General features: G+C 69.5%; 59 protein-coding genes (1 of these 59 only partly in view). 39 read left to right on the top strand and 20 right to left on the bottom strand.

The features are described 5' to 3' along the window. Nucleotides 1-363, bottom strand: the 5' end (the start) of a protein-coding gene (locus tag ABZU76_RS39670; protein ID WP_354879777.1) for a DUF169 domain-containing protein. Its footprint begins 438 nt before the window's first position; the window shows 363 of its 801 coding nt (coding positions 1-363); its start codon is at nt 361-363; the stop codon falls past the left edge of the window. Here ABZU76_RS39670 and ABZU76_RS39665 point away from each other — a divergent pair. The 5 genes from ABZU76_RS39665 (at nt 356) to ABZU76_RS39645 (ending at nt 2,854) form a co-directional block, all read left to right on the top strand. Continuing rightward, the gene (locus ABZU76_RS39665; RefSeq protein WP_354879774.1) at nt 356-577 is read left to right on the top strand and encodes a hypothetical protein; all 222 of its coding nucleotides are present in this window, start codon (nt 356-358) and stop codon (nt 575-577) included. The two genes, ABZU76_RS39670 and ABZU76_RS39665, sit on opposite strands and share 8 nt — an antisense overlap. Before the next feature lie 16 nt (nt 578-593). Then, nucleotides 594-1,163: a hypothetical protein gene (locus ABZU76_RS39660; RefSeq protein WP_354879772.1), complete on the top strand. Its 570-nt coding sequence runs from the start codon at nt 594-596 to the stop codon at nt 1,161-1,163. Next, nucleotides 1,156-1,650 carry a flavin reductase family protein gene (locus tag ABZU76_RS39655; RefSeq protein ID WP_354879770.1) on the top strand — a complete coding sequence of 165 codons (495 nt, stop codon included), beginning with the start codon at nt 1,156-1,158 and terminating at the stop codon, nt 1,648-1,650. The genes ABZU76_RS39660 and ABZU76_RS39655 overlap by 8 nt, the downstream gene beginning before the upstream one ends. 23 nt (nt 1,651-1,673) lie before the next feature. After that, nucleotides 1,674-2,000, top strand: coding sequence for a VOC family protein (locus ABZU76_RS39650; protein ID WP_354879942.1), 327 nt, complete (start codon nt 1,674-1,676; stop codon nt 1,998-2,000). Nucleotides 2,001-2,086: 86 nt separating this feature from the next. Next, entirely contained in the window at nt 2,087-2,854 is a 768-nt protein-coding gene (locus ABZU76_RS39645) for an SDR family oxidoreductase (protein ID WP_354879767.1), read from the top strand. A 19-nt stretch (nt 2,855-2,873) separates the two neighbouring features. On the opposite strand, the gene ABZU76_RS39640 is transcribed toward ABZU76_RS39645, so the two are convergent. Then, on the bottom strand, nt 2,874-3,401 hold the full coding sequence (locus ABZU76_RS39640; protein ID WP_354879764.1) for a helix-turn-helix domain-containing protein: 528 nt from the start codon (nt 3,399-3,401) through the stop codon (nt 2,874-2,876). A 136-nt stretch (nt 3,402-3,537) separates the two neighbouring features. Here ABZU76_RS39640 and ABZU76_RS39635 point away from each other — a divergent pair, with 136 nt between their 5' ends. From ABZU76_RS39635 to ABZU76_RS39615, 5 genes are read left to right on the top strand one after another with little or no spacing between them, the layout of a single operon-like run. Next, nucleotides 3,538-3,843: a putative quinol monooxygenase gene (locus ABZU76_RS39635; protein WP_354879761.1), complete on the top strand. Its 306-nt coding sequence runs from the start codon at nt 3,538-3,540 to the stop codon at nt 3,841-3,843. A gap of 34 nt (nt 3,844-3,877) precedes the next feature. Continuing rightward, complete coding sequence (locus ABZU76_RS39630) at nt 3,878-4,645, top strand: hypothetical protein (protein ID WP_354879758.1); 768 nt, start codon at nt 3,878-3,880, stop codon at nt 4,643-4,645. Further along, nucleotides 4,642-5,523 (top strand): haloalkane dehalogenase, encoded by an 882-nt coding sequence (locus ABZU76_RS39625; RefSeq protein WP_354879755.1) that lies wholly within the window; start codon nt 4,642-4,644, stop codon nt 5,521-5,523. Before ABZU76_RS39630 ends, ABZU76_RS39625 begins: the two co-directional genes overlap by 4 nt. A 26-nt stretch (nt 5,524-5,549) precedes the next feature. Further along, nucleotides 5,550-6,458, top strand: a complete 909-nt coding sequence (locus ABZU76_RS39620) for an NmrA family NAD(P)-binding protein (RefSeq protein ID WP_354879752.1) — start codon at nt 5,550-5,552, stop codon at nt 6,456-6,458. Between the two features lie 32 nt (nt 6,459-6,490). Beyond that, the gene (locus tag ABZU76_RS39615) at nt 6,491-7,117 is read left to right on the top strand and encodes a CGNR zinc finger domain-containing protein (protein ID WP_354879749.1); all 627 of its coding nucleotides are present in this window, start codon (nt 6,491-6,493) and stop codon (nt 7,115-7,117) included. Nucleotides 7,118-7,158: 41 nt separating this feature from the next. Here ABZU76_RS39615 and ABZU76_RS39610 read toward each other — a convergent pair whose 3' ends face one another. After that, nucleotides 7,159-7,686, bottom strand: coding sequence for a helix-turn-helix domain-containing protein (locus ABZU76_RS39610; RefSeq protein WP_354879746.1), 528 nt, complete (start codon nt 7,684-7,686; stop codon nt 7,159-7,161). Nucleotides 7,687-7,742: 56 nt separating this feature from the next. On the opposite strand from ABZU76_RS39610, the gene ABZU76_RS39605 reads away from it, so the two are divergent. After that, entirely contained in the window at nt 7,743-9,326 is a 1,584-nt protein-coding gene (locus ABZU76_RS39605; RefSeq protein WP_354879743.1) for an MFS transporter, read from the top strand. Nucleotides 9,327-9,690: 364 nt separating this feature from the next. Here ABZU76_RS39605 and ABZU76_RS39600 read toward each other — a convergent pair whose 3' ends face one another. Next, on the bottom strand, nt 9,691-10,743 hold the full coding sequence (locus tag ABZU76_RS39600) for an LLM class F420-dependent oxidoreductase (protein ID WP_354879740.1): 1,053 nt from the start codon (nt 10,741-10,743) through the stop codon (nt 9,691-9,693). Between the two features lie 190 nt (nt 10,744-10,933). Between ABZU76_RS39600 and ABZU76_RS39595 the strand changes: the two genes are divergently transcribed. Next, nucleotides 10,934-12,139, top strand: a complete 1,206-nt coding sequence (locus ABZU76_RS39595) for a beta-ketoacyl-[acyl-carrier-protein] synthase family protein (RefSeq protein ID WP_354879737.1) — start codon at nt 10,934-10,936, stop codon at nt 12,137-12,139. Here ABZU76_RS39595 and ABZU76_RS39590 read toward each other — a convergent pair whose 3' ends face one another. From ABZU76_RS39590 to ABZU76_RS39580, 3 genes are all read right to left on the bottom strand, one after another. Next, nucleotides 12,140-12,628: a MaoC/PaaZ C-terminal domain-containing protein gene (locus tag ABZU76_RS39590; protein ID WP_354879734.1), complete on the bottom strand. Its 489-nt coding sequence runs from the start codon at nt 12,626-12,628 to the stop codon at nt 12,140-12,142. It abuts the gene before it with no gap. A 233-nt stretch (nt 12,629-12,861) separates the two neighbouring features. Then, complete coding sequence (locus tag ABZU76_RS39585) at nt 12,862-13,137, bottom strand: hypothetical protein (RefSeq protein ID WP_354879731.1); 276 nt, start codon at nt 13,135-13,137, stop codon at nt 12,862-12,864. A 169-nt stretch (nt 13,138-13,306) separates the two neighbouring features. Continuing rightward, nucleotides 13,307-13,471, bottom strand: coding sequence for a hypothetical protein (locus tag ABZU76_RS39580; protein WP_354879728.1), 165 nt, complete (start codon nt 13,469-13,471; stop codon nt 13,307-13,309). A 236-nt stretch (nt 13,472-13,707) separates the two neighbouring features. Between ABZU76_RS39580 and ABZU76_RS39575 the strand changes: the two genes are divergently transcribed. Further along, on the top strand, nt 13,708-14,067 hold the full coding sequence (locus ABZU76_RS39575; protein WP_354879725.1) for a hypothetical protein: 360 nt from the start codon (nt 13,708-13,710) through the stop codon (nt 14,065-14,067). A gap of 59 nt (nt 14,068-14,126) precedes the next feature. Here the strand turns inward: ABZU76_RS39575 and ABZU76_RS39570 are convergent, their stop codons facing one another. After that, complete coding sequence (locus ABZU76_RS39570) at nt 14,127-14,615, bottom strand: hypothetical protein (RefSeq protein WP_354879722.1); 489 nt, start codon at nt 14,613-14,615, stop codon at nt 14,127-14,129. A gap of 120 nt (nt 14,616-14,735) precedes the next feature. Between ABZU76_RS39570 and ABZU76_RS39565 the strand changes: the two genes are divergently transcribed. After that, nucleotides 14,736-15,668 carry a hypothetical protein gene (locus ABZU76_RS39565; protein WP_354879719.1) on the top strand — a complete coding sequence of 311 codons (933 nt, stop codon included), beginning with the start codon at nt 14,736-14,738 and terminating at the stop codon, nt 15,666-15,668. Between the two features lie 380 nt (nt 15,669-16,048). Here the strand turns inward: ABZU76_RS39565 and ABZU76_RS39560 are convergent, their stop codons facing one another. Continuing rightward, on the bottom strand, nt 16,049-16,978 hold the full coding sequence (locus tag ABZU76_RS39560; RefSeq protein ID WP_354879716.1) for a MarR family transcriptional regulator: 930 nt from the start codon (nt 16,976-16,978) through the stop codon (nt 16,049-16,051). Between the two features lie 191 nt (nt 16,979-17,169). Here ABZU76_RS39560 and ABZU76_RS39555 point away from each other — a divergent pair, with 191 nt between their 5' ends. The 16 genes from ABZU76_RS39555 (at nt 17,170) to ilvD (ending at nt 33,360) form a co-directional block, all read left to right on the top strand. Further along, entirely contained in the window at nt 17,170-18,222 is a 1,053-nt protein-coding gene (locus tag ABZU76_RS39555; RefSeq protein ID WP_354879713.1) for a cupin domain-containing protein, read from the top strand. A 4-nt stretch (nt 18,223-18,226) separates the two neighbouring features. Then, on the top strand, nt 18,227-19,417 hold the full coding sequence (locus tag ABZU76_RS39550; protein ID WP_354879710.1) for an FAD-dependent monooxygenase: 1,191 nt from the start codon (nt 18,227-18,229) through the stop codon (nt 19,415-19,417). A gap of 25 nt (nt 19,418-19,442) precedes the next feature. Next, nucleotides 19,443-20,357 (top strand): fumarylacetoacetate hydrolase family protein, encoded by a 915-nt coding sequence (locus ABZU76_RS39545; RefSeq protein ID WP_354879707.1) that lies wholly within the window; start codon nt 19,443-19,445, stop codon nt 20,355-20,357. Between the two features lie 86 nt (nt 20,358-20,443). Continuing rightward, on the top strand, nt 20,444-21,625 hold the full coding sequence (locus ABZU76_RS39540; RefSeq protein ID WP_354879704.1) for a cytochrome P450: 1,182 nt from the start codon (nt 20,444-20,446) through the stop codon (nt 21,623-21,625). A gap of 12 nt (nt 21,626-21,637) precedes the next feature. Then, entirely contained in the window at nt 21,638-21,841 is a 204-nt protein-coding gene (locus tag ABZU76_RS39535) for a ferredoxin (protein WP_354879701.1), read from the top strand. Nucleotides 21,842-21,849: 8 nt separating this feature from the next. Further along, complete coding sequence (locus ABZU76_RS39530) at nt 21,850-23,016, top strand: FAD-dependent oxidoreductase (protein ID WP_354879698.1); 1,167 nt, start codon at nt 21,850-21,852, stop codon at nt 23,014-23,016. Next, on the top strand, nt 23,013-23,975 hold the full coding sequence (locus ABZU76_RS39525) for an amidohydrolase family protein (protein ID WP_354879695.1): 963 nt from the start codon (nt 23,013-23,015) through the stop codon (nt 23,973-23,975). The genes ABZU76_RS39530 and ABZU76_RS39525 overlap by 4 nt, the downstream gene beginning before the upstream one ends. Nucleotides 23,976-24,105: 130 nt before the next feature. Then, nucleotides 24,106-25,089, top strand: a complete 984-nt coding sequence (locus ABZU76_RS39520; protein WP_354879692.1) for an ABC transporter substrate-binding protein — start codon at nt 24,106-24,108, stop codon at nt 25,087-25,089. Beyond that, entirely contained in the window at nt 25,086-25,946 is an 861-nt protein-coding gene (locus ABZU76_RS39515) for an ABC transporter permease subunit (RefSeq protein ID WP_354879689.1), read from the top strand. The genes ABZU76_RS39520 and ABZU76_RS39515 overlap by 4 nt, the downstream gene beginning before the upstream one ends. After that, complete coding sequence (locus ABZU76_RS39510; protein ID WP_354879686.1) at nt 25,943-26,734, top strand: ABC transporter permease; 792 nt, start codon at nt 25,943-25,945, stop codon at nt 26,732-26,734. The genes ABZU76_RS39515 and ABZU76_RS39510 overlap by 4 nt, the downstream gene beginning before the upstream one ends. A 1-nt stretch (nt 26,735) precedes the next feature. Beyond that, nucleotides 26,736-27,518: an ABC transporter ATP-binding protein gene (locus ABZU76_RS39505; protein ID WP_354879683.1), complete on the top strand. Its 783-nt coding sequence runs from the start codon at nt 26,736-26,738 to the stop codon at nt 27,516-27,518. Next, complete coding sequence (locus ABZU76_RS39500) at nt 27,515-28,717, top strand: aminopeptidase P family protein (RefSeq protein ID WP_354879680.1); 1,203 nt, start codon at nt 27,515-27,517, stop codon at nt 28,715-28,717. Before ABZU76_RS39505 ends, ABZU76_RS39500 begins: the two co-directional genes overlap by 4 nt. After that, nucleotides 28,717-29,616 carry an NAD(P)-dependent oxidoreductase gene (locus ABZU76_RS39495; protein WP_354879677.1) on the top strand — a complete coding sequence of 300 codons (900 nt, stop codon included), beginning with the start codon at nt 28,717-28,719 and terminating at the stop codon, nt 29,614-29,616. Before ABZU76_RS39500 ends, ABZU76_RS39495 begins: the two co-directional genes overlap by 1 nt. Beyond that, nucleotides 29,613-30,815 carry an alpha-hydroxy acid oxidase gene (locus ABZU76_RS39490; RefSeq protein ID WP_354879674.1) on the top strand — a complete coding sequence of 401 codons (1,203 nt, stop codon included), beginning with the start codon at nt 29,613-29,615 and terminating at the stop codon, nt 30,813-30,815. Before ABZU76_RS39495 ends, ABZU76_RS39490 begins: the two co-directional genes overlap by 4 nt. Before the next feature lie 453 nt (nt 30,816-31,268). Continuing rightward, the gene (locus tag ABZU76_RS39485) at nt 31,269-31,424 is read left to right on the top strand and encodes a hypothetical protein (protein WP_354879671.1); all 156 of its coding nucleotides are present in this window, start codon (nt 31,269-31,271) and stop codon (nt 31,422-31,424) included. Between the two features lie 238 nt (nt 31,425-31,662). Then, on the top strand, nt 31,663-33,360 hold the full coding sequence (gene ilvD, locus ABZU76_RS39480) for a dihydroxy-acid dehydratase (RefSeq protein WP_354879668.1): 1,698 nt from the start codon (nt 31,663-31,665) through the stop codon (nt 33,358-33,360). Nucleotides 33,361-33,402: 42 nt separating this feature from the next. Here ilvD and ABZU76_RS39475 read toward each other — a convergent pair whose 3' ends face one another. Next, nucleotides 33,403-33,798 carry a membrane dipeptidase gene (locus ABZU76_RS39475; protein ID WP_354879665.1) on the bottom strand — a complete coding sequence of 132 codons (396 nt, stop codon included), beginning with the start codon at nt 33,796-33,798 and terminating at the stop codon, nt 33,403-33,405. A gap of 805 nt (nt 33,799-34,603) precedes the next feature. On the opposite strand from ABZU76_RS39475, the gene ABZU76_RS39470 reads away from it, so the two are divergent. Continuing rightward, the gene (locus ABZU76_RS39470) at nt 34,604-34,891 is read left to right on the top strand and encodes a hypothetical protein (RefSeq protein ID WP_354879662.1); all 288 of its coding nucleotides are present in this window, start codon (nt 34,604-34,606) and stop codon (nt 34,889-34,891) included. Nucleotides 34,892-34,943: 52 nt separating this feature from the next. Here ABZU76_RS39470 and ABZU76_RS39465 read toward each other — a convergent pair whose 3' ends face one another. Then, nucleotides 34,944-35,777, bottom strand: coding sequence for an SAM-dependent methyltransferase (locus ABZU76_RS39465; protein ID WP_354879659.1), 834 nt, complete (start codon nt 35,775-35,777; stop codon nt 34,944-34,946). A 423-nt stretch (nt 35,778-36,200) separates the two neighbouring features. Beyond that, a complete protein-coding gene (locus ABZU76_RS39460) occupies nt 36,201-39,047 on the bottom strand; it encodes an AAA family ATPase (RefSeq protein WP_354879656.1) in 2,847 nt (948 codons plus the stop codon). 156 nt (nt 39,048-39,203) lie between these two features. Here ABZU76_RS39460 and ABZU76_RS39455 point away from each other — a divergent pair, with 156 nt between their 5' ends. After that, complete coding sequence (locus ABZU76_RS39455; RefSeq protein ID WP_354879654.1) at nt 39,204-40,718, top strand: 4-hydroxyphenylacetate 3-hydroxylase N-terminal domain-containing protein; 1,515 nt, start codon at nt 39,204-39,206, stop codon at nt 40,716-40,718. Between the two features lie 19 nt (nt 40,719-40,737). On the opposite strand, the gene ABZU76_RS39450 is transcribed toward ABZU76_RS39455, so the two are convergent. The 4 genes from ABZU76_RS39450 to ABZU76_RS39435 all read right to left on the bottom strand — a co-directional run bounded on the left by ABZU76_RS39450 (nt 40,738) and on the right by ABZU76_RS39435 (nt 45,671). Beyond that, on the bottom strand, nt 40,738-42,957 hold the full coding sequence (locus tag ABZU76_RS39450) for a LuxR C-terminal-related transcriptional regulator (RefSeq protein WP_354879651.1): 2,220 nt from the start codon (nt 42,955-42,957) through the stop codon (nt 40,738-40,740). 105 nt (nt 42,958-43,062) lie between these two features. Further along, complete coding sequence (locus ABZU76_RS39445) at nt 43,063-43,557, bottom strand: flavin reductase family protein (protein ID WP_354879648.1); 495 nt, start codon at nt 43,555-43,557, stop codon at nt 43,063-43,065. 118 nt (nt 43,558-43,675) lie between these two features. Continuing rightward, nucleotides 43,676-44,545: a dioxygenase gene (locus ABZU76_RS39440; RefSeq protein ID WP_354879645.1), complete on the bottom strand. Its 870-nt coding sequence runs from the start codon at nt 44,543-44,545 to the stop codon at nt 43,676-43,678. Further along, nucleotides 44,538-45,671 (bottom strand): maleylacetate reductase, encoded by a 1,134-nt coding sequence (locus ABZU76_RS39435; protein WP_354879642.1) that lies wholly within the window; start codon nt 45,669-45,671, stop codon nt 44,538-44,540. The genes ABZU76_RS39440 and ABZU76_RS39435 overlap by 8 nt, the downstream gene beginning before the upstream one ends. Nucleotides 45,672-45,971: 300 nt before the next feature. On the opposite strand from ABZU76_RS39435, the gene ABZU76_RS39430 reads away from it, so the two are divergent. Together ABZU76_RS39430 and ABZU76_RS39425 are read left to right on the top strand one after the other, a co-directional pair. Then, nucleotides 45,972-46,916, top strand: a complete 945-nt coding sequence (locus ABZU76_RS39430; protein ID WP_354879639.1) for a sigma-70 family RNA polymerase sigma factor — start codon at nt 45,972-45,974, stop codon at nt 46,914-46,916. Between the two features lie 78 nt (nt 46,917-46,994). Then, nucleotides 46,995-47,420 carry a carboxymuconolactone decarboxylase family protein gene (locus ABZU76_RS39425; RefSeq protein ID WP_354879636.1) on the top strand — a complete coding sequence of 142 codons (426 nt, stop codon included), beginning with the start codon at nt 46,995-46,997 and terminating at the stop codon, nt 47,418-47,420. 930 nt (nt 47,421-48,350) lie between these two features. On the opposite strand, the gene ABZU76_RS39420 is transcribed toward ABZU76_RS39425, so the two are convergent. After that, a complete protein-coding gene (locus tag ABZU76_RS39420) occupies nt 48,351-48,638 on the bottom strand; it encodes a hypothetical protein (protein ID WP_354879633.1) in 288 nt (95 codons plus the stop codon). Nucleotides 48,639-49,060: 422 nt separating this feature from the next. Between ABZU76_RS39420 and ABZU76_RS39415 the strand changes: the two genes are divergently transcribed. Beyond that, entirely contained in the window at nt 49,061-49,912 is an 852-nt protein-coding gene (locus ABZU76_RS39415) for a hypothetical protein (protein WP_354879631.1), read from the top strand. A gap of 256 nt (nt 49,913-50,168) precedes the next feature. Here ABZU76_RS39415 and ABZU76_RS39410 read toward each other — a convergent pair whose 3' ends face one another. Further along, nucleotides 50,169-50,294 (bottom strand): hypothetical protein, encoded by a 126-nt coding sequence (locus tag ABZU76_RS39410; RefSeq protein ID WP_354879628.1) that lies wholly within the window; start codon nt 50,292-50,294, stop codon nt 50,169-50,171. 140 nt (nt 50,295-50,434) lie between these two features. On the opposite strand from ABZU76_RS39410, the gene ABZU76_RS39405 reads away from it, so the two are divergent. After that, nucleotides 50,435-50,890, top strand: a complete 456-nt coding sequence (locus tag ABZU76_RS39405) for a winged helix-turn-helix transcriptional regulator (RefSeq protein ID WP_354879625.1) — start codon at nt 50,435-50,437, stop codon at nt 50,888-50,890. Here ABZU76_RS39405 and ABZU76_RS39400 read toward each other — a convergent pair. Continuing rightward, nucleotides 50,850-51,122: a hypothetical protein gene (locus ABZU76_RS39400; RefSeq protein ID WP_354879622.1), complete on the bottom strand. Its 273-nt coding sequence runs from the start codon at nt 51,120-51,122 to the stop codon at nt 50,850-50,852. The two genes, ABZU76_RS39405 and ABZU76_RS39400, sit on opposite strands and share 41 nt — an antisense overlap. A gap of 888 nt (nt 51,123-52,010) precedes the next feature. Here ABZU76_RS39400 and ABZU76_RS39395 point away from each other — a divergent pair. Together ABZU76_RS39395 and ABZU76_RS39390 are read left to right on the top strand one after the other, a co-directional pair. After that, on the top strand, nt 52,011-52,340 hold the full coding sequence (locus tag ABZU76_RS39395) for a hypothetical protein (protein ID WP_354879619.1): 330 nt from the start codon (nt 52,011-52,013) through the stop codon (nt 52,338-52,340). A 425-nt stretch (nt 52,341-52,765) separates the two neighbouring features. Continuing rightward, nucleotides 52,766-53,419, top strand: a complete 654-nt coding sequence (locus tag ABZU76_RS39390) for a hypothetical protein (protein ID WP_354879616.1) — start codon at nt 52,766-52,768, stop codon at nt 53,417-53,419. A gap of 985 nt (nt 53,420-54,404) precedes the next feature. Here the strand turns inward: ABZU76_RS39390 and ABZU76_RS39385 are convergent. Beyond that, the gene (locus ABZU76_RS39385; protein ID WP_354879613.1) at nt 54,405-54,665 is read right to left on the bottom strand and encodes a hypothetical protein; all 261 of its coding nucleotides are present in this window, start codon (nt 54,663-54,665) and stop codon (nt 54,405-54,407) included. Between the two features lie 758 nt (nt 54,666-55,423). On the opposite strand from ABZU76_RS39385, the gene ABZU76_RS39380 reads away from it, so the two are divergent. After that, on the top strand, nt 55,424-55,635 hold a 212-nt coding region (locus tag ABZU76_RS39380; protein WP_354879610.1), incomplete at its 3' end, for a MerR family DNA-binding transcriptional regulator.

Genomic DNA, 55,635 nt, shown 5'->3' with positions numbered 1-55,635 from the left:
CTCGTCCAGCGTGCGGAAGCCGTGGGTGAGGCTGCCGACGCTGCAGTTGGCGTGGTCGGCGGCGTACGTCGTGACCGGGGCGTGCGCGCCCTGGACCCAGAAGACGCAGCCGGCGGGCACGGCGCCGGTGCGGCCGTGCTCGTTGGCGGGCGCCATCGGGAGGCCGGACTCAGCAGCAGGCGCAGGGCGGTCGGGGGATCGATCCGCCGAACGGAAGGTCAGGGCGACCGGCGCCGCCGCGAGGTGCAGCACCTTGGTCAGCCGGGCGGCGACCGCCGGCCAGTCCGGAGTGGACACCGCTTGAACTGACGCCGCCTGAGGGGACGCCGCCTGGTTCGACGAGCTGGAGCCGGGGGTGGACATCGTGGCCTCGTTCCGTGCCGATCGGGATGGTGGTGGCAGTCGGTGGGACTGGGAAGACCTGGAGCTCGTGGTCGCCGATGACGAGGTCGACCTCGATGGCGTGGCGGTCCAGCGCGCGCCAGCGTTCGTAGGGAGCGCCGTCGCAGCGCAGCACGCAGGTGGCCGTGTCGGCGAGCTGGGAGACGCGGATCGTGGTCGCGCGGCCGCGGTGTGAGGACGTGGCCGCATAGGTGCCCAGCGCCGCCCGGATCGCGGAGAACGGCCACGTGATCGCGTCGTTCCTCACCGGCTTCGACGGCACCCGGAAGGTCTTCGACGCCTACCGCGACAAGTGCGCGCAGCTCGGCCGCCCGGTGCCGGGTGACGATCGCTTCGCCTACGCCGCCCTCGTCTACACGGGACAGACGGACGAGGAAGGCATGGCCGGTGCGGAAAAGCTGATGTGGTACGTCAGGGCCAACAAGGTGCCGTTCCACCACGTGCAGCCGCCGGGGTACACGCCGTATTTCGTGCGCGCCGCGGGCCTGGCCGGCGAACGCTCGGCCTACGACTTCAACACCATGACCCTGCAGGACATGATCGACGGCGGCATCGTGTTCGCCGGCAGCGCCGACACTGTCCGCGGCCAGATCGAGCGGTTCTACGAGCGCGTCGGCGGCTTCGGTCACCTGCTGCTCATGGGCCAGGCCGGGTTCCTGGAGCACGAGGAGACGGTGCGCGGCATCGAGACGTTCGCCAGTGACGTCAAGCCGGAGCTGGCCGGACTGTCGACGGCGGCCGCGGGGGTGAGCCGTGGCTAGCGGCGTCGTCGGCGCGGACGAGCTGCGCCGGACCTGCGGGGCGTGGCCGACCGGCGTCGCCGTGGTGACGAGCGCCGGGCCGGACGGCGCTCCCGTCGGCCTCGCGGTGAACTCGTTCACGTCGCTGTCGCTCGACCCGCCGCTGGTGTTGTTCTGCGCCGGGCTGTCGTCCACGACGTGGCCGCACATCCGTTCCGCCGGCCGGTTCCTGGTGCAGATGCTGGCCGCCGACCAGTACGACGTCGCCAGGGTGTTCGCGCGCTCCGGCGGGGACAAGTTCGGTGGCCTGGCCTGGCATTGGCGCGACGGGCTGCCCGAGCTCGACGGGATCGCGGCGGCGCTGAGTTGCTCGATGGACGGCGTGTACGCGGGTGGTGACCACGAGATCGCCGTCGGCCGCGTCGAAGCCGTCGAGACCTTCGACCGGCGGCCGCTGGTGTTCCACGACGGAGATATGCACGCCCTGCCGCTCGCCCGGGCGAGCTGAGCCGAGGAGACGGTGTGAACTCGATGAGGTTCTGCGTCCTGCCGGTGTCCGATGTGGGCACTTCGAGGGCCTTCTACGCCGCGCTCGGCTGCGTCGAGCGCGGGGTCGACGGCGACCGGTGGGCCGGGATGTCCTCCGGCCACGTCGCGCTTTCCCTGTGCGGCCCGGCGGATCCGAAGCGTCCGGCACAGCCCGCGTTCGCCGTGCTGGTCGACGATCTCCCGGCCGCGCTGGCCCAAGCGCTCGCGGCCGGCGGACGGGCGCTGCCGGACGACGACGGTCGCGTCCGGCTGACCGATCCGGACGGGAACCACGTGATGCTGATCGAACGGGGCACACCTTCGGGCTGACGGTGCTTGCGCCGAAGCGCAACCTCGGCCGGTGTCCACTGTGGCTCGACCAGGCCAGAACCTCTTATCCGACAAGGAGAACCACGATGTCATCCGTCCTCATCACCGGCGCGTCCAAGGGCATCGGCCGCGCCATCGCGATCGAGCTGGCCGGGCGCGGGCACCGCGTGATCGCCACCGCCCGCCGTCCGGAGACGCTCGCCGACCTGCCTGTCGACCAGCGCCTGCGCCTCGACGTGACCGATCAGGAAAGCGTCGACGCGGCCATCCGCGAGGCCGGCGAGATCGACGTCGTGGTCAGCAACGCCGGGGAAAGTGTTCGCGCACCACTGGAAAGCGTGCCGCTCGACGAGGTCGCGCGGCTGTTCGAACTCAACACCCTCGGCGCGTTGAGGGTGGTGCAGGGCGTGCTGCCGGCCATGCGCGAGCGGGGATCGGGGCGCCTGGTGTTCGTCTCCAGCATCCAGGGCCGGATGGTGCTACCGATGATCGGCCCGTACGGCGCGACCAAGTGGGCGCTGGAGGCGCTCGCCGAGACGCTCGCCATCGAGACCGGTCACTTCGGCATCCAGGTGAGCCTCGTGCAGCCCGGCGCGGTCTCCTCGGGCGGCGGCGAACGCGCCAAGGTGCACCTGAAGGACAACGACCCCTATTCGGCGCTGTACCAGGAACTCCCGGTCCTGCGCGGTGAGGTCGTGACGCCGGAGGCGGTGGCCGCGACGGTCGCCGACACGATCGAGCAGCCCGAACCGCCGCTGCGGATCCCCGCCGGTGCGCCCGCGAAGCAGGTGCTGGAGGCGCGCAAGGTGGCGCCGGAGGACAAGCCGTTCCTGGCCGTGCCCCTCAACTGGTAGTCAGCCCCTCAACTGATAGTCAGCCGCGCGATGCCGAGATCGGCTCGAGGAGCCGCCGTGGGACGTTGAGCGCGGTGGACACCGGGTCGAGCTCGGCGTCGGTCGGCTTGAAGCCGGGTCCGGGCTCGATGCGGGTGTCGCCGGCCGCGACGAGCTCGCCGCACTTCTCGCACCGGCCCTCGTGGTCGAGCAGTGCGCCGTCGGCGTCGTGGCGCAGCGCGCGCTTCACCCCGGCCGGCGAGTAGAAGTCGTCGCCCCAGCTGATGAGCGAGCGGACGATCGGCCAGAGCGCGACACCCTTGTCGGTGAGCACGTACTCGACGGTGCCCGCGCTGTCGTCGCGCGTGAGCACGCCCTCGCGGACGAGGAGCTTCAGCCGGGCCGTCAGCACGGCACGGGGGATGCGGAGCTGGGTGGCGAAGTCCCCGAAGCGGCGTACGCCGTAGAACGCGTCACGCACGATGAGCAAGGTCCACCGCTCGCCGACGATCTCCAGGGCTCGCGCCAGGGAGCAGTTGCGGTCCGCGTAGGTGCTGGGAAGGGACATACGAGCAGTCTACTCCGCTGGTTCACTCACTGAACTGGAGTTGTGCTACAGTCGGCCGCAGTTCATTGACTGAACTGCAGTTGCCTCTGTTGTTCAGCCTCTGTCAGTGCTTGTCGGATTCCCAGGAGAACCAGCGATGTACCAGTTCCTCGTTTCCTTCACCGTGCAGCCGGACCACCGCGACGACTTCGTGCGCGTGGCCCGCAAGACCGGCGTCGACTCCCTGGCCAACGAGCCCGGCTCGATCCGGTTCGAGGTCATCGCGGACGAGGAGAACCCGGACGTCTTCTACCTCAACGAGGTCTACGCCGACGTCGACGCGTTCACCGCCCACGCCCAGGGCCCGTACTTCGGCGCGTTCTTCGCCGAGGCGAGCACCTACGCCGAGGGTCCCGTGTGGCTGATGAAGGGCAACCTGGTAGACGACAGGGCCGCCGTCTGAGTCTGCTCGTTAGACCGGCGGAAGGGCTGGATCGGTGAACGAGGGTCAGGACACCGGGTTGCTGGATCTGGTGCTGGAAGCGCTCGGCGGCCGCGAGCGATGGGGCAGAGCCCGGAAGATCCGGGCGCACCTGCACATGGTCGGTCCCACGTGGACGGGCCTGGGTCAGGAGAAGACGTTCGCCGGGATCAGCCTGGCCGTCGACGTGCACCGGCAGCGCACGGTGTTCACCGACTTCACCGGCCGCGGGCTGCACGGGGTGTACACGCCGGAGCGCGTCACGATCGAAGACGCCGACGGCGTCGTGCTCCAAGAACGCCGCGCGCCGCGCGAGTCCTTCCCGCCGCGGGCGCGCGGGATGAAGTGGGACGCGTTGCACGCCCTGTATTTCGCGGGGTACGGCATGTGGAACTACCTCGCCAACCCGTACCTGCTGACCCTGCCCGGCGTGCTGACCGAGGAGCTCGAGCCGTGGCACGCCGAGGGCCACCACTGGCGACGGCTGCACGTCACGTTCCCCTCGTACCTCGCCACCCACAGCACGCAGCAGACGTTTTACTACGACGAGCACGGCCTGCAGCGCCGCGTCGACTACGCGCCCTACGTGCTGGGCAACTTGCCCGCGACGCACCACACCGAGGCGCACCAACCGGTTTCCGGCCTGGTGTTCCCTACACACCGCTACGTGCTCCCCGTCGTGGACGGCAAGCCCGCGTCGAAACCGTCCATCATCGTCGACTTCAGCGACCTCGCCGTCGAGTTCGCCGGCGAAACGCAGTCCTTCGAGGGAGGGCGAGAGTGAACACCCGGCCGTACGCCGAGAAGAAGTTCGCCGACATCAACGGGGTGCGCATGGCGTACCTCGACGAGGGCGAGGGCCCGGCCATCGTGTTCCAGCACGGGAACCCGACCTCGTCGTACCTGTGGCGCAACGTGATGCCGCACCTGGAAGGCCAGGGCCGGCTGATCGCGTGCGACCTCGTCGGCATGGGCGACTCCGGCCCGCTTGAGCCGTCAGGCCCGGACCGCTACTCCTACTTCGAGCAACGCGAGTACCTGTTCGCGCTGTGGGAGCACCTCGACCTCGGCGACGACGTCGTGTTCGTGCTGCACGACTGGGGTTCGGCCCTGGGCTTCGACTGGGCGTGCCGGCACCAGGACCGCGTCGCCGGTCTCGCGTACATGGAGTCGATCGTGGCCCCGATGACGTGGGCCGACCGGCGGGAGTCGTTCCGCGCCACGTTCCAGGGTTTCCGTTCCCCCCAGGGGGAAGCGATGATCCTCGACGGCAACGCGTTCGTCGAGCAGGTGCTGCCGGGCGCGGTCCTGCGCGACCTGAGCGCCGAGGAGATGGCGGTCTACCGCGCGCCTTACCGCACGCCGGGGGAGAGCCGCCGGCCCACGCTGAGCTGGCCCCGTCAGCTGCCCATCGAGGGCGAACCGGCCGACGTGGTGGCGATCGTCGAGGAGTACGGCCGGTGGCTGGCGACCTCGGACGTGCCCAAGCTGTTCGTGAACGCCGAACCCGGCGCGATCCTGAGCTCCCGCCAGCGGGAGTTCTGCCGGACCTGGCCCAACCAGACCGAGGTCACGGTGCCCGGCATCCACTTCGTGCAAGAGGACAGCCCGGACCTGATCGGCTCCGCGGTCGCGCACTTCGTCCGCGGTCTGTCCCGATGAGCTCCGGCATTTCGAAAGGTGTTGCAGTGTCCCACGACGACAGGCTGTTCCTGGTGACCGGCGCGACCGGCAAGACCGGGGGCGGCGCGCTCAAGCTGCTGCTCGACGGCGGCCACCGCGTCCGGGCGATGGTGCACGGCGAGGACGACCGCTCCCGCGCGCTGGCCGAGGCCGGTGCCGAGGTGGTCGTGGCCGACCTGCACGACCTCGACGGCATGACCACCGCCCTGCAGGGGGTGACCGGCGCGTACTTGTGTCACCCGATCCTGCCGGGACTGGTGGAGGCCACGGTGATCTTCGCCCAGGCCGCGACCGAGGCCCGGGTGCGCTCGGTGGTCAACATGTCGCAGATCTCGGCCCGCCGTGAGGCCGCCAGCTTCGCCGCGCGCCAGCACTGGCTGTGCGAGCGACTGCTGGACCGGACCGATCTGCTCACCACGCACATCCGGCCGACGTTCTTCGCCGAGTGGCTCAAGCTGTGGTGGGAGAAGCGCGACGGCGAGGGCTACCTGCGCCTGCCGTTCGGCGAGGGCCGGCACGCTCCGATCGCCTCGGCCGACCAGTCGCGCGTGATCGCCGCGCTGCTCCTGCAGCCCGAGCCGCACAACCGCGCGGCGTACTCGTTGCACGGTCCGGTCGAGATGAACCACCACGACATCGCCAAGGCCATCGCGACCGAACTCGGCCACCCGGTGCACTACGAACCGATCAGCGTGGAGGAGTTCTCCGCGTCAGGGCTCGACAAGGGCGCGGACGCGCACCTCGTGCAGCACCTCTCGAACGTCGCGATCGACTACCGCAACGGCGTGTTCTCCGGCACGAACGACATCGTCGAGCGGATCGGCGGCCGCCCGCCGCTCTCGGTGGCGGACTTCGTCCGCGAGAACCGCGCCGACTTCGCGACCAGCGGGCCGCGTTTCGTCCCCGCACCGTGACGCGGGCGGCCTGACCGATCGAGGAGAGTCCGTTGTCCTACGCGGTGGATCCGGTGTCTTCTGAGCGGCGAGGGGTCGCCACGGCTTGGCCGGCCGGCGAGCGGTTCGGCATCGCCGCCGCGCCGAGCGGGCTGGCGCTCGTGCAGGACGTGCTCAACACCCGGCCGAGCCCGCGGAAAGGGTTCGTCGATCTGCTGTCCACAGTGGGCTCGGCGCAGCGGTGGGCGGCCGCGGCGATGGCGGAATGGGCTGAAGCCGAAGGACATCGCCGACGGCGGGTTCAGCTCAGGACCGCGGATGTCGACGAGCTTCGGCAGCTCCGGGAACAACTCGCGGCCCTCGTGCGGACCGAGGACGAGCCGGTGCTGCCCGCGTTGTCCGGGCTGACGCTCACCGCGGGCACCACCACCGACGGCCGGCTGGACCTCGAACCGACCGAGAGTGGGTGGCAGCTCGTCGGCGGCGCGGTGCTGCTCGAGATCCACCGCGCCGGCCGGCTGGACGAGTGGCGGCGCCTGAAGACCTGCCGTAGCTCGGCTTGCCCGATCGCGTTCTACGACCGGTCACGCAACAACAGCCGCGTCTGGCACGACGTCACGGTCTGCGGCAATATCGCCAACCTGCGGGCTTCCCGCGCCCGGCGACGGCGGGTGGTGTGATGAGCGCGCTGCAACCGTCCACACTCGACAGTCGGGGCAAGCTACGCCCGCCGCGCCCGCTTGGCGTCGCGGGAGATCTGCGCCTCGGTGTCCTCCATGGTGACGTCGTGGCCCGCCGCGCAGCGCACGGCGGCGAGGAGTGGCTCACCACAGCCGGCGTGCACCAGCTCGACGCCGCCGGTCGGACCCGCCAAAGTGGCGCCCCACTTCATCATCGCGACCACCACGGGGAACAGCGAACGGCCCTGGTCGGTCAGCACGTACTCGTGGCGGGTGCGCGACCCGGGCTCGCGGTAGGGCTGCTGGCGCAGCAGGCCGTCGTCGACGAGCTGCTTGAGCCGCTTCGCCGCGACCGCGTCGCTCAGGCCGGTGCGCCGGGTGAGCTCGTCGAAGCGCCGGCCACCGTAGAACGCCTCGCGCAGCAGGATCATCGCCGACCGGGTGCCGACGAGCTCCAGCGCGCGCTCGATCTTGCACCAGCCCTCGGCAGTCCACGCGTCGCGGTCGACGAACCGGCCGACGCGCGTCACCACGGGACGGTCCGCCTCGGGCTCCTGTGTGTGTGCCATGACAGTCACTGTACCTGTCTAGCTTTGACCATAGTCAGGCTGCTAGCGTGCTGGCTATGCCTTTGGAAAGTCAGCAGGTGTCCGTGACCAGGTCAGGGACCGCCAGACCCGAAGCCGAAGCTTCCGCGCGAGGCCGGTGGTGGGCCCTGGCGGTGGTCTGCCTCGGCGTGATGATGGCGTTCGTCAACGTCTCCTCGATGATCTCCGCGCTGCCGGCCATCCAGTCCGACCTGCACACGTCGTCGGCTCAGCTGGTGTGGGTCAGCAGCGCGTACACGCTCGTCGTCGTGAGCCTGGTGCTCACGGCTGGCACGCTGGGCGACCTGATCGGCCGCCGCGCGGTGTTCCTCGCCGGGGTGGTCGTGTTCGCCGCGAGCAGCGCGCTGGCGTTCTTCTCCGACAGCGCGGGCTTGCTGATCGCGGCCCAGGCGCTCATGGGGGTCGGCGGCGCAGCGATCCTCCCCGCCAGCCTGTCGATCGTCAGCCACTCCTTCACCGATCCGCGCCAACGCACAAGTGCGATCAGCGTGTGGGCGAGCTGCTCGGGGCTGGGCCTCGCGATCGGCCCGCCCGTGGCAGGCATCCTCCTCGACCACTCGAGCTGGCACGCGGTGTTCCTGACCAACGTCGTGCTCGGCATCGTCACGATCGCGCTGACGCCGATGCTGGTCCCGGAGAGCAAGCACCCGACGCGGCGGCTCGACCCGGCCGGCGTGGTGCTGGGCACGATCGTCGTCGCGTCGGCGACGTACGCGATCATCGAAGGCGGATCCGTCGGCTACGCGGCCGCGCAGATCATCGCGGTGTACGTGGTTTTCGCGGTGTCACTCGTGGCTTTCGTCCGCGTGGAACTGCGCCACCACGATCCGATGCTGGACCTGCGGCTGTTCAAGAGCCCGTCGTTCGCGGCGGTCATGGGCGTCGCGACCACCACGATGTTCGGCTTCGTCGGGATCTCTCTGGTGAGTGTGCTGTACCTCGAACGCGTGCAGCACCTGGGCGCGCTGGCCACCGGCGTACGGATGCTGGTCATGTTCGGCACCTACATCGTGGTCAGCGCCGTGGCGGCCCGGCTGGTGCGGCGCGTCGGCGTCGTCACCATGCTCGCCGGCGGGCTGGTGATCATGGGTGCCGGTGCACTGCTTCTGCTGGTGACGGGGCCGGCGCCGGGGTTCGGGCAGGTGTGGCCCGGCCTGCTGATCGTCGGTATCGGTTCCGGTCTGCTGGTGGCGCCCTCGACCGCGGCCGCGGTGAACAGCGTGCCCGCGCAGCAGGCGGGCATGGCCAGCGCCGCGGTGAACATGTTCCGGCAGCTGGGCAGCGTGCTCGGCCCGAGTGTGCTGGGCACGATCGTCACGACCGAGTTCCCGAAGAACCTGTCCGAACGGCTCCTCGACGCCCGGGGGCCCGCCGGGGTGACCCGCCAGATCGTGGACGGCGCGAGTCACGGTGGCAGCACCACCGGAGTTCCGGCTTCCCTCAAGACGACGGTCACGAGCTCGGCGGCCTCCGCGTTCACCGACGCCGTCCACTCGGGACTGACCGTAGGCGGCATCGTCCTCGTGGTCATGGCGGTGCCGACCGTGGCCTTCGTGCGGCACACGGCTGCCCGCCGTCGCGCAGAAGGAGCACGGACGTGACCGGGTCGCCGCGCGGATCTACGAGCAGATGAGTTTCGTCCGGAGCGCCGATCTTCTGCTCACGGTCCTCCGTCCGCCGGAGTCCTGAAAGCGTTAGTCAAAAAGCACAATCAATCCTCCGAAACCGTCCTGGCAGAGTGGCCAGGACGGCCTTTGTGCTCGCGTTCGCCGGTGAAACGCTCGGTGATCTCAGCGTTCCCGATACCGGTTGTCTCCGCGGCGAGCAGGGTCGCGGACTGCTCGCGGGACAGGCCCGGCCAGTCGGTGACCGCACTGTCGAACACCGCGCCGGGTGCGGCCGCGGAAAGCAACGCCGCCGCCGCGAGACCCGATTCGACCAGGCTCGCGAATGAGGCCGGCGCAGTCAGCTCTTGTCCACCAGGGCGCGGAACTGTTCGACCACGCCGGCCCGCTCGTCCCGCGTCGCGCCGGCCGGGGTGATGGTGAGCGTGGTGACTCCGGCTTCCTGGTAGGCGGAGATGCGCTCGCGGACATGGCTTTCGGGGCCGATCAACGAGATCGAGCGGAGTAGCTCTTCCGGGACCGCCGCTTCAGCTTCCTGCTTCTTGCCGGCCAGGTAGAGATCCTGGATCTTCTCCGCTTCGGCCTCGAAGCCGTAGCGGCGCACGAGGTCGTTGTAGAAGTTGTGGCCCTTCGCGCCCATGCCGCCGATGTACAACGCGAGCGTCGGGCGCATCGCGTCCAGCATCGGCCGGGGGTCGTCGGTGATGCGGAAGACCGCCTGGGCCTCGATCTGCAGCGGCGGCAGGTCGTCGGCGCGCTTCCCGGCGCCGTCGGCCAGCGACTGGCCCCAGACGTCCTTCGCCTTCTCCGGCAGGAAGAAGAACGGCTGCCAGATGTCCGCGAGCTCCGCGGTCATGGCGACGTTCTTGGGTCCGATCGACGCGATCAGGATCGGGATCCGGCTGCGCACCGGCGTGTTGATCAGCTTGAGCGGCTTGCCGAGGCCGGTGCCCTCGTCCTCCGGCAGTGGGATGCGGTAGTGCTTGCCCTGGTGGACGACGCGTTCGCGCCGCCAGACCTGGCGGCAGATCTCGACGACCTCGCGGGTCCGCCCGAGCGGCGCGGTGTACGGCACGCCGTGGAACCCTTCGATCACCTGCGGCCCCGACGCGCCGAGGCCGAGGATGAACCGGCCCTCGCTCACGTGGTCCAGGCCCGCGGCGGTCATCGCGATCAGAGACGGCGTTCGCGTGTAGATCGGCAGGATCGCCGAGCCGATGCGGATGGTGCTCGTGAGCGCGGCGAGCGCGCCGAGCTGGCTCACCGCGTCGAACGTGTACACCTCGGCCACGTAGGCGATGTCGGCGCCGGCACGTTCGTACGCGACGACGTCGTCGGCCAGGTCGCGGAAGCTGCCTTTCGCGCTGTACTCGTTGTAGATGCCGACAAGCACGGTTCCGCCTGCTTTCCTGCTCCGGTGAAGTTGCTGCGTGCCCTCAGGGTTGCGCAAGGCAACTCACTCGTCAACCGCCGGTGTGACTTGGGTTCGATCGGTGCGGCTCCGGCGCGGTCGTCCCGTAGACTACACCTGACTGTGCAAAAGCCTAGCCAGATCTTGGGCCCGTTTTCGAAGGAGCACGTGCATGAAGCCAGCCCTCAACCGGCGCGTCGCGGTGACCGGGATCGGTGTCGTGTCGCCGGTCGGCATCGGCGTGAAGGAGTTCTGGGACGGGCTGTCGCGTCCGGCCGCCGCGGCGAACGTGCGGCGGCTCAGTGGCTTCGACCCGCGGTGCTGGATGTCGCACAAGGTGGCGCGCACGGCGGACCTCGCGACGCAGATGGCGGTTGCGGCCGCCGACGAGGCGCTGGCGGACGCGGGGCTGCTGACCGGCGAGATCGTGCCGGCAGTGACGGTGCTCGACGCCGAACGCGCCGCCGTCTCGCTCGGCACAGGCATCGGTGGCGTGTCCACTCTGGAGTCGCAGGCCGCGGTCCTGGCGGCGCAGGGCGAGCGCAAAGTGTCGCCGCACACCGTGCCCATGACGATGCCGAACGCCGGCGCCGCGGCGCTCAGCATCCGCTACGGCTTCCAGGGCAGCGCGTCGGTGATCACCACGGCCTGCGCGGCCGGCACCGACGCGATCGCCGCGGGCGCCAGGCTCATCGCCTCGGGCGCCGCCGACCTCGTGCTCGCGGGCGGCAGCGACTCGAGTCTCACGCCCGTGTGCGTGGCCGGGTTCACCAACATGCGCGCGCTGAGCCGCAGCGGAATCTCGCGCCCGTTCGATGTGGACAGAGACGGCCTAGCCGCGTCGGAAGCGGCCGGCATCCTCGTGCTCGAGCCGCTGGAGCTCGCGCTGGAGCGCGGCGCGAGCATCTACCTGACCATCGACGGCACCGCCTCGACCGCCGACGCCTACCACGTCACCGCGCCCGCCCCGAACGGCGCCGGCGCCGAGCGCTGCATGCGCATGGCGATCGAGGACGCCGGCTACACGCCGCAGGACATCACCCACATCAACGCCCACGGCACCTCGACGGCCCTCAACGACGCCGCCGAGGCCCACGCCATCCGCCGCGTCTTCGGCGCCTCCAGGCCGCTGGTGACCAGCATCAAGGGCGCCACCGGGCACTCGTTCGGCTCGGCCGGCGCGGTGGAGGCCGTCGCCGTGGCGCTCACGATGGCGCACGAGCTGATCCCGCCGACGCTCGGACTGTCCACACAGGACCCAGCACTCGACATCGACGTGCCCCGCGAACCCACGCCGTGGACGCCGGGGCCCGTGCTCTCCAACAGCTTCGGCTTCGGCGGGCACAACGGCAGCCTCGTGTTCTCGCCGGTCGCCTGACTATTGCCCGGCTTCGGGCCGACGGAACGCCAGGACGCGCGCGGACGTGCTCTGCCGGACGTCGCCGTCCTGGTTCTCCGTCTTGTACGACATCAGCACGGTGGCCCGCGAGGGCCGCGACCGCGAGAAGGTGAGCTTGTCGATCTGCCCCTCGACGTGCAGCACATCACCCGCGCGGGCCGCCGACGGCCACGCCAGGTCGATGGCCGCGCCGACGATGCCCGTGGCGAGCGGCAGCGCGGAGGTCACCAGCAGGCGCATGGTGATCGCCGCGGTGTGCCAGCCGCTCGCGACGAGCTCGTCGAAGAACGTGCCCCGCGCGCTGTCGGCGTCGAGGTGGTAGAGCTGCGGGTCGAACGTCGTCGCGAAGGTGATGATCTGCTCTTCGGTCACGACGTAGGTCGAGGACCGGAACGCCATCCCCTCGTGCAGGTCGTCGGCCCACAGCCCGGAGGCGTTCACGGGCTTCGGAATGAGGTCGCTGTCCATCGTGGCGGTGTCCCTTCGCGTGCTGCGGGGGACGTTAGGCCGCGAACGGCGGCACGCGTATGACGGCAGTCGTGCGCGCGGCGAACGAAAGTCACACAAGACCGGCGAGACGACCGTGTTCGAGAACCTTCGGCTGTTCGAAACCCGCGACGGCAACTTCGTGCGCGCCCAGGTCTACGCCGACACCGCCGCGGCCAACCGCACCACGGGCTGACCACGGCGCGCGAGCCGGGTCAGCGGAAGACGGTGGCGTGCTCGGTGAGGTAGTCGTGCAGGGTGATCGGGGTGCGGCCGGTGATGCGCCGGAACGCGTCGGTGTCGGTGTACTTCGTGTTGCCCCGCTCGATTCCCTCGGCCACGGCGTAGCCGCACGCCGCGATGTGGCGGGACATGTCGGTATTGAGCAAGCCCGCCCGCGACGAGGCGGCCAGGTCGAGCAGCTCCTTCTGCCACGCCCCGCGGCTGACCGGTTCGAAGCGGACCGGCCGGTCGAGCACGTCGCTGAACACCTTGGCAGCCTGGTGGAAGTCGAAGAACTCCGGACCGGGCAGGTAGTGCTCCGGCGCGTCGGCGAACAGCTCCGGGCGCAGCAGGGCCGCGACGCAGAACTCCGCGGCGTCGAGCGCGTTCAGCCAGCTCGCCGGCTTCTCGGCGAAACAGTTGCCACGTAACCCGGCGTCACGTGCGGCCCCGGACGCGGATTTCGAAGGTGTCCCGCTCCGTCGGCACGAGCTTCACCGTCACTCCCGGCAGTGGGACGCCGATGCAGCGCGGATCGGTGAACGGGTAGTGCGCGCTGGTGGAAGCGGGTGACGTTTCGGTGGTGCTCCACGAGCCGGTCACGGGCACATCCCGTCCGGTGACCGCGCGGAGGAGGTCCTCCAGCCGCGTTCGGAGAGCCGGGGCAGGGCTGCGGCAGCGTTGAAGACGAGCCGCAGCCGCGCGAAGAACCGTTCCACCAGCTCGCTGCACCTGCTGATCGAGGCCACCTTGGTGATATGAACGACTCAGGACAACCGGCATCCCGCGCGCGCTGGGCGCGACGTGGCAGCCTTCGTCCTTGTGTGAGGGGGTACGCCATGGCGGCAATCGAGGATGTTCGCGCCCTGGGCTCGGAGCTCGAGCGCTCCTATCCGGTCTACGTGCGCGGCCGGTTGAAATTCCGGGTCAAGCAGATCGTCTATGTCGCGTTCTCCCTCGACGAGACGGTGATGGGGTTCGCGTTCCCGAAGGAGGAGCGTGCCGCGCTCATCGCCGGCGAGCCGGAGAAGTTCGGGCTGCCGTCGGAGTCGGACATGCGGTTCAACTGGGTCCACGCCGAGCTCGCTGCGCTGGACCCGACCGAGGCCCGCGAGTTCGTCGTGGACGCGTGGCGGATGGTGGTCCCCCAGAAGGTCTCCCGCGCCTACGACCATTCCCATCCCGATGGTCCGGGATGACGCGCCCGCCCCGCGGTTGACGATGAGTTCGACGGCTCGGCAGCGTCGAGCCGAAGGAGTCACCGCTGAAGGCGAGCCTGCCCATGCAGCTGGCGACCGTCACGAACGGCTCGTTCGACGGAGCGGCCTCGGCTGTGGCCTGGCGTGCGTCGAGCTGCTCGAAGGCCTTCGCGCCCTGTCCACCCGGTTCGACGCCCCGTGGCGTGATCTGGTGGCGTCGGGCCTGGTGTCATCGAGGGACCGCTGAACAGAGTCGCCGGAGAACTCGCGACTGGCATGGGGCCGGCGAGGAAGTCATGCTCGGCCGAAGCGGGCAGGCACTTCCCGATCGCTTGGATGTAGTCCATCCGGGTCTTCGCGCCGTCCTCGTCGGCGAACACCTCGATACTGCCGCCGCGCTCGATCGCGTCGGCCTCGGAACCCTGCAGTTGGTCGGCAGGGATCCGGCTGTCGGCGAACGCGTCTTTGGATGTGTAGCCGTTGGGGCGGCGGAGCATGTGGTTCGGGTCGTTGGCGGCGGTGTAGTCCTTTAAGTCGCGTCCCTCCACGACGGCCTGTCGTGGATCATCACCCCATCCTGGCGGGCCCGGCTCTCGACACCGGGCCTACGCGGTGATCACCGAGCTACGGTGTCGTCGTCGGCCCGGCGCCATCGGTTGGGCCGGTCGGTGCTGGACGGAACGAACTCGGAGGTCGCGGTGCGGCTGGTGTCGGTGAACGCGTTCAACCTCTACGACGGCGACAGCCCGGCTGCGGAGGAGCGGTTCGCGGGCCTGGAGGCGCTGGTGCGCGGGCTCGACGCGGACGTGCTGGCGGTGCAGGAGATCGTCGCCCGCGAACCCGGCCCCCGCGACCCCGACAAGCGGGACCTGGCCACGACGCGGCTGCGACGACTGGCCAAGGCCGTGGACCGGCAGTGGAAACACCGCGGCGAGCCGATGCTCGCCCTGGGCGGCGATATCCACCACACCGCACTGCTCTGGCGCGACGGAATCACCCCCGTGCCCGGCACCATCGGCCGGTTCGAGCGCGCCGACGCCGGGATGTGGCACTCGATGGTCACCTGCGTCTTCGACCTCGGCGGCCCACGACTGCGCGTCGGGTCGGTGCAGCTGTCCCCGTTCGACCAGGCCTGGGGATGGTCGGACGCCGCGCAGATCCTGCGTGCCATGCACCGCGACGACGTACCCGGGTTCATCGGCGGGGGCTTCAACGGCGTCGGCGCCACCACGGTCCCGACCATCGAGGGCGACAGCCACTTCTACGACCACGACCCCTACCTGCACCAGCCCTGGCACCCCGACCACGTCTACCAGTTCGACGAGCACGGACACCTCGACCGCCGCGTCGCGATCCGGCTCGAGCACCTGGGCCGGATGCGCGACTGCGCCCGGATCGCCGGCGCCCCCTGGACCGCCACCACGGGTTTTCACCCCGGTGATCACCATCCGCCCCGCCGCATCGACCGCTGGTACGCCACCCACCACGCGCCCGACGCAGCCGTGCGCAGCGTCCACGTCGTCGACCACGCCGCGGTCGGCCAGTGCACCGACCACGCGCCCGTCATCCTCGACCTGGACCACACCGCCATCCCGCGGTAGGGCCCGGCCATCGCCGCCTCCCGGAGTCCTGGACGCGACGGCACCCCGGGCTCACCTGGAGGACAAGACCCCTCCGCCCAATGGCCGGAAAAGGATCTGATCTGAATCGCTGAGTTCGACTGACCTTGTCAGGGCTACATTTCTGCGATCTTCCCGGTCGACATTCCGGGCAGGCATTGCGTCACAAGGACGAGACATTCAGCGCCACGAGGGAAAGTGGATCATCGCAGGCGGGCAGTGTTGATCGCGTCGAGAATCCGTTGCCGATGGTTGGGACGGAGATGACTCGGGCAGGACCCCGCGCACGTGCGCGGCGCGTACGCGGACCACCTCGCGTTCCGACCCAATTACCTGATGCGGCGACAGCCTTCACCGGACGGTCATTGGTACGCGACGCGCCGCAGCAGGCTGATCAGCTTGTCCTGTTCGGCGGGAGACAGCGGCGCCACCAGGTCGCGTTGAACGGTCTGCACCGCGGGCGTCACCTCGGCCAGCGTGTCGCGCGCGAGGTCGGTGAGTGCCAGGAGCTTGCGCCGCCGGTCGGTCTCGTCCCGGGTGTCGAGCAGCCAGCCTCGCCGCCGCAATCGGGCCACGATGTCCGCGGCGCTGGACTTGTCGAGCGACGCCATCTCGCCGGCCGCGGTCTGGTCGATCGCCGGGCGCCAGACGAGGCTGCACAGCAGCGCGTACTGCGATGGCGTGAGCTGGGTGCCGACGTGCCGGGTCCAGAGTGCGCCGTGCACTTGCTCGGCCCGCCGGATGAGGTGGCCGGGTGTCGAGCTGAGCCGTAGCACCTCGATGTCCTTGTCCTCGTCCTTGCCTCCGGTGGGCACCTGCCCCTGGTAGGCCACTTGGCCCAGCAGTCTGCCGAAGCTGCGCCGCAGGTTCGGTCCCAGCGGGTGCAGCAGCCGGTCCTGCACCGTCTCCACCCTGGCGGTGAGGTCGGGCAGCATCGCCTTGGCCGAGGGGGTGAGCGACAGCAGGTAACGGCGGCCGTCGCCGGTGTCGCGGTCACGCTGGATCCAGTCCTTGCGCCGCAGCCGGTCGACGATGTCGGCCGTCGTCGACTTGTCCAGTGACGCCGCGCGGCCCGCGGTGACCTGGTCGACTCCCGAACGGCGGCTCAGCGCGCTCAGGATCGCGTACTGCGGGCCGGTGACGTCGGTGCCGACCTCGGCTGACCACAGCGCCGTGTGCGCCTGCTGGGCGCGGCGGATGAGGTGCCCGGCCGTCGTGTCGGGTGGTAGCACGAGGGTGACCGGTCCCGGCGCGTGGGGAGGTGGGCTGCTGCCGATGGCGGTGTTTCGCACGAGAGTCCCCTTCTTGACCGGTTCACTGTAGCGGACCGAGATCGGCCGTGTCCGTACTATCTTGGCTTGATCGACGCCGTGGTTGCGCCGCGAAGCCCTTGACTGTCAGGAAATCAGCGTCTAGCGTCCCGTTGCATAGTACGTACACGTACTAATTCAGCTTGTCTCGTGGCATGCGGAGGGTAACCCCCATGGCGACATCTCGCTTCACGGATCAGGACAGCCGGCTGGACGAGCTGTACGGCGACGTGGCGGCAGCCGATCTCCAGCCGTTGTGGAAGCTCTCCGGCCTGTTGACGCCGGAGCCGGTGCCCCGGACCGTCCCGTACCGGTGGCGGGCCGAAGCGCTCAGCGGGCTCGCGGCTCGCAGCGGTGAACTGGTCGGCATCGACCGGGGCGGCGATCGCCGGGTGCTGGCCTGCGCGAATCCCGGTCTCGGTGGTGCGCCGTACGCGACCTCCACCATGTGGGCCGGGATGCAGTACCTGGGTGCGGGGGAGCGTGCGCCCGCGCACCGGCACACCCCGGCGGCCCTGCGGTTCGTCCTCGCCGGCGAGGGTGCCTGGACCCTTGTCGACGGCGACCCGTTGCGCATGGCGACCGGTGACCTCGTGCTCACCCCGAGCATGACCTTCCACGAACACCACAACCCCGGCGCCGAGCCGATGATGTGGCTGGACGTGCTCGACTTGCCGGTCGTCGCCGCGCTCGACGCGGTGTTCTTCGAGGAGGGCGCCGACGCCCAGGATGGCTTGAGCAGCGAGCCGGCCTCGGCCGCCGAACGGCTCTGGGGCGCTGGTCCCGGCCTCGTGCCCGGCGGGCTCGGCAAGGCCCGGCACGACGCGGCGCACTCGCCGCTGCTGGTGTACCGGCGCGCCGACACCGACCGGGCGCTCGCGGCGCAGCTGGCCGCCACCGGCGCGAGCGAGGCGCAGATCCGCTACACCAATCCGCAGACCGGCGCCGACGTCATGCCCACCATGCGCTGCGAGATGCGCCGCGTGCGCGCCGGCAGCCGCAGCCGCACGACCCGGCAGGCCGGGTCCCGGGTGGGAGCGGTGCTGGCCGGCACCGGCGAGGTGCTGATCGGTGACCAGCGCTTCGAGCTCGCACCGGGTGACGTCTTCGCGGTGCCGTCGTGGGCTCCCTACGGCCTTGCCGCCGAGGAGCACCTGGACGTGTTCAGCGTCAGTGACGCACCCGTGCTGGAAGCGCTGGGCCTCTACCGCGAACAGGAGTGCTGAGCGCATGGCGACGACACCACTGCCCACGTTGATCGTCGGTGGCGGTATCGGCGGGCTGGCCGCGGCGCTGTCCGTGGCCCGCGCCGGGCGCGAGGTCCACCTGCTCGAACGCGCGGCCGAGTTCACCGAGATCGGCGCCGGCCTGCAGTTCGGCCCGAACGCGATCCGGATGCTCGACCGGCTCGGCCTGCTCACCGAGCTGCTCGACGTCGCGGTGCTGCCGCGGCACGGCGTGATGCGGCACGCGATCACCGCCGACCCGCTCACCACACTCGATCTCGGCGGTGCCTTCCGGGATCGCTACGGCTACCCCTACGTGGTGGTGCACCGCAGTGATTTGCTGTCCATTCTGGTCGAAGCCTGCCGGGCGGAACCGTTGGTGCGACTGGAGAACAATCGGGTCGTCACCGAGGCGTGGGCCGACGAGGACAGCGCCGGCGTGCGCTGCGAGGACGGCGCCACGTACCGCGCCGAGCTGCTCGTCGGCGCCGACGGGCTGCACTCCGTGGTGCGCAAGCTGGTCTCCGTCGACCAGCCGGTGCCGAGCGGGTTCGTCGCCTACCGCGGCGCGCTGCCCATGAGCGAGGTGCGGACCGAGGTCAGCAACGACGACGTGGTGCTGTGGGTGGGGCCCGGGCTGCACCTCATCCAGTACCCAGTGCGCCGCGGCGAGCTGTACAACCAGGTCGCGGTGTTCCGCAGTGACAGCTTCGGCCGCGGCGACGAGCAGGTGGGGCCGGTCGAGGAGCTGTTCGGCCGGTTCGGCGAAGCGTGCGAGGAGGTGCAGCGGCACGTCTCACGCATCGAGACCGGCCGCTGCTGGCCGATCTACGACCGGGACCCGCTTCCCACCTGGGTGCACGGCCGGGCGGTACTGCTCGGCGACGCGGCACATCCGATGCTGCAGTACCTCGGCCAGGGGGCGTGCCAGGCGCTCGAGGACGCGCTGGCGCTCGGCGAAGCGGTCCGCGGGAGCGGCACCGACATCGGGAAAGCCGTGAAGTCCTACGACGCCGTCCGCGTCCCCCGCGCGGGGCTGTGCCAGACGCGGGCGCGGCTGTGGGGCCAGGTCTGGCACACCGGCGACCCGGTCACGCTCGCGCTGCGCGACCGGTACATGCGCTCCCGGCGGCCGGACGACTTCAGCGAGCTGGACTGGTTGTACGCGGCGGAATCCGCCGTCCTTTCGTCCTGATCGGCACTACACCGAGGAGCCGACAATGAAGTTGCTCAGTTACCGCGGCCGCGACGGCCTCGACCGGGTCGGCGTCGTCGCCGACGGCGTGGTGCGCGAGGTCTCACCGGACCGCACCGCCGGACCGGCCGGGCTCAGCCTGATGCGGCGCCTCATCGCGGCGTCCGCGTCTCCCACGGGGGAGGTCCCGCTCGCCGACGGTCCCGGCGTCCCGCTCGACGAGGTCCGCCTGCTGCCGCCGGTGCCGGATCCGACCAAGATCGTGGCCGCGCCGGTGAACTACGTGGACCACCAGGCCGAGATGAGCCAGAGCGTGCACGTCGGCTCGCTCGGTGTGTTCCTCAAGGCGCCCTCGTCTCTGATCGGTGCCGGCGATGTGGTCCGCCTGCCCTACACCGACCGCCGGTTCGATCAGGAGGGTGAGCTGGCCGTGGTGATCGGCCGTACGGCCCGCGGAGTGTCCGCGGCCGACGCACTGTCGCATGTGTTCGGCTACACGTGCCTGCTCGACATCACCATGCGCGGCGGGGAGGACCGCTCCACCCGCAAGTCGTTCGACACCTTCACGCCGATGGGGCCCTGGCTGGTGACGCCGGACGAGGTCGGTCCACTCGAGACACTCCGGCTGACCTGCTCGGTGAACGGCACCCTGCGCCAGGACGCCGACGTCCGCGACCTCATCTGGGACGTGCCCGCGCTCATCGAGTACGTGTCGTCGGTGATGACACTCCATCCTGGTGACGTCATCAGCACCGGCACGCCGGCCGGCGTGGGGGTCATCCACGACGGCGACTCGGTGACCGCGGCCGTGACGCGGGTCGGCGAGCTGACCGTCGGCGTCAGCGCGGCCGGTGCCGTCACCTGCCCGACCCTGGGCGCGGGGGCGGGCCCGGTGCCGCCGGCCGAGCTCACCCCCGTCCGCGCACGCACGGCGAACTGATCCCGCTTTCCCGGCCGCTCAAGCCAAGTCGGAGGTGCACCATCACTACCACAGAGATTTCCGGGCAGCCGATCCGCGACTACCCGATGTCCCGTCCGCCGGGCTGTCCGTTCGACCCGCCCGCCGAGTTCCGCGACCTGCGCACGGACGAGCCGATCTCCCGCGTGCGGTTGTGGGACGGCAAGATCGCCTGGCTGGTCACCCGCTTCGACGACGTCCGCGAGGTGCTGGCCGACCCGCGGTTCAGCGCGGACATGACCAACCCGGGCTTCCCCAGCCACAGCGCGGGCGTTTCCGTGACCCGCCAGAAGCACCCCACGTTCCTGAACATGGACGACCCCGAGCACGCCAGGCACCGCCGGATGCTCACCCGGGACTTCATGATCAAGCGGGTCGAGGCGCTGCGCCCGCGCATCCAGCGGCACGTCGACGAGCTGCTCGACGAGTTCACGGTCGGCCCACAGCCCGCCGACCTGGTCACCGGGTTCGCACTGCCGGTCACCTCGTCGGTGATCTCCGAACTGCTCGGGGTTCCGTACGAAGATCACGAGTTCTTCCAGCGGCAGAGCGGATTGCTCATCTCCGGTGAGACCGGTGCGGACGAGGCGCTGGAGGCGTTCGCCACGATCCGCGAGTACCTCGGTGGCCTGGTCGAGCGCAAGGCCGCCGAGCCCGCACCGGACGTGATCAGCCACCTGCTCGAAATCGAGCGGGCGGGCGGCCTGAGCCGCGACGAGCTGATCAACATGCTCAACCTGCTGCTGCGCGCCGGGCACGAGACGACCGCCAACATGATCGCGCTCGGGACGCTGGCGCTGCTGCAGAACCCCGCCCAGCTCGCTGCACTGAAGGCCGACACTTCGCCGGCGGCGGTGGCGAACGCGGTCGAGGAGTTGCTGCGCTACCTGACGATCACGCACTACGGCCGGCGGCGCGTCGCGCTCGAGGACGTCGAGGTCGCGGGCACGCTGGTCCGCAAGGGCGAGGGCGTGGTGGCGGCCAACGACTCGGCCAACCGCGACCCGGAGGCGTTCGGCGACAACCCCGACGAGCTGGACCTGTCCCGGTCCGCGCGGCACCACCTCACCTTCGGCTATGGGGTCCACCAGTGCCTCGGGCAGCCGCTGGCGCGCGTCGAGCTGCAAGTGGTGTACCCCACGCTGCTGCGGCGCCTGCCGGATCTGCGGCTCGCGGCGCCGGTGAGCGAACTGCCGTTCAAGACGAAGAACGTGTTCTACGGGCTCTTCGCGATGCCCGTCGAGTGGTAACGGAGCCAAGGCATGAAGGTCGAAGTGGAAGCCGACAAGTGCATCGCGTCGGGGCAGTGCGTGCTGTTGTCCGACGCGGTGTTCGACCAGCGTGAGGACGACGGGATCGTCGTGCTCCGCGTGAACGACGTGCCTTCGTCCGAAGAGGACGCCGTCCGCAGCGCCGAACGGATCTGTCCCGCGCGGGCGATCCGCCTGACCGCGTCGGGCGGGTGAGCGCGGACATGAGAGCGGTGGTGGTCGTGGGTGCGGGCGCGGCGGGGCTCACTGCGGTGGAGACGCTGCGGGAGCACGGTTTCGACGGCCGGCTCACCCTGATCGGCGCGGAGCCCCACGCCCCGTACGACCGGCCGCCGCTGTCGAAGCAGGTGCTGCTCGGTTCCTGGGAGCCGGACCGGCTCGCACTGCGCCCGCCCGGCAGCTACACCGAGCTCGGGCTGGACACCCGGTTCGGCCGGCAGGCAACCGGGCTGGACCTGCCCGGCCGCCGTGTCCGGCTCGACGACGGCACGACGGTGACGTTCGACGCGCTCGTGATCGCCACCGGAGTGCGGCCGCGGCGGCTGCCCGGCGCCGAGGGCGTGTGTTACCTGCGCACGGTCGAAGACGCGGTGCTGCTGCGGGAACGGCTGCGTTCGGCTCGGCGCACCGTCGTGGTCGGCGCGGGGTTCCTCGGCGTCGAGATCGCGGCGGCCGCGCGGTCGCTCGGCTCGACCGCCACCGTCGTCGATCCGTTGCCCAGTCCCATGATCCGGCAATTCGGGCCGGCATTGGGCGAGCTCGTGCGGGCGGCGGGTGAAGAACGCGGCGTGGAGTTCCGGATGGGGGTCGGGGTCACGACGGCGGACGCCGGATTGGTGAGGCTGGACGATGGCACGACACTCGCGGCCGACGTCGTGGTCGCGGCCGTCGGCGCCGAACCGGCCACGGAGTGGCTTGCCGGCTCCGGGCTCGACCTGCGCGGTGGCGTGCGCTGCGACGCGTTCTGCCGAGCCGCCGACGGCGTCTACGTGGCCGGCGACGTCGCGGCCAACCCAGATCCGGCGACCGGTGCCCACCGCCGGTTCGAACACCGGATGAACGCCACCGAGCAAGGCCGGCGCGCCGCGCTGAACCTGCTCGGGCACGACGAGCCGTTCGCGCCGTCGCACTTCTTCTGGACCGACGCCGGCGACATCCGGATCCAGGCCGCCGGCACCTTCGCCGACGGTGAGCTGACGGTCGTCGACGGCTCGGTGGCCGATGGCAAGTTCGTGGCCGCCCACGCGGCGGGCGGCCGCGTGACCGGCGTCCTCGGCTGGAACAACCCCCGTGGGTTCACCCGGGCCCGAGGCAGGCTCGGCGCCCCGGCGGGGGAAGGAAAAAGCACGGAAGGGAAAGTGCTGACATGACCACCGGCCGGATCGACACCCACCACCACATCGTCCCCCCTGTGTGGGCGGACGCGCTGCGCACCAGCGGTTACTTCGGCGGGCAGGCCACGCCGGCGTGGAGCCCGGCCGCCGCGCTCGAGCTGCTCGACGAGCTCGCCATTGCGACGGCCGTCGTCTCCGTCGGGCGTCCCGGCGTGCACTTGGGCGGCAGCGCCGCCGACACGCGGAAACTGGCACGGCAGGTCAACGAGTTCTCCGCCGGGCTGGTCCGCGACCACCCCGGTCGCTTCGGGTTCTTCGCCTCGGTACCACTGCCCGATGTGGACGGTTCGCTCGCCGAGGTGGCCTACGCCTTCGACGAGCTGCACGCCGACGGCGTGATCCTGCTGGCCAATGTGGACGGCGTGTACCTCGGCGACCCGGCGTTCGACCCGCTGATGGCGGAATTGGACCGGCGGGCCGCGGTGGTGTTCGTCCACCCGACCGCGCCGCCCGGCCCCGCGGTGCCGGGCGTGCCGGCCTTCGCCGCCGACTTCCTGCTCGACACCACCCGCGCGGCGCTCAACCTGGTGCGCCACGGCGTGGTGGCCCGGTCGACCCGGATGCGGATGATCCTCTCGCACGCCGGCGGGTTCGTACCATACGCGGCACACCGCATGGCCAGTCTCACCGAAGGCGCGGCGGGGCACGTCGTCACGCGCGAGAACTTCCTGCGCGACCTGCGCACGTTCTACTTCGACACGGCGTTGTCCGCCAACGCGGACACCCTGCCGAGCCTGCTCGCGTTCGCCGGTCCGGACCGCGTGCTCTACGGCAGTGACTGGCCCTACGCCCGCGGCGACAACTCCCAGTACTTCACCGCGCAGCTGGACGCGTATCCGCTGTCCGAAACGCAGCGCGCCGCCGTCAACCGGAACAACGCACTCGCACTGCTACCGCGGGTGTCCGAAGCGGACACGGCGCGTATTTCCCAGTAATAACAACGAAAAACTGTGTCCGTGCGCGCGAGCGCGGCGTACGATACGGGCACACTTCTTCTCCCGGACGGGCAATTTCCGCAGCCCCGCAAGGACTTTGATTCGTTTCACCGGCGAAACGGAGCCAACCGTGAAGTATCGACGCAAACTCGCGTGCCTGGTGCTCACCGGGGCCATGTTCCTGCTGTCGGCGTGCGGGGCGCTGAGCGCGACCAACACGCTCGGTGGCGGGTCGACCGGCGGCCTGATCCCGATCACGGCAGGGGTCGCGGCGTCGCAGTCGTCCACCGCGATCCTGGTGGGAGAGCAGCACGGGTTCTTCGCGCAGAACGGGATCGACCTCACCATCGGCCGCGCGGCCACCGGTGCCGGAGCGATCACCCAGGTCATCAACGGCCAGCAGCAGGTGGCGCTCGGCGGCATCTCGCCGGTCGTGATCGCGGCGGCCTCGCACATCCCGGTGCAGATCGTGTCGGGCGCGGTCGCCGACCGTCCCGCCGCGGCCGGGCCGCAGTACCAGACCATGGTGGCGGGCGGCAGCCCGATCCGGTCCTTCAAGGACCTTGCGGGCAAGACGGTCGCTGTGAACTCCCTGAAGTGCTGCTGGGAGTTCTGGATCCGTGAGGCGATCGAGAAGGACGGCGGCGACGCATCGTCCGTCCACTTGGTACAGCTCACGTTCCCCGACCAGATCACCGCCCTCGAGCAGGGCAAGGTCGACGCGATCAGCACCGCCCAGCCGTACGCGACAGCTTTGCGGAAGAAGGGCTTTCGGGACATCGGTGACTCGCCGGCCGTCGCGTTCGCCGATCCGGACGCCGACAACACGGTGTTCTTCATGGCCAAGTCCTTCATCGACCAGCATCCCGGCATCGTGGAAAGGTGGCGTAAGGCGGTGCGAGAGTCCAGCGAGTACGCCAACGCACATCCCGACGAGACCCGCAAGGCCATCGTGAAGCAGACGAAGGCCGATCCCGCTCTCGTGGCACAGGCTCCGTTACCGCTCTACACCGCGGACGTCAGCCGCCAGGTGATCGAGAAGGAAGCGGCGTTCACGGTCAAGTACGGGGTGGTCTCGGTCGCGCCCGCGTACGGAACGTACGTAGTGCCGTGAGCACCCAGCCGACCCCCACCGGCCTGGCCCCCGCGCCCGCCGGATTCGACGAACCGACGCCGGCGGCCGCCCCCGCCCGCGGGGCTTCCCGGCCGTGGCTGCTGCGCGGCCTCCCTTGGCTGACCACCCTCGGCATCCTCGTGCTGTGGGAACTGGTCGCCCGCGCCGGCTGGCTGCCGCCGGAGGTGCCGTCGATCAGCGCGATCGGGGCGGCGCTCGTCGAATTGGCTCCCACCGCGGGGTTCGTCCACGCCCTGATGGCGACGCTGGAGCAGGTCGCCGTCGGCCTGGCCGGCGGTGTGGTCGCCGGCCTGGTCCTCGGCGTCGCGCTCGGCACCGTGCCGCTGCTGTACCGGCTCGTGCACTACCCGCTCGACTTCCTGCGTTTCGTGCCGGCCGTGGTGTTCCTGCCGCTGATGCTGCTGTTGCTCGGTGCCACCCCCCGGGTGTCCACTTTGCTCGGCATGGTCGGCGCACTGTGGCCGATGCTCTTCCAGACCTTCTATGGGGTCAGCGGCATCAACGATGTGCTGCGCGACAGCGCCCGCGTGTTCGGGCTGCGAGCCCACCAACGGCTCGGGCACGTGGTGCTGCCCGCCGTGGCGCCGTTCGTGGCCACCGGGGTGCGGCTCGCGGCGTCGCACGTGCTGGTCGTGGTGGTGGCGGTCGAGATCATCGCGTCGGTGCGGGGGATCGGGGCCGATATCGCCGTCTACGCCTCCAACGCGGTCTATCCGAGCATGTACGCGCTGGTGTTCGTTGTCGGTGTGCTCGGTGTCCTGGCCAACGTCGGACTGCTCGCGATCGAGCGTCGTGTGCTGGGCTGGCACATCTCCTACCGTGAGGAGGCCAGATGACTTCGATGGTGCGTCCGCGCCGGGCCGGGCGCCGGTTCACGGCGTGGCTCGTCTCGCTCATCGTCCCGGTCGCGGCACTGCTGACCTGGTGGTTCGCCTCGCTCGGCAACACCTCACCGTTCTGGCCTTCGCTGCGCTCGATCCTGGTGTCGTTCCAGCAGCTGTGGCTGTTCAGCCGGTTCGCCTCCGACGTGCTGCCGAGCGTCGGCCGGATGCTGCTGGGCTACTGCGTGGCCGTGGTGATCGGCATCGCGCTCGGTGTCCTCTTCGGACGGTTGCCGCTGCTGCACCGGGCGTTCGATCCGGCGCTGCAGTTCTGCCGGGCCTTGCCCGCCACCGCACTGGTGCCGGTGAGCATCGTGCTGCTCGGGATCGGCGACCTGCCGAAGATCGTGCTCACCGCGTTCGTCACGGTCTTTCCCGTGCTGCTCAACACCATCGACGGGGTGCGGGCAGTCGATCGGGAGCTCGAGGATGCCGCGCGTTCCTACCGGCTGACCCGGGCGCAGCGGGTGCTGCACGTGCAGCTGCCCGCCGCCGCGCCGAACATCCTCGCCGGGATGCGCATCGCCCTGACCGTGGCGTTCGTGATGATGGTGGTGACCGAGCTCGTGGCGGCGACCAACGGGATCGGGTTCGTCACGTTGCAGGCGCAGCAGAGCTTCGAGGTGTCCCAGATGTGGGCGGGCATGCTCCTGCTGGGGATCCTCGGCGTGCTCTTCAACGGCGCCTTCGTGCTGGTCGAACGCCGGCTGCTGCGCTGGTACACCAAGGATCGGGAGAGCTGACATGCTGACCGTGGAACACCTGAGGAAGTCCTACCGCTCCGCCGGCAGCGAGCTGGAGGTGCTGCGCGACATCTCGTTCACCGTGAACGCCGGCGAGTTCGTCACGATCGTCGGCCCGTCCGGCGCCGGCAAGACCACCCTGCTGCGCTGCCTGTCCGGCCTGCTGCCCTCGTCCGGGGGCAAGGTCGTGCTCACCGAGACGGGCAAGGTGATCGAGAGCCCGCCGCCGGAGGTCGCGTGCGTCTTCCAGGACTACAGCCGATCGCTGATGCCGTGGTCGAAGGTCGCCCGCAACGTCGCGATCCCGTTGAAGAACAAGATCCGCGACCGCCCGGCGCGCCGAGCCGCGGTGCGCAAGGCGCTGGAAGAGGTGGGCCTCGACGGATTCGACGACAGCTACCCGTGGCAGCTCTCCGGCGGGATGCAGCAGCGGGTCGCGATCGCGCGGGCCATCGCCTACCGGCCCGAGTTCCTCATCATGGACGAGCCGTTCGCGTCGGTGGACGCCCAGACGCGTGCGGACCTGGAGGACCTGGTGCTGCGGGTGCGCCACGACGCCGGGCTGACGATCGTGCTGGTCACCCACGACATCGACGAGGCCGTGTACCTCGGCGACCGGGTGATCGTGATGTCCGGACGCCCGACCACAGTGCTGCGGACGCTCGACGTCGACCTGCCCCGGCCGCGCAGCCAGGTGACGACCAAGGCCCTGCCGCGGTTCACCGAGCTGCGCACCGAGGTGCTCACCCTGATCAGCGGCGCGAAGACGGGAGCTGCCCGATGACCGGAACCGAGCTGTCCGAACGGCTGAACCACCCGGTGAGCACCGCCGAGCTGCACCGGCGGTGGCGCGCGATCCGCGAGGGTATGGCCGCCTGCGGGATCGACGTGCTGGTGGCGCAGACGAACAACGACTACGTCGGCGGCTACATCCGCTACCTCACCGACATCCCGGCGACCAACGGCTACCCGGTCACCGTCGTGTTCCCCCGCGAGGAGCCGATGACGATCATCCGGCACGGCGCGCGCGGCGAGGACCTGGTGGTCGATCCCGTCCACGACCCGGTGCTGCGCGGCGTCGGCCGGGCGCTGGCGAGCCCGTACATGAGCTCGGTGTCCTACACCCGCTACGACGGGGCGGAGCTCGCGCTCGACGCGCTGCGGCCGTTCGCCACCGGCCGGATCGGATGGGTCGGCACCGGCACGATCCCGATGGCCTTCGGCGAGTACCTGCAGCGTGAGCTGCACGCGGCGACGTTCACCGAAGCCGCCGACGTCGTCGACACCGTCCGTGCGCTCAAGTCCGAAGAGGAGCTGGACCTGGTGCGCGCCACCGCGAAGCTGCAGGACGCGGCGATCGCGGCGGCGTTCGAGGCGGTGGCACCGGGGATGCGCGACAGCGACGTGGCCGCCATCGCGCAGCACACCGCGCAGTCGCTGGGCAGTGAGCAGGGCATCTATTGGTGCGTCTCGACCCCGCTCGGCGAGCCCGGCCGGATCGCGCACCCGCACAGCCAGCACCGGGTGATCCGCGAAGGCGATGCGTTCCACCTCATGGTGGAGGTGAACGGGCCCGGCGGGATGTACACCGAGATCGGCCGCTCCGGCGTCGTCGGCCGGGTCCCGGACCGGATCGCCGAGGAGTACGAGTTCTGCCTGCGGGCGCAGCGATTCTGCTACGGGCTGCTGCGTCCCGGCGCCGCGCCCGCCGACATCTGGGCGGAGTACAACGAGTTCCTGCGCGACAACGGGCGGCCGGAGGAGCTGCGGCTGCACTGCCACGGCCAGGGGACCGATCTCGTCGAGCGCCCGCTGATCCGGGCCGAAGAGCCGATGGTGCTGGCCGCGGGCATGAACCTCGCCTGCCACCCGCGCTACGTGCTCGACGGCTTCTGCCACTGGGTGTGCGACAACGTGATCATCGGAGACGACGGCGTCGAGGAGCTGCACAAGTTCGACAAGCGGCTGGCCGAGCTGGGCTGATGACGAGTCAGGTCGTGGCTTCCGGGCCGGACGAGGCACTGTCCGCGCTGCGCGCCGCCGCGCCGGGGCGGGTCTGCGTCGTCCCGCTGCCCTCGTCCGGGGGACCGGCAGCGGTGCGGGCGTTGCGGGACGTCGAGTTCCTCGTGCTGGAGCACCAGCGCACCGACCTGCTCCCCGTGCTCGGCGAGCTGCCCGCGCTGCGGGTCGTGCAGACGTTGATCGCCGGTGCGGAGTGGCTCGAGCCGTACCTGCCGGACCGGGTGCGGCTGAGCCGGCCCGCCGGTGCGCGCGACAACGCGGTGGCCGAGTGGGTCGCCGCGGGGTTGCTCGGGCTGGCGAGCGGGCTGCTGCCCGCCGTGCGCGAGCAGTGTCAGCGGCGATGGCGCCGTACGGTGAGCGCGGAGCTGGCCGGGGCCAGGGTGGTGCTCGTCGGTGCCGGGTCGATCGGCCGCTGCGCCCGCGACAAGCTCGCCGGACTCGGGGCATCGGTCACCGTGGTCGCGCGCACCGGTCGCGCCGGGGTGCACCCGGTGACCGAGCTCGACGACCTCGTGGCCGAGGCCGACGCGGTGGTCCTGCTCGTGCCGGCGACCGCCGGCACCGCGGGGCTGGCGGGGGCGGGATTGCTGGCCCGGATGCCGGACGGGGCCGTGCTGGTGAACGCCGCGCGCGGCACGGTGGTCGACACGGCGGCGCTGACCGCCGAGGTCCTCGCCGGGCGGCTGCTGGCGGTGCTGGACGTCACCGACCCCGAGCCACTGCCGCCGGATCATCCACTGTGGACGGCCCCGGGGTGTTTCCTGTCGCCGCACATCGCGGGCGCGACGCGTCAGGGCAAGGCGCGGGCGATCGAGGCGGCGGCCGACCAGCTGGCGCGGTACGCGCGAGGCGAGGGGTGAACCGCGCCGGCAACATCGCCGAACTGCGCGAGCGCGCACGCCGCCGGGTCCCCCGCCCGGTCTTCGACCTGGTCGAAGGCGGCGCCGAAGACGAGGTGACGCTGCGGCGCAACGTCGAAGCGTTCCGTGCCACGCGGCTGCTGCCTTCGGCCCTGGCCGTGCCCGGCGAGCGCGACACCGCGGTGCGGATCTTCGGTGACCGGGTGGCGTCGCCGATCCTGCTCGCACCGACCGGTGCGGCGCGGGTGCTGCACGGCGACGCCGAGATGGCCGTCGCCCGGGCGGCCGCCGCCCGCGACACCGTCTACGTCCAGGGCATGGTGGGCAGCTTCACCCTCGAGCAGGTCGCCGCCGCAGCGCCTGGCCCGCGGTGGTACCAGCTCTACCTCTGGCCGGACCGCGCGGCGGTGCGCGCGCTGCTGGACCGCGTCGCGGCGGCCGGGTACCGGGCCCTGGTGGTCACTGTGGACAGTGCGGTGTTCGGCAATCGCGAACGGGATCGCCGCAACGGGTTCACCGTGCCGATGCGATTCGGGCCCAGGATGGCCGTGCACTGCGCTACGCGCCCGAGCTGGGCGGTGGACATCGCGCGCGGCCACCTGCGGCGGCGCGGCTCGCGCCACGGCCGGGTCGCGCCGCACGCGATGCAGCGAGACATGCTGCGCAGCCTCTACCCGGTGACCGCGCGGGACCTCGCCGACCTGCGCGCGTGGTGGTCCGGCCCGCTCGTGGTCAAGGGCGTGCTTCGCCCGGCCGACTGCCGCGTGCTGCTCGACCACGGCGCCGACGGCATCGTGGTGTCCAACCACGGCGGCCGCCAGCTCGACCGCGCGCCCGCCACCATCGAAGCCCTCGCGGGCGTCGTCGCCGAAGTCGCGGGCCACGCCGAGGTGTTCCTGGACGGCGGCGTGCGACGGGGCACCGACGTGCTCGCCGCCCTGGCCACCGGCGCCCGCGCGGTGCTGGTCGGCCGGCCCTACTTGTACGGGCTCGCGGCCGGCGGGCAAGCGGGCGTGGAGCGGGTGCTGCAGGTACTGACCTCGGAGCTCGACCGCGCGATGGCCCTCACCGCCTGCGCCCGCATCGAGGACATCGACCACCGCGTGCTCGCGACGAGCATCGCCGGAGCCCTCACGGTGGCCCACCCGCCCGGGGGCGCCGGGACACCTCGTCCTGGTGTCGATCCGCGGACGGGGTGAACGAAATCCCGGTGACTGTCGCGCCACCTCGGCCCAAACGCCGCCAGCTCCTGGAAGCTGGAGGCGTTCGCAGAACACGTCGTCGGTGGCGCCGCGTCGCCGACGACGTCCCGCACCTCAGTGCGGAGGCCAGCTGTCCGGTCGTGCGATCCACCAGTGTCGTCATCGGTGGCGTCGCGGACCCCTTCGTGCAGCAGTTACTGGAACTGCATAGGGCCGCCGACGGGATTGAAAGGGCTGCTGCGCCATCCTCCTTGGCAGTGCTGGCATGAGCAACCGACGGGGTCGATGCGGAACGGGAAGGACTCAAACTGAGAGTGATCCGGACCGAACGTAAGGATGTTCGCATCAACGGCCGGGGCGGCGTGGTGGATTCGCGACTGCGACGAAGGCCCAGGACGAGCTGGATCACGTGGGTGACTTGCCGGCGATTGCGGGGACGACGACACGGACATGCTGCGCAAGATCGGGGACGTGATCGCCGCGGCGATTTCGGCGAAGCAGAAGCTCCCGGAGATCGAGGATCTGCGTCGCCTCGTTCGGGCCGGCGCTGGGGTTCTGGAGCATCCGTTGATGGGCGAAGTGTTCACCGCGTTCCTGGCGGTGTGACTCGTAGGAGCGGTAGGCGTTGCGGCTACGGGTCTTCCTTTTCTTGTGAAGCCGCGCAGGCTGTCGGGGCACTGCTGTTGCTCGGCCTCGCCACCCCCGCCGGAGCGGCCGGCCGGCTGACCGCTCGTCCCTACTGGGCACGTTGAGCTGCACGGTCCCGAACCTGTCATCCAGCTTCGCCATCCGTGACAGTTCTTTTGGTGCTCCTCGTGGCGTGGTGGAGCGGTAGGCTCCGTTCATGGACGAGACTCCGGACATCAAGCCGCGCAGTCGCGACGTCACGGACGGCCTGGAGCGCACCGCCGCGCGCGGGATGCTGCGGGCCGTGGGCATGGGTGACGACGACTGGGTGAAGCCCCAGATCGGTGTCGCTTCTTCGTGGAACGAGATCACGCCGTGCAACCTGTCACTGGACCGGCTGGCGAAGGCAAGCAAGGACGGGGTGCACGCCGCGGGTGGCTACCCGCTGGAGTTCGGCACGATCTCGGTGTCCGACGGTATCTCGATGGGCCACGAGGGCATGCACTTCTCCCTGGTGTCGCGTGAGGTGATCGCGGACAGTGTGGAGACCGTGATGCAGGCCGAGCGGCTGGACGGCTCGGTGCTGCTGGCCGGTTGTGACAAGTCGCTGCCGGGAATGCTGATGGCGGCCGCCCGGCTCGACCTCGCCAGCGTGTTCCTCTACGCCGGCTCGATCCTGCCCGGCCGGGTCACGCTGTCGGACGGCGGCGAGCGCGAAGTCACGATCATCGACGCGTTCGAGGCAGTCGGTGCCTGCGCCAGGGGGCTGATGAGCCGCGCGGACGTCGGACTGATCGAGCGCGCCATCTGCCCCGGCGAAGGCGCGTGTGGCGGGATGTACACGGCGAACACGATGGCCAGTGCGGCCGAGGCACTGGGTATGTCGCTGCCCGGCAGCGCGGCTCCGCCGGCGACGGACCGGCGGCGTGACGGGTTCGCGCGGCGGTCCGGTCAGGCGGTGGTCGAGATGCTGCGCAAGGGGATCACCGCTCGGCAGATCATGACCCGGGAGGCGTTCGAGAACGCGATCGCCGTGGTGATGGCGTTCGGCGGCTCCACCAACGCGGTGCTGCACCTGCTCGCCATCGCGCACGAGGCGGAGGTACCGCTCAGCCTGGACGACTTCACGCGGATCGGTGCGCGGGTGCCGCACCTGGCCGACGTGAAACCGTTCGGACGACATGTGATGACCGACGTCGACCGCATCGGCGGCGTGCCCGTGGTGATGAAAGCGTTGCTGGAAGCGGATCTTCTGCACGGCGATTGCCTGACCGTGACCGGGCGTACGGTCGCCGAGAACCTGGCCGAGATCGCGCCGCCGGACCCGGACGGCACGGTGCTGCGCGCGATGGCCTCGCCGATCCACCCGACCGGCGGCATCACGATCCTGCGCGGTTCCCTGGCGCCGGACGGCGCGGTCGTGAAGTCCGCCGGTTTCGACTCGGACGTGTTCACCGGCACCGCCAGGGTGTTCGATCGCGAACGCGCCGCGATGGACGCGCTGGAGGACGGCACGATCATCGCGGGCGACGTCGTGGTGATCCGCTACGAGGGCCCAAAGGGCGGGCCGGGGATGCGGGAGATGCTCGCCATCACCGCGGCGATCAAGGGCGCGGGGCTCGGCAAGGACGTCCTGCTGCTCACCGACGGCCGTTTCTCCGGCGGCACGACCGGCCTGTGCGTCGGCCATGTAGCCCCGGAGGCAGCCGACGGCGGGCCGATCGCCTTCGTCCGCGATGGCGATCCCATCAGCCTCAACGTCGCGACCGGCATGCTGGACCTCGGCGTGGATGCCGCCGAGCTGGCGGCCCGCCGCGCGGGCTGGACGCCACTGCCCGCCCGCTACACTCGCGGCGTGCTGGCCAAGTACTCCAGGCTCGTCGGCTCGGCCTCCCAGGGCGCTGTCTGCGGGTAACGCAGGCAGTACTGCGCCCGGCGATCCGGCCGGGCGCAGCGGTCATGCCCCGACTTCCTTCAGCACCCGCAGGATGGTGCCGCAGCACGGCGCGATCTCGCTGTCGGAGAGCCCGTCTCGGACCAGCTCCCCAGAGATGTTGCCGAAGTTCTCCTTCGGGTTCTCCAATCCGTCCACATCGGGCACTTTCTCGTGGGGCGGTCCGCCTCCTGTCGTCTTGCCGAGCAGATGCCCGAACACGGTGTGCAGGCCGACGTGCTCGCCGTAGAGGGTGTCGGACCCGAACGCGACGTGCTCGATGCCGACCAGGTCTGCGCAGTACCGGAAATGGTCCATGACCGAATGGATGTCGTGCAGGGGATGGCTATGCGACAAGATGGTGTGCGGCGCCGCGGACATCCCGATCACCCCACCGGTCTCGGCGACGGCACGTAACACGTCCCAGCAAAACGCATTGTTCCTCGCTGGACATCACCATCGGCTCAGCATTCGGGTTCGTCATGCCACACGTAGCCGGGCGAGTAGTCCCAGCCGTCCCCGATGATCGAGCTTGGTGGAGTGATGTTCGTCGATTTTCTGATCGACGCGCTGATGTTTATTCTGTCACATCTGCAGAGGCGATTTCATGTGCGGCTACCGTGTACTCGGCATCGATCAAATCAGTTGGCAATCGCTAGATATTGGTTCAATGCGCCGTGGTGAGAAGTCGATATATTCATGAGATTCCTCCACCTAAGCGTGGAAGTTTCAATGCCGAACCTTGTCGGACGTGTTGTCAAGGTTGAAATAGTTTGCGCCTATTTCTTCAGTGTTGGTGTCCAGTTGATTCCTCAAGGTCACTATGGGTACGTGAACCCTCTGCAGTGATGGACAATCAAGCGGTGAGTGGATTTGCGCCAATGAATATTTTCGCAATGGGGAGGGTGACTGAGGTGTCCGTGGACCCGGCCGGCCTTCGGAACCGGCCCGGCGGAAGGCATCCTGCTCGAGCGCCCCGTGTTTTACGCTCTCTTCGTCATGCATGATCAGTAGGAAGGCATGGCCGGGTTCGCCGGGAAGTGGCCACCCGAGTTCCGCCACGCTTGAGCACGTTCGCGGCGCCTCGCCACACCCACGTTCTTCAACTCTCGGATGGTCGCATACTCGACGTCAGCGGCGAGGCCAGAGGTGCGCGGTGGCGTGGGTGGAGCAGCGCGGCGCGGGGTGGATGCGGTTTCGGCGCCCGGCTCAGGAACGCCAGGAGGTGCGCACCATCGCGGACCGGCGCGCACTCGCCCAGGACCTCGCCGGTGCCCACGTTCAACGCGGCGAACAAGTTCGTGGTGCCGTGCCGGACGTCGGCAACCTTCTCGGCGAACTCCGGATCCTTGCTGACCTTGAACGTGCCCTGTTTCTACGGCCGGAGCCCGTTCTCGCGCCACAGCTTCGCCACGTAATGATGCGAGTGGCCACGCTGCGCCACTGCTACTCCCTCCCGGAAGGTGATGTGCTCGACGGAGCCGGCCACCGTGGCGGCGCCGGTGCGCGGTAGTGCCCCCGGATGCACCCGGGTGCCGCCGCAGCGGAGAATCGGCAGGAGCTGGTCAGGGCTTGCGGGCGACGGCTCCGGCCATCAGTCGCTGGGCGACGTTCAACGGCTTCAGGCGGGGCCCAGCCGGCCACCAGTTGACCAGCTCGACCAGCCCGGGTTCGACGAGTTCGAGTCCGTGGAACAGCTCGAGGATCTCCTCCGCGGTCCGTGCCGTGACGCCGCCGAGCGAGCCGCGGGCGACGGCCTCTTCGAACGTCTGCATCGCTTCGCTGTCCGCACCCTCACCGGGGTCGAAGGCATGCGAGATCGCCACGTAGGAACCCGAAGGCAGCGCATCGATGAACTCGGCCGTGACCTCGGCCGGGCGCGCCCGGTCACCCTTGAAGTGGTGCAAGCTCGCGATGAACAGCAGCCCGATCGGCCGGCTCCAGTCGAGGTGGCTGCGCACGGTCTCGTCCTCGAGGATGCCACGCGGATCGAAGATGTCGCCGGCGATGAAGCGGGTGTTCTCGTTCTCCTCGAGCAACGCTCGGCCGTGCGCGGTCACGACCGGGTCGTGGTCGACGTAGACGACCTTCGACAGCGGGTTGACCCGCTGCACCACCTGGTGCACGTTCTCCGCCGTGGGCAGACCGGACCCCAGGTCCAGGTACTGCGTCAGCCCCGTCTGCGCCGCGAGGAACCGGCACATCCGGATCAGGAACGCCCGGTTCTCCAGCGCGAGGTCCACCGCTTCCGGCATGACCGTCTTGAGCCGCTCGAGCTCGACCCGGTCGACCTCGTACCAGTCTTTGCCCCCCATTGCGTAGTCGTACATCCGTGCCACGCTGGCCCGATGCGGGTCGACCCCGACCGGAGTGTTCAAGTCAGCAGCGTCTGCCGGCATGTCGTGCCTTCCTCCTCGAGTGGCCACAGCCACACCGAGGGTAGTCGTGATCACCGACGCCGTGTCCACATCCCCGGTTGTACACGGGACTTCGCCGCCCGGCTCCCGGCACGGCCGTCAGCTTCGTGTTGACCGTGATCGGGCAGCGGCGTAACAAGCGTCCGGGCTGACAGCGGTTGGGGCCGCCGCGCCGGCCAACACTGACCGACCGGATCAACCGGCTCCGCGACAACCTGGCGTCGTCGGCGTCGCTGAACGATGAGATCAATGCCGAGTCGAAGCTCCAGGCGACGGTGCTTGCCCGCATTCGGGCCGGGGCCGAGGAGATCCAGCGAACATCCAACCGGAACTCGGTCCGGTCAGCCTCCCGGATCCGTCCACGGACGGATTCTCGCCACCGTGCCCTGCCGACCTGGGTACCTCTCAGTCAGCCCGGTCGGCGAAACCGCCCGGTCCGATCGCCAGCCGGGTCAGTTCGACCCGTGAGTTGACAGCGAGCTTGGCGAAGATGTGCTTCATGTGCGTGTTGACGGTGTGAACGGACACGAAGAGCCGGTCGGCGATGGCCCGGTTGGTGAGACCGTCCACGACGAGCGGGATCAGTTTCCGCTCGGACTCGGTCAGGTTCGCCCAGCCTGGAGCGCCGGCCGGTCGGTGCCGTGGGGCCCCGGTGCGCACGCCGAGGTGCCGCAAGCGCCGCCTGATCCTGTCGAGATCGCGCAGGGCTCCGGAAGCCGACGCGAGCTCACCCGCTTCTTCGAAGTACGGGATCGCCATCGCTGCATCGTCCGATGTGGACAGGAGTTCGCCGAGATCCTCACAGGCCGATGCCAGGGCCAGTGGCCTGCCTCTGTCGCGGTAACCGGCGACGGCGGACGCCAGTCCAACGGGGTCGCCGTGGAGCAGTCCATCCACATGGGAGCGAACTGCCCCGATGATCCGCTGGCTGTCGTCTCGCTCGGTCAGGCAGCGCAACGCAGCGGACACGGCCTGCGCGACCGACAAGGCCTCACCGCGGAGCGCGATACGCACGATCCCGGGCCAGTGGGAGGGCAGTACCGCGAGCAGCCGCGTGGGTTCAGGGTCTTCGAAGCCGGCCGTGAACGCGGCTGCGCCATCCATGCCTTCGGCGTCCGCCAGAAAGGCGTGCGCGAGCGACACCCACACGCCGTACCGCTGCGTAATCGCGCCGGCACCGGCTTCCGCGGCGCGGAGATGGTCCTTGGCTTTGGCGAGGTCTCCGCGTCGGATCTCCACCAACGCCAGCACGGCGCGGGCCCGCGGATTCGGTTGCGTGATCTCGAGTTCATCCGCCACCGCCAGGCTGGCTTCGGCCTCCACGGCCGCGTCGTCCAGTGCTCCCCGTTCGAGCAGTGCGCAGGCACGGACGGCATGCCAGTGGGGAAGTGACCAGCCGAGGCCTCGCGCCTCCGCTTCGCGCTGGCCCTCTCGCAGAATCCGCTCGGTGTCCGCGAGCCGGTCGGTGGCCGTCAGCACAGCGGCCAACCAGAGCGCCGGAATCCGCGGAGGCTGCAGGTAGAACACGGCGGACTCGGTGCCGGCGCGGCCGTTGGCCTCCTCGGCGAGCTCGAGAGCGCGAGCGAGGCGTCCGCGGTAGAAGGAAGTCTGGGACTGAAACACCATGGCACTGACGACGAGGGCCGGGTCGTTGCTGCGGTAGGCGGCCTCGACCAGCCCGGTGTCGGTCTGCTCGGCTGCGGTGATCTCCCCGAGATACAAGTGTCCCGTCGCCTTGGTCTTCAACAGACGGACGCGCAAGTCGGGCGGCAGCGCGGGAAGGTCCAAAGCCCGCTGGAGATGGGCCATCGCGGCGGCGTCGTCGCCCGCGGCCTGGTGGATCTCGGCGGTCACCAGGCGCAGGCCGGCCTCCTGCAGCGGTTCGAGACCCTCCGCGAGCGTTGCGTCGACCAGGTCGAGCGCCTCGTGGACCTGCCGGGTCCGGCCGAGGTACTCGGCGGCCTCCGTCAGCAGGGTGATCCGGTGCCGGTCGTGCGGGGGCAGCAGTCCCGCGATCCGATGAGCCAGGTCCGCGGCGGCGTCGGGGGCCGACGACGACAGGTCCCGTACGGCGGTGGTCAGCGTGGTCACGGCGTCTTCGTCGATCGGACCACCCGACATGACGACGTGCCAGGCCACCTCGGCCGAGCGGGCCCCGACGTCGCGCAGGCTTTCGGCCGCCGCACGGTGCAGAGCGATACGCACGGCCGGTGGCAGGTTCTCGTGGACGGCCTGCCGGATGAGGTCGTGCCGGAAGGCGAGGCGCGGGCCACCGGCCGAGAGCAGACCGGCGTTCAGCGCGACCTCGACGCCCGACAGCAGGCTGCCGACCTGCCGGCCGAGCATTCGGGCGGTCGTGCCGAGGTCGAACTCGCGGCCGAGGACGGAACCGATCTGGAGCAGGCGCACGGCGTCCTCGGGGAGTCGGTCCAGGCGCGCGGCTACGCTCCGCCGGAAGCCGACGGGGATACCGTCGTCCAGGACGCTCGCCACGCCTTCCTCGACCCTGACGACGTCCTCGTCGGCGAAGGCACGCACCAGTTCGATCGCCAGGAACGGATTGCCCGCGACGCCGCGCAGGAGCCGGGCCAGACCCGGTGACGGTCTGGCCCCCAGGACGTCGGCCGCGATGTGCTGCAGCTCCTGCTGCGGCAGGGGGCCGAGGGGGAGCCATCGGGCGCCGAGGCGTTCGAGGTCCTCTCGCATCCTGCCTACGGTCGGCCGCTCGGCTTCCGACCGGATCGCCAGCACCCACAGGATCCGCGAGGCGGCCAGTCGTCCGGGCAGGGTACGGAGCGCGAAGAGCGTTGCCGGATCCGCCCACTGCGCGTCGTCCACGAGCACAGCAACCGGGGCGCGCTGGGCCCGGTCCTCCATGGCGTCGGTGACGCTGTCCAGTAGCCAGAGCCGCTGGTCATCGGTGCCCGGAGCGGCTCGGGGAGAACCGTCGCCGCCCTGCAACGCGGACTGCAGAGCGGCTCCTGCCGCGTACTGGTCGAGCTCGTCGGCCCGCACGGACACCACATCGAACCCGGACCGCCGCGCCCGCTGTTCCAGCTCCGCGAGCAGCCGGCTCTTGCCGACGCCTGGCGCGCCTTCCACGACGACGCAGGCACCCTGCCCACCGCGCACCACTTCCAGGGCTTCCCGGACGGCCCCGACCTCGCGGTCTCGGCCCCTCAGACGCGGTTCGGTCCCGGACGGGTCACTGCGCCTGCGAACCCGATCGCCAACAGGGTCCGAGCTGCGCATAGGGCAAGAATGCCGCACAGCTCCACTGCCCTCAACGCGAGTTCTCCGATGATCCGCACTTTTCACCCGGGTGATCGCCGCTGGCACGCCCTCCGCTCACCCCATCGCGACGCACCCTCGGTGTCATCCAGATCTCTTGCCCGGAAGGAGCATGACGTGCGTACAGGCAAGGAATACCTGGCGGCGCTCAACGACGGCCGCGCGGTGTGGGTGGGTGACGAACTCGTCGACAACGTCGCGACACACCCCAAGACCAGGGCGTACGCCCGGAGCATCGCGGACTTCTACGACCTCCACCACCGCCCGGACCTCCAGGACGTGATGACGTTCGTGGACGAGGACGGCGTCCGGCAGTCCATGACGTGGTTTCGGCACCAGACCAAGGAGGACCTACGGCGCAAGCGGCGCTACCTGGAGACGGTGCAGCGGGAACTGGGCGGCGGAGCGATCCCGCGCACGCCGGATGTCAACAACTACGTCCTGCTGACCTACGTCGACGATCCGGAGCCCTGGAGCAACCAGTCGGTCGGGACCGATGGGCGGGACCTCACCGAGGGGATCCACGATTTCTGGAACCTGATGCGGGACGGCGACCTGAACGCGACACCGGCCTTCGTCGACCCGCAGGCGGACCGCTCGCGTGATTCCGCCCAGGCCGATTCCCCCGCGCTGCGGGTGGTCGCCACCTCGGACGAGGGCATCACCGTGCGGGGCGTGAAGGCGATCAGCACCGGCGCGGCTTTCGGGGACTGGATCCACATCGGTGTCTTCTACCGCCCGGGCATCATCGCCGAACAGGTCATCTACGGAGCGGTGAAGACCAACACGCCCGGGGTGACCATAATCTGCCGCGAGAGCAATGTCCGGGACGGCGAGGCGGTGGAGCACCCGCTCGCTTCGCGGGGTGACGAGCTGGACAGCATCATCGTGTTCGAAGACGTCGTGATCCCCTGGCACCGGGTCTTCCACACCGGCAACCCCCAGCACGCATCGCTGTACCCGCAGCGCGTCTTCGACTGGCTGCATTACCACGCGCTGGTGCGCGCGACGGTGAAGGCTGAGCTGATGCTCGGTCTGGCGCTGCTGATCACCGAGCACATCGGCACGTATCAGCTGCCCCCGGTCCAGGCCCGGATCGCCCGGTTCGCCGGTTTCCACCAGACGCTCAAGGCGCATCTGCTCGGTTCGGAGGACGACGGGTTCCACACGCCCGGCGGCACCTTCAAGCCGAACGTCCTGATGTTCGACTTCGGGCGGGCGCACTACATCGAACACATCGCGGAGATGACCCACGAGCTCATCGACCTGTCCGGCCGGGCCGCGCTCATCTACCCCACCGAGGGGCAGTGGCAGCAGCCTGAACTGCGGCCATGGCTGGAGGCACTGCAGACCGGACCGGTCGGGAGGCCGCACGATCGGCTGAAGATCAGCCGGGTGATCCGCGACATGTTCCTGTCCGACTGGGGCGACCGCATCAGCACGTTCGAGAACTTCAACGGCACGCCACTGCTGGCCATCCGCAGCCTCACCATGAAGCGTGCCGAGATGGCTCCGAGCGGCGTCATGGCAGACCTTGCTCGCAAGGTCTGCGGCATTGAGCTCACGAGCGAGGACGAGGAGACCGCGTACCGCGCCCAGGCGAACTACGCCCGGCGCCAGGACGCCTCGTAGCCGGCTGCCGGGGCCTGGTTCAGAGAACCCCGAATTCCCGGGCCCTGGCAACCGCACCAATCCGGTCGTGCGTTCCGAGTTTGCGGAAGATCGCGCTGACCTGAGTCTTGACGGTGTTGTGGGACACGGAGAACTCGGACGCGATCTCACGCAGGGTCAGCGGACCGCACAGGGCGCGGAGCACCCGGCGCTCGCTTCGCGACAAGTCCTCGGGGCCGGGCACGGCAGAGGGCACGAGCGCGTCCGCGCCGGCCCGGCCGAGCAAATCCGTCAGCATCCCGGTTGGCTCACAACGGTCCGCTGCCCGCTCGGCTGCTGTACGGGCCTCCCGTGCGGCCGCCGCGTTGTGCCGCGCACTCTCGAGTCGCGCCCGGGTGCAGTGGCACAAGGCGCGCACGTGCGGTTCGCTTCCTGCCCAGGACGAGCCCGCCAGTGCCTCTTCCGCGCCGACCAGATCGCGTTCGGCCTCGTCGACCCGTCCTTCATCGAGGAGCAGTCCGGCCCGGCCGAGGTAGGCGGACACGGTGATGAAATGCCGGTCGAGGCCTGCCGCGGCGGCCGCCTCGAGAGCCTCGTCGCTCAGGATGCGGGCCGGTTCGTGCCGTCCGGCCATCAACCCGCACAGCGCCCGCAAGCCGATCGCGCGGACGAGCGCCAGGCTGTGCCCCGCCGCGTGCGCGTCACGCGTCGCCTCGTCAAGCACTGCCTCGGATTCCTGGTACCGACCAGTCCACAGTAGAGCCGCGCCGCGGGCCGTCCCGGCCAGGGCACGCCAGGAAGTCAACGGCACGGTTCCGGCAACAGCGGATTCGCCGAGCTGGTCAGCCGTCAAGACCTCGCCCTGCAGACAGCAGGCCACGGCCTGAGCGACGGCTGCCGCATCGGACACCGTGCCGAGTTCGCCGACGGTCTCCGGCCCCACCTGCCTGATCCGCGCCACCTCCAGCCACCGCCGGGCCGGCTCGGGGGCGCCGCCCGAAAGAGCCGCCATCGCCGCCACGACGCACAACCTCGCATCGGCGGCGACCGTGCGGGGCGGCAAGAGGTCCAGCCAATGCGAGACCTCGGCACCACGGCCCGCCGAGATCGCTGTCTCCCAGTTGCGGAGGATCGACGCGACGGCTGCGGCCTCGTCGCCACCCAGCAACCAGTGCCGGGCGGCCGCGGTCGTCTCTCCCTGCCGGGAGTAGCACTGAGCCGCCGACCGGTGCAGAGACTCGACAGTGTCCGGCCCTTCGGACTCGAGGACGTCGAACAGCAGCAGAGACAGCGCTCGGTGATGCCGGTACGCCGACGGATTGTCGGCAACCGGAACGAGCAGCTGCTCGGTCCGCGCCAGCTCGCGCAGCAGTACGCCCCCGCGGGCGCCGGCGAGGGCCTGGCAGGGTCCGGGGCGCAGCTCGTCGAGCACGCTGGTGCGCAGGAGGAAGCGGCGCTGTTCGGTGGTGAGCCGGGAGAAAACCTCGGTGGCCAGGTACTCGTTGACCGCCTGCCTGCCGCGGGCCACGTTCCCTGCCGTGTCGGCCCCGTTCGCCGAGGAAGCTTGGGCGCGCCCCATGAGGCACAGCCCCGCCGCCCATCCCTCGGTGGTCTCGTGCAGCGCGTTCGCAGTGTCCGCAGCCGGAGCGGACCCGAGCAGAGCTGTGAGCAGTGCGTGGGTCTCCTCCGGGGTGAAAGCCAGATCGTGGTGATCGATTTCGGCGACGAGCCCTCGGGCGCGCAGGGCCGGAACGGGCCTTCCGGGGACGTGCCGCGTCGACAGAACGATGCGGAAGCCCTGGGGAACCCTGGTCAGGAAGTCCGCGAGGCTGCCGACCGCGTCGGCGTCCGTGACGCATTCCAGTCCGTCGAGGATCAGGGTGAGCGGACTTTCTCCGCATGGTCCGGCGACGAGGCCTGGCAGGATCTCCTCGAGCCAGGCGTCGAGCTTCCACTCAGTGTCGTCGGGGTGGACGGGCAGTTCCGGTAGTACGTCGCGCAGCGCCCGCAGGATGCTCGCCCAGAGCCGGTCCGGGGCGTTGTCGTGCGCGTCCAGGCTGAGCCAGGCGCACTCTCCGCGCACCATCAGGCGCTGCGACCATTCGGTCAGGAGCACCGACTTCCCGGCACCGGCCGGTGCGGAGACCACCACCACCGGCTCGGTCGCCGCGTCGAGCCGGCGCAGCAGGCGCGGGCGGGTCACCAGATGCGGGGGCTGGGCCGGAGGCTGCAACTTGAAGGCCGGCACTGAGCTGGACATGGCACCTTCAGTGGATCCGTCGGGATGAGGGGAGCCCCCGACGTCGGCAGCTCTCCTCGCGGAAGCCGGACATCGGGGGCAGGGGCGCGCCGGTCCTGGAGAGTGCTAGTCAGACCCCCTGAGCACGCCGAAATCCCCCGCGAAGTGGAGCAGCGGCCGACCGTCCACCCGGTATTCGAAATGGCGGACGTCGCCCACAAAAATGGTGTGATCGCCGCCGGGAATCGCCTCGGCGACATCGCACACGACGGCCGCGATGGCGTCTTTCAAAACCGGCACCCCGTGGTCGTCGAAAGTCTTGACGTCCGCGAACTTGTCCGCCTTGGAAATGGCGAAGTTGCGCGCCAGGTTTTCGCTGTCTTCGCCGAGGACATTGACGGCGAAGCGGCCGTGCTCCACGATCGCGGTCCTCGTGTACAAGTGGTTGGCGATGCAGACCAGAAGCTGGATCGGTTCCAGGGAAAGCGCGGACACCGCGCTCGCCGTCATGCCGATGGGCGCGGTTCCCGAGCACGTGGTGATCACACTGACACCGGTGGCGAGCCGGCTCATCGCGGCTCGGAAATCAACGGTCATGTCTGGGGATTGGGTTCCGATCATCGGTGGACCTCCGTAAGGGTGAGCTGGGATCTGGTGCCTTTCACGAACCGTTCGAGCCGCCAGGCCGGTTCATCGCTGCTCTTGATGACCGTCCCTCGACACCGGGCGGAGCCGGAGGTCAGCCCGCAGGGCTGGGTTCGAGGACGAAGGTGCGCCGCAGCACGGCGTATGGCACGGCGGTGAGCCCGCGGCAAGGCCCGTCGTCGGCTGCGTACACGTCGAAGGGCTCGATCAGCGACTCCTTGACTCCGAACACGGGATCGGCGTCCAGGTACGGGTCGTCCGAGGGGAACAACATGGTGGTCACGCGCTGGAATCCCGGAATATCGATCAGCAGGTGCACGTGGGCGGGACGCATCAGCGACCGGCTGGTCGCGGTCATGAGCTCGCCGACGGGGCCGTCGCCCGGGATCGGGTAACTGGACGGACGGATGGACCGGAAAGCGAAGTGTCCCGTCTCGTCGGTCCGGAAGAGCGCGCGCATGGCCGGGCCCACCTGGCCGGGCACGTCCACGTCGTAGTGGCCGTCCGCGTCGCTGTGCCAGACGTCCACCGCCGCGCCGGCCACCGGCGCTCCGTCACGGTCCACGACCCGACCCTCGAAGAACAGCGGGTCGCCGGGCAGACCCCCGGAGATGTCGGTGGCGTCGGCGTACTGCGGCCGGTCCTCCCTGAAGAAGGGGCCCAGGACGCTGTTCTGCGTGGCTTTCGCGGGACGTCGGTTGCTCAGTGCGTCGACCAGCATGGTCACGCCCAGCACGTCGGACAGGAGGATGAACTCCTGACGCGTCGGCGTGCACATCTGCCCGGTGCGAGTCAGGAGGTCCACTCCCCGGGCCCACTCCTCCTCCGTCAAGTGAACGTCACGGACGAAGGCGTGGAGGTGCCGCACAAGCGATTCCAGGATTTCCGCGACGCGGGGGTCCAAGGTGCCCCGCATTGTCGAGATCACGGCTTCGGTGATGGTGTCGCTGGTCAGATCACGCATGGCGCGCTCCCGTGATGGTTGAGGGTTCGATGATGGGATCGGTCCGGCGATGCTCGGTGCCGGGTGACGTCCCCGGCGGCTCCCCGGCCCAGGCACGCGTCAGGAGGGCGCGCGCCGCGGTCGGGTTCACCGGGCGTGGATTCCAGTAGCAGTCCCGCATGACGAGTTCGGCCGCCTGCTCGATCCCCGCTTCCGGCATGCCGAGGTCCCGCAGCGCCCTGGGGGCGCCGAGCCGCCCGGCGAAGTCGAAGAGACCGCTCGCGGCGTCGTCCGCCGACAGCGCCTGCGCGATGCGTGCGACGGCCTCAGGGGCTGCCGGCGCGTTGTAGGCGACCACGTGCGGTAACACGACCGCGTGGGTTTCTGCGTGCGGAAGCCCGAACGTGCCGCCCAGCACGTGGCACACCTTGTGATGCAAGGCCATGCCGACCGTGCCGAGGCACGTGGCCGCCAGCCACGCCCCGTACAACGCATCCGCCCGCGCCTCGCCGTCCCCCGGAGACCACCTGATGACCGGAAGGGACCGGGTGAGGGAATCCAGCGCCTCACCGGCCAACAGGAAGGCGACCGGGTCCCGGTCGTGTGCGTAAAGGGCCTCCACGGCGTGCGCCATCGCGTTGATGCCGCTGACCACGGAGGTTTTCGCGGGAACCGTGAGCGTCAGATCGATGTCGTAAACCACTGTCTTGAGCAGGATCTCCGGCAGCCGCCGGGTCGTTTTCCGGTGGCCTTCGGTTTCTCCGAGGATCGGCGTCATCTCCGAGCCCGCATAAGTGGTGGGCAAGGCCAGCTGCGGAAGACCGGTTCGCGAGGCGATCGCCTTGCCGAGGCCGATGGTCGATCCACCGCCGACCGCGAGCACGGCGTCCGCTCCCACGGTTCTGGCATGCGTGACCGCCTTCGCCGTGACCTCGACCGGGGTGTGCGGAGCGGCTTCGGCGAACGTACCGGCTGCCGCGGCACCGAGCCGGTCGCGAATCTCGGCTGCCTGGTGCACTTGACCAGGAGTGCACAGGACGAGCACCCGACGGCATCCGAGAGCATCGGCCTCGTCGGGGATACGGCTGCGCGTACCGCTGCCGAAAACCACTTTGGTGATCTGCCCCCGGTGTACGAACATCTTCATCAGAGATTCCTCGGCCTGCCGTTTCCGCTGTTCCTGGAAGGAAGCTTCGGCATTCGGCTGAGGTGCGTCAACGAAATCGGTTGGCGATGACGGGGATGGGCGGGGAAATACCTTGTTCGCGCGACCGGCGCAGAGGCCGAGACCTCCGGCTCGCCGCCGATATCACTCATCTACGCGATTCCGGAGGACGCCGAGAGGGTGGACCATCGAAGCGGCCATGCGTGCGGCGGAACCGCCCCGCAACGCAAACCGACACGGTAGCCGCGTGGACCCGCCACGGACAGCCGCAACCGGAGGATCATGGATCTCGAACCGGCCCCGTCGACAACGGACCTCGAGGACGCTGTCGCTGTCTTCGTGCAGCACCGGCGACGTCTGTTCGGCATCGCCTACCGTGTGCTCGGCAGCGTGGTCGAGGCTGAGGACGTGGTCCAGGAAGTGTGGCTGCGCTGGCAGAAGACGGACCGGTCCGTGGTGGTGAGCCCGGTGGCCTTCCTCTCGACCGCCACGACCCGGTTGGCCATCAACGTGGCGCTATCGGCGCGTGTGCGCCGCGAGACCTACATCGGGCCGTGGTTGCCCGAGCCCGTCGACACCAGCTCGGATCCGGAGGTGGGTGCGCAGCGTGCGGAGGCCCTTGAGCTGGCGCTGCTGTTGGTGTTGGAGAAACTGAACCCCGTCGAGCGCGCTGCGTACGTGCTGCGTGAGGCGTTTGACTATTCCTACCCCGAGATCGGCGAAATCCTTCAACTGAGCCCGGTCAACGTGCGGAAGATCGTCAGCCGTGCTCGGCGGCACTTGTCGGACGAGAAAAGGGAGAGCGTGGAAGCGGCGGAGCACCGACGCCTTCTGAACGCCTTTGTCGCAGCAGCTCGAACGGGGGATGTGGCCTCACTGGAAGCCCTTCTGACGCCTGATGCCGTCAGCCTGTCCGACGGCAATGGTATGCGGGGCGTTGCGCGGATCCCCGTTTCGGGCCGGGCGCGGGTGGCCAATCTGGCGACGGCCCATCCACGCCTTTGGCAGGACGTGGACGTCAGGCTCGTCGACGCCAACGGTCGTGGGGGCGCGATGATCCACCGGGCCGGTGTGCCGTCGACGTTCCTGATGATAGCGGCCTCGGAGGACGGCATCTTCCAGGTGATGTGGGTGTTCGAGCCGACCAAGATCGCCGCGTTCCTCGGTTCGGGGTCCCGCGGCGCGACCACGCTCTTGTCACACCCGGCCGGGCTGTCCGGTCAGTAGGGGGTACCGGTAACTCTGCATGGAGGATCCATGGATTCGCGCCTCGACTACTAAGGCAATGCCCTCGCCATCAAGGTGATGAAGCACCTCTACTCGGCCAGCAAGGTGCTGTCCGACTCGGCACTTCCGGCCGCCGTCCAGCTTCTGGTGGAGATCCGCGCCAGCCAGGTCAACGGCTGCGGCTTCTGCACCGACATGCATACCAAGGACGCGACCCACGCCGGGGAGACCTCCTTACGGCTCAACCTGGTCGCCGCCTGGCGGGAGGCGACGGTCTTCACTGAGGCCGAGCGTGCCGCGCTGGAGTTGACCGAGCAGGGCACCCGGGTCGCGGACGCGGCCAGTGGAGTGACCGACGAGGCCTGGACGGACGCTGCCAAACACTTCGACGAGGAGCAGCTCGTCGCGCTGATCTCGCTCATCGCCGTCATCAACAGCTACAACCGGATCAACATCATCAACCAGCAGCCGGCTGGGAGCTACCGGGTCGGCCAGTTCGGCTGAGCCAAGGCGTATGGCCCGTCTCCGCGTCGCCCCGGTCTGGGGCGGGGGCACGGATTTCGTGCGCACAGCCTGTCACAGACGCCGGCCGTGCCCGGTCTTCACTGAATCAAGTCAGGTGAACCGGGAACCACCGGCGCGCGAGCGTCGGTAGTTCCCGGGCAGGCCTGCGGAGGTGTAGCACAGTGCACGAGATGGACTCGGTGGACGGATTCGGACCCAAGATGCTGGCGGACGTCAAGCCGCCGTTCATCCACGAGGGCGCTTCGAGGATGACAGTCCTCGTCGAGTGGCCTCCCGGGTGACCCTGGGACTCCGCCGCACCGCCACTCAAGGCCGTGCTTCGGCTACGCGATTACCTCAAACTGGGCGCGAGAGGCACTCCTTCAACGGATCGACGCGCTCCTGATGGCCCGCGATCTCGAAGCGATCAACTACCTGAACCAGCTCTAGCCGCCAGGCGTGGCGATCCCTGCGAAAGGCGCTGCCCGCTGCTGACTTCCGCCGTATGACCGACCGGCGGACCGAGACGGACGGGCAGCCCAGCAGCCCGGGGAGACCCTCCGCTACGCCGACATGGTCGAGATCGGCACCTGGTTCGGCCTCGACCACCGCTTCGTCTCCACCTGGCGCAAACGCTATGTCGACGACCACCCGTTCCCGGAACCGGACGTCATGATCGGACGGACCCCAGGCTGGGCCCGCAGCCGTCGCTCTGAGATCGAAGCCTGGGAACACGGGCGGCCCGGACGCGGTGCGGGGGGGTGGACGGCCCCGCAAGCGCGATGGGAGCTGATAGGGAGCCGAACAACGACCAGTCGGTCGTGTTGCACCTGCAGTCGGCCGCCGGAGCTCAAAGCGCGTGGACCCGGATGAAGATGCGGAGCCCAGCTTCCACTGTGGACCTCGCCCGCTCGGGTGCCGAGGGCGGGATCAGCCGCGGGAGTCGGGTGGGGCGTAGGCGTGGTGTTCTGTGTCGTGCCAGGCCCCGGTGCCGGCGGAGGCCGCGGACTTGGCCTGGCTCCACTTCAACCTGGCCAACTCGGCAGGGGAGAGGTCGACGCGGCGCGCCCAGTGCCGGCCCGAAGCGATAGCCGCGGTACCGAAGACCGCGAGCCCGGCCATCCCCAGAACGGCGCTCGCCCCGATGAGTGCCACCGCCGTGATGAACAGGCCGCGGTGCAGGTCTTCGCGAGCTGGGTCGGTGTAGTGGTAAGTCATGGTGGCTCCCCTCCGTCGGCCACACCGTCGCCGCTCACCGCCACCGCGCGCATCGCCCGGCGAAGGTGAGACTAGGTACCACCTGCGCGGGAGCGGCGTTCGAGTGCGGCACCGGCCTTGCCGCGGCTGGGCCGATGGCGGTGGCACGGATTTCGGCTCGAGTTGCGCGGTGCGGCATGCCTTGAGCTTGTAGTGGCCGGGGTGGGGCATTACGACGTTCTTGTCGCTCGGACCGGCTGTGATCGCGGCGATCATTACGCGTCCGTTCGGGGTGGGGAATGTGTGCTCGTCGGTCCGCAGCGTCCGGCGGTCCCGCGGGCGGGCGTACCCACGTTCTCGAAGTCAGGGTACAAACCCTGAGTGTCGAATCACTCGACATGTCGAGTGATTCGACATACGGTGGCGGCATGAACTACACCGAAGTGGATCGCGTCGCCGCGTTGGCTGCCTTGATCAGCTGGGCGGAGCGCCGCAAGAACCTGTCGTCGGACCGCGCCGACCTGATGGCCGTCGCCTGGCGTACCGGCACGCGCAACGTCGCCGAGCTCGCGAGGGTGGCGCGCGTTTCTCGCGACACCGTGTACGCGGATCTGGCTGCGCGCGGCGTCGACCCGGGCAAACGCGACGATGAGTCCGCCGAAAACCTGCCTGAGGGGGAGGGCGTCTTGTCCCCGGATGCCGTGCGTGCGGTGGGAGAACTCGCGGACACAATCACCATGCGGGCGTATGCCCACGCGCCGTCCGATCCGGTGGTCAGCTCGGCTCGGGCCGCCACCCGGGCGCTGACCCTGGTGGCCGATGTCCTCGACCCGCCGCAGGATCAGGGGCCCGGCTGGACCAGCGAAGAACTGCTGCGCTCTCTCGCCGACGAAGGGTCGGCGCTGAACCACCACGCGGCGCGGGCACTGGCGGAGCGGGAAAAGCCGGACAAGCTGGCTGCCGCGGCCGATCTCCGTCGGCGGGCGGTCCTGAACACCGGTCGGCACGGGACAGCGGACGGCGTCGAGGTGACGGTCAGTGTTCCGGCGGGCAGCGCGGTCAAGGTCCGGTTCGATCGCGACGGCACCGGCTGGACGACACTGGCCGGGGACAGCCCGTTGATCGACGGGCCGGTCGACAACCTCGACCACCTGGAAGTCGGCGCCGCGTTGGCGATCCTGGGGCGGGTGGTGACTCGTCACCTCACCGAATCAGCGCTCGTCGAGCCGAATCGGGAGGCGTTGCCGGAGATGCCGCCGCCGCGCACTCGGGTCATCCCCGGCAACGAGGACTGAGTCGCGCGCCTGACGCGGCGGTGAACGCCGTGGCTCGGCGGCACGAAGCGGGAAGCTGGCCATCCGAATTGGCAAGAACGCCGGTAAGAACGGCCGCCGCTGCGCGGAGAAGTCCATCCGCCGTCGCCGCGGCCGGGCTGTCCCAGCCCGCCACGACGGCGTCGCCCCAGCCCGAGGCGTCCGAGGCTTGGTCGGCCGCAGCGAACGCCACCGCGTCGCGCGGCCCGATCCGGCCGGCCGGCCGGACATCGATCAGTCAGCAGCCGCTTCGGGCGACGGCGAAGAAGTCCGGGATGCGCTCGCGCGGGCCGTCGCCGGTGAGGAACCGCAGTCGCATCGGCCGCGACAGCACATCCACCAGATCACCGGAGAAGTCGAGCATCAGCAGCAGCCGCGCCTCCTCGAGCGACTCGTCGCCGTGGTGGCGGCCGGTATTGGCCAGGAATTGCAGTCCGGAGCGGTGCTTCTGGCCTCGGCGCCACGAGAACTGGCGGACAGGCTATCGCCCCGCCGACGGCAACGATGCCAGGTTGTCTACCGTCGCCGGCACCTCGTCTGCGGCGCTGCGGACCGTGGCCGTCCATCGCCGAGCCGAGCCCTGACCGAGCTGAAGGGACCCACGAGCGTGATCTTGGACTTCGGCGAGTGCTGCGGATCAAATCAGTGCTGGCCGCCCGCGACTTCGACCCAATGCTGACCCTGACTCTGAAGCAGCTGCAACGCAACGGTTTTGTCGAACGGATTTTGCACGCGGAAGCGCGCCCGCGCGTCGAATACCGCTTGACCCACACTGGGGGCTTCGCCGCTGTCGGCGGTCCTCGGTCTGGCCGCCCGGTCCGCCGAAAACCAGGTGCGGATCCGGAGGAACCAGGCGGCGTTCGACGCGGGCGCCGCTCTCCCGGGCGACGCTTGAACCCCGGCCGGCAGAAGGCCGCGACTACTCCGCGGTGGTGTTCTCCGGATCGATGCCGTCCATGACCACGTCGATGCCCGTGCTGAAGATGACGAGCATGTCGATGAGGTCACCGTCGAGGTGGATGACCTCCCAGCCGTGTGTCTCGCCGGCGGTCTCGTTGACGAGGGTCCACTCCCACTGGAGGTAGTCGCGGTTCCGGATCATGCCGTCGATACCGAGGAACAGCACTTGGGCGATGCCCTGAGTGCGACCGATGAGCTCGTCCATCTCGGTGATGCCGGTGAAGAGCTCCACCGGCTCGATGAGCCGGACGTCCCGGTCCGGTCGCGGTGGTCGAGGTTCGCGAGGGGGGTCCCGAGCGAGGTGATCTTCCTGCCCCCTGCGCGCACTTCGTCCTGGGTCCACCGGGCGACAAGCCGGCGTTCGCCTTCTTCGACGATCGTCCAAACGTGGCGGGACCGTTCCCGCGAGCCGGTCAGGTGTTCGTGGAGCCGGACGATCCAGTCACGCCCGCGGGCGAGCTCGCCGCCGTAGAACAGGAAGGCGTCCTCGGCGAACAGTTCACCGAAATCGGAGTGCTTCGCGCCTGCGCTGTCCAGCAGGGAAAAGTAGCGGTCGAGCGTCGTTTCTGTCATGGCTGTCCTTTGTTGGAAACATCAAACCCGCGACCCGGGCTTGGAGACCGCGCCGACGGACCTTTTCGTCGTGTGCCCCAGGTTTCGCCGGTCCGGACGCGGTTGCCCCCCTGTCGTGGAGACCCACAAAACGGGGTGGTCCGGACCATGCTCGCGGTGGAATGGCCCACGTGCGCGCCCCGAAATCGTGTGACGACGAACGATCCCCGCCTGCCGGAACACAAACGTGGCAAACCACATCGTGCGGTGGGGTCGGGAGACGGCGCAGGCGAAGCCGAAGACGACGAATTCGGGGGGGGGCGATGCACTGGACGCGGATTCAGTGGTGGTGATTCGGGTGCATCTGGCGTTGCGGGATGCGGATAAGGCGCGGCTGGGCGGACGGCTGGCAGGAGCACGATCTCGCGTTCACCCGACCGGATCGTTCTCCGTTGCACCCGGCTGAGGTGATGGAGGCGTTCTACGAGCTTGTCGAGCGAGCCGGCTTGCCGCCCATTCGGCTGCATGATCTCCGGCACGGGGCGGCCACGCCGGCGCTTGGGTGGAAATGAAGGTTGTCCAGCACATGCTTCGGCATTCGTCGATCACGATCACGTCGGACAGCCACACGAGTGTGCTGCCTCATGTGGCGTTCGCGGCGGCCGAGGCGACGGCCGTGATCATCCCTCGGCAGTCGGTGCGCAGTCTCGGGCTCTCGTCGGGCTCACAAGTGACCACAAAGGACGGTGAAGAGGTGGAAGAATTGCTTCCGGATAACCAAAATCCCCAGGCCAGAAACTTCCTGAACCTGGGGAGTGAGGGTGCGCCATCAGGGACTCGAACCCCGAACCCGCTGGTTAAGAGATCGCTTTTTAACGTATCGGACGGTGCCGAGTGATGCCGGAAAGGGTCGTTTTCCTGGGCTACCGGTCGCCCGCTGTGTCGGTCCGTGTCGCTGCCTGCCGTCGTGTTTCCGACCTCTCGGGCTCGTCTCGGGCTCGCGCGTGCCGGACTGTGTTGCCTGGTCACACGCCGGTCGAACGGCCCCGTGACGAGCCGACCGACGCGACCGGCTCTCGCGTTCTGCGCGAGCCGACAGCGTCGATGGCGCCGAGGTGGCGGGGCTTAACGCATGAGAAATCTGGACTCTTCGATCGACGGCCTGATGACCGTGTTCAAGCGGGTCAGGACGGGCAAGAGGCTGAAGAACCTTGCTACGTTCGAGCGGCTCGGTAGTGACGCATGATGGTTTCTGACAGGCAGGGTTCCACAACCCAAGCGCCTATCGATCCTGGCAGCATCGTTCGGGCCATCACAGTGATCATGGGGACGGTCGTTGGCCTCACGTTTCTTTTCGGCTTCGGGAACGTCCTCAACCTGGCGCTGCGGCTTGGCGTTCCCCTGTGGGTTGCGCCGCTGGTGGCTCCCGCCGTCGACCTTTCGATCCTGGGGCTGCTCCTTGCAACGCGTCACCTGGTGCTGCGTGGGGCTCCCCCGGGCGCGCTGCGACCTGCTCGCCGACTGCTGATCTTCGCGAGCGTGGTCACACTCGCGCTGAACGTGGCGGAACCGGTCGTAGCGGGCCAGTTCGGGAAGGCAGCGTTCGACGCGGTCGGTCCACTGCTGTTGATCGGCTGGTCAGAGGTCGGTCCTGGCCTTCTGCAGGCGATCGGCGCCATCACCAATGCGCATTCCCGAGACGAGAGCGTCGCACCCAAGCCAATCGCAGACGCCGACGGCGACGCGCTCGAGACACCATCTCCGTTCAGTGAGGACGTTCCGAATAATGAAGTGGTCTGCCGCGCGCCGGAGGTTCTGCTCGCTCGAGCCCGGAGGGAGGATGCCGCTCATCGTGCGGCGCGCCAGAGGCCAATTTCCGCGGAGGCACTACGCGCCCGGCTTGGAGTTGGGGCGGGCCGGGCCCGCCAGTTGGTCAAGGTCGTGCGCGCCGAATTCGCCGAGCAGGCTGCTCAGTGACCTGGACGCGAGACCCGGCCTGGGACTGCTTTGCGCCCATCAACTCCGCACACGTCAGGCGGTAGTGCGCGAGGATCGTCGGCTCAATCGGGAAGCCCGGTCGGCGGTCCCGGCGGGTTGCTGCTGCATTGCGCCGGCACCGACCACTACCCGGCAGTACGAGTCGAGCTCTGGGACGGAGAGCCCACCCCGTGACCAGTGACTGGGACCAAATTCTCACGGTAACCTGCGATCCGAGCGATCAGGTTCGGCTGCAGTCGGTTACCGCCACCCCATCGCCCCGCGTCCTGACCATCATCCGCCCCGGCCCGCACCACGCCCGCGTTCACTCCGGCGGACGGGCGCAGACCGCGCAGCTCGAGTAGGGCTCCTTCGCCGAAGGCATCGAAGCCTGGCTCATCCAGCTCTGGCCCGCCTGACCGGTCACGCCGAGCGACGCCGCACTATGCCGACAGGCGAGACCGCTAGCAAACCGGTACCGACAGCCGCCAGCACAACGATCACCACTACGGTCGCCGTCGCCAAGCTGGGCGGGCTGCAGCTCATCAGGCCAGGACGGTATCCACAGCTGGTGAGCCCGCCACGCGTCGACGAGCGGATCTCTGGAGCCGGCCCGAGGGCTCGGTCAGCCGACCACCACACCAGACCAGCGAACATGAGCGTCACAACGCCGAGCGCTCCGAGTAATGCCCGGACCCATTGACGCACCTCGTGCGCACCTCCAGCTGACGTTCACCATCCACCGCGATAAGGCCCGCCCGAGATCGGGAAGGGCGAGGAGATCCGATTGAGCCCGGCCACTGCGGCGGCCATCTCCTGCTCCGCTCGGGCTCTTTGCCCGGCCCCGGGAATCCGCCAGGGAGTGGGCCGGTTCCGGCGGCTGCGCTGGGGATGCGCGGGCCGGTGTCCGAGGAAAACATGCCCGCGTTGTAGGCCGCACGTCCGCACCGGGCACTACGAATCCGCTCGTACCCATGCAGAATGGTCAAGCGCCGAGTCGGTGGTAGAGGCGGCTGGCCGGGGTTGCTGCCAGCTGGTTCACCGCACCTGAGGGATTCAGCTGTGCGAACTGCCCGAGCAGCTCCGCCGCGGAGTAGGCCTCAGCCTCCGAAAGCACCGCCACCCAGCGTTCCCGTCGTCCCTGCTCCACCAGGTGTGTGAGGGCCTGGGCGTACTCGCCCAGGTCGCGCGCTTCGTCCAAGCCGTACCGATCACCGAACGGCTCCTGCACAACCCTGTCGCTCATCCTCGTGCCCGTCTGCGCTCACTCAGTGAGGTCAGTAAATCTATGGTGGCCGGACTAGACATTCAACGGTGGGTGTGTGTAGTGTTCTCCATGTACGAGAGAGACAACGTCAAGCAGGCGCGGGAGAGAATGTAACTACCCGCGAGGTGAGACAAGACGGTCAGGCAGGACGGAGCCGATCAAGGAACAGGTTCCGGCTGGTGGCCGGGAGCAGTACTCCGGGGCCGAGGTGTGAAGACGGTTTGATCAGGCAGTGCCGGTCGCGGAGTGGGTGACAGGAAGCGGGCGGAGCGTGTGCGCCCGCGGAGGTCAGCAGTAGTGGTTGATCTGAGTAGTGATTGATGTGCAGGTGCAGGTGCAGGTGCAGGACCGGTCAGGTGGCCGGAGCCGATCAGTGAACGGGGCTTCGGGCAGTGACCAGCGGCGTCAGTGTGCTGGGACCGATCAGTGGAAGGGTCTCGGCGATGGCGTCCCAAGTAGGTGAAGCAGTACCCAGTATGTGGAAATCCCAGGAGAGAAGGGAACGGGACCATCATTGGATCGCCCGCAGCGGCCAGGTAGTGCCGCGCGGGTGCCGCAGTCCCATCGAGTTCGGAGGTGGTGCTCGGTTACGAATGAGCGATCCCCGCGGGATCCGGCTTCCCGCCGGACGCGGGTGCAGGACGCCGGCGGTCACGCCGGTTGGCAATGGTGAAACCCAACCCCAGGACCCCGGGTGCCGTGCACGGCACCCGGGGTCCTTCGTGATGTGGAGTGGAATGATTTCTGACCAAGAAGGACCGGCCACGCCCAGCGGGGCCGACAAGTTCGACGACGAGCACTACCCCGCCTACACCATGGGCCGGGCCGCCGAGATGCTCGGCGCCACCCAGGGCTTCCTGCGCAGCCTCGGCGAGGACGGCCTGATCACGCCGCAACGCTCCGCCGGCGGGCATCGCCGCTATTCCCGGTACCAGCTGCGCCTGGCCGC

It is taken from the genome of Amycolatopsis sp. NPDC005232 (assembly GCF_040607795.1).
Taxonomy (GTDB): domain Bacteria; phylum Actinomycetota; class Actinomycetes; order Mycobacteriales; family Pseudonocardiaceae; genus Amycolatopsis.
This window is presented reverse-complemented; position numbering and strand designations above follow the sequence as displayed.

Bases quoted from the DNA above. Each gene is read 5' to 3' on its own strand.
- ABZU76_RS39555 (WP_354879713.1), top strand. From the start codon at position 17,170: ATGGCGACATCTCGCTTCACGGATCAGGACAGCCGGCTGGACGAGCTG.
- ABZU76_RS39505 (WP_354879683.1), top strand. From the start codon at position 26,736: ATGCTGACCGTGGAACACCTGAGGAAGTCCTACCGCTCCGCCGGCAGC.
- ABZU76_RS39430 (WP_354879639.1), top strand. From the start codon at position 45,972: ATGGATCTCGAACCGGCCCCGTCGACAACGGACCTCGAGGACGCTGTC.
- ABZU76_RS39395 (WP_354879619.1), top strand. From the start codon at position 52,011: ATGAAGGTTGTCCAGCACATGCTTCGGCATTCGTCGATCACGATCACG.
- ABZU76_RS39460 (WP_354879656.1), bottom strand. From the start codon at position 39,047: ATGCGCAGCTCGGACCCTGTTGGCGATCGGGTTCGCAGGCGCAGTGAC.
- ABZU76_RS39510 (WP_354879686.1), top strand. From the start codon at position 25,943: ATGACTTCGATGGTGCGTCCGCGCCGGGCCGGGCGCCGGTTCACGGCG.
- ABZU76_RS39635 (WP_354879761.1), top strand. From the start codon at position 3,538: ATGTACCAGTTCCTCGTTTCCTTCACCGTGCAGCCGGACCACCGCGAC.
- ABZU76_RS39385 (WP_354879613.1), bottom strand. From the start codon at position 54,665: ATGAGCGACAGGGTTGTGCAGGAGCCGTTCGGTGATCGGTACGGCTTG.
- ABZU76_RS39610 (WP_354879746.1), bottom strand. From the start codon at position 7,686: ATGGCACACACACAGGAGCCCGAGGCGGACCGTCCCGTGGTGACGCGC.
- ABZU76_RS39465 (WP_354879659.1), bottom strand. From the start codon at position 35,777: ATGCCGGCAGACGCTGCTGACTTGAACACTCCGGTCGGGGTCGACCCG.
- ABZU76_RS39500 (WP_354879680.1), top strand. From the start codon at position 27,515: ATGACCGGAACCGAGCTGTCCGAACGGCTGAACCACCCGGTGAGCACC.
- ABZU76_RS39420 (WP_354879633.1), bottom strand. From the start codon at position 48,638: ATGACTTACCACTACACCGACCCAGCTCGCGAAGACCTGCACCGCGGC.
- ABZU76_RS39410 (WP_354879628.1), bottom strand. From the start codon at position 50,294: ATGCTCGACTTCTCCGGTGATCTGGTGGATGTGCTGTCGCGGCCGATG.
- ABZU76_RS39450 (WP_354879651.1), bottom strand. From the start codon at position 42,957: ATGTCCAGCTCAGTGCCGGCCTTCAAGTTGCAGCCTCCGGCCCAGCCC.
- ABZU76_RS39545 (WP_354879707.1), top strand. From the start codon at position 19,443: ATGAAGTTGCTCAGTTACCGCGGCCGCGACGGCCTCGACCGGGTCGGC.
- ABZU76_RS39525 (WP_354879695.1), top strand. From the start codon at position 23,013: ATGACCACCGGCCGGATCGACACCCACCACCACATCGTCCCCCCTGTG.
- ABZU76_RS39495 (WP_354879677.1), top strand. From the start codon at position 28,717: ATGACGAGTCAGGTCGTGGCTTCCGGGCCGGACGAGGCACTGTCCGCG.
- ABZU76_RS39590 (WP_354879734.1), bottom strand. From the start codon at position 12,628: ATGGACAGCGACCTCATTCCGAAGCCCGTGAACGCCTCCGGGCTGTGG.
- ABZU76_RS39425 (WP_354879636.1), top strand. From the start codon at position 46,995: ATGAAGCACCTCTACTCGGCCAGCAAGGTGCTGTCCGACTCGGCACTT.
- ABZU76_RS39605 (WP_354879743.1), top strand. From the start codon at position 7,743: ATGCCTTTGGAAAGTCAGCAGGTGTCCGTGACCAGGTCAGGGACCGCC.
- ABZU76_RS39650 (WP_354879942.1), top strand. From the start codon at position 1,674: ATGAGGTTCTGCGTCCTGCCGGTGTCCGATGTGGGCACTTCGAGGGCC.
- ABZU76_RS39640 (WP_354879764.1), bottom strand. From the start codon at position 3,401: ATGTCCCTTCCCAGCACCTACGCGGACCGCAACTGCTCCCTGGCGCGA.
- ABZU76_RS39405 (WP_354879625.1), top strand. From the start codon at position 50,435: ATGCCAGGTTGTCTACCGTCGCCGGCACCTCGTCTGCGGCGCTGCGGA.
- ABZU76_RS39595 (WP_354879737.1), top strand. From the start codon at position 10,934: ATGAAGCCAGCCCTCAACCGGCGCGTCGCGGTGACCGGGATCGGTGTC.
- ABZU76_RS39445 (WP_354879648.1), bottom strand. From the start codon at position 43,557: ATGATCGGAACCCAATCCCCAGACATGACCGTTGATTTCCGAGCCGCG.
- ABZU76_RS39550 (WP_354879710.1), top strand. From the start codon at position 18,227: ATGGCGACGACACCACTGCCCACGTTGATCGTCGGTGGCGGTATCGGC.
- ABZU76_RS39435 (WP_354879642.1), bottom strand. From the start codon at position 45,671: ATGAAGATGTTCGTACACCGGGGGCAGATCACCAAAGTGGTTTTCGGC.
- ABZU76_RS39530 (WP_354879698.1), top strand. From the start codon at position 21,850: ATGAGAGCGGTGGTGGTCGTGGGTGCGGGCGCGGCGGGGCTCACTGCG.
- ABZU76_RS39575 (WP_354879725.1), top strand. From the start codon at position 13,708: ATGGCGGCAATCGAGGATGTTCGCGCCCTGGGCTCGGAGCTCGAGCGC.
- ABZU76_RS39440 (WP_354879645.1), bottom strand. From the start codon at position 44,545: ATGCGTGATCTGACCAGCGACACCATCACCGAAGCCGTGATCTCGACA.
- ilvD (WP_354879668.1), top strand. From the start codon at position 31,663: ATGGACGAGACTCCGGACATCAAGCCGCGCAGTCGCGACGTCACGGAC.
- ABZU76_RS39390 (WP_354879616.1), top strand. From the start codon at position 52,766: ATGGGGACGGTCGTTGGCCTCACGTTTCTTTTCGGCTTCGGGAACGTC.
- ABZU76_RS39540 (WP_354879704.1), top strand. From the start codon at position 20,444: ATGTCCCGTCCGCCGGGCTGTCCGTTCGACCCGCCCGCCGAGTTCCGC.
- ABZU76_RS39535 (WP_354879701.1), top strand. From the start codon at position 21,638: ATGAAGGTCGAAGTGGAAGCCGACAAGTGCATCGCGTCGGGGCAGTGC.
- ABZU76_RS39645 (WP_354879767.1), top strand. From the start codon at position 2,087: ATGTCATCCGTCCTCATCACCGGCGCGTCCAAGGGCATCGGCCGCGCC.
- ABZU76_RS39485 (WP_354879671.1), top strand. From the start codon at position 31,269: ATGCTGCGCAAGATCGGGGACGTGATCGCCGCGGCGATTTCGGCGAAG.